Here is a 57,671-nt window from a genome sequence, read left to right on the forward strand (position 1 = left end):
CAAAACCTTACCCAAGATTGATGAAACCGAGGGGGCAAGCATGTGATGAAATCCGTATGCACGGTCACCCAAAAAAGCTTAAGTAAGTGCCATTCAGTCGGTAGCCTCTATTTCATGTACTTGTCAAAGAACCCGATTATTTTCTTCGGATATCTTCCAAAATAATTGTATCCATCCTTAAATCGTCGGGTGGTTCCTTCAATCCAGAGTAGCTCTTTTTCTTTGCTTCCTAAAAGATCGAATGTTTTCTGTGCATCTTCCGGATTCTTCGTCCACGCGTCGTCTTTCACTTGAACCATCAAAACCGGCATTTTTACGCCATGAGCCGATAGTTGCGGTGTCATTTCATCCATCAGGAAAGCTCCAGCTTTCAGCAATTCGAAATCCAGTAAGTCCAGATACTGGTCAACGCTTTGTAGTTCAGAAAATGCCCGATAAATGGCTCTCATGGAAACTACCATTGGGCTACACAAGCACGAAACATTCTCGAATAAATCCGGACGCCTGTTGATCGCCTCGTACTGAGAATTTCCACCCATACATTGGCTGTATAAGCCCACCTTCATTTTGCCCAATCTTGGGTGATTATCGACATATTTCTTTACTCCCACGCAGTCGCGCCATTCGATCTGCCCAATGCCACTTACACCATTATTGGAAGCGCCGCTTCGACCGTGATTCCGGATATCGTACGCAAGCACGTTATAGCCGGCATCGGTTAGGTGTTTCATCTGAATGACAAAATCAATTTCCACGGCATCATAAGTACTCCACGGCTCTCCGAAGTGCCCCTGAAAACCCGCACGACACATAGGAAGCGCATGATTAAAGATAACCAGCTTGTCGCTTTCACCGCCTTTGGCCGGTATATACCAGCCTTCCAAGGGCACACCGTCTTCGGCAGGAAAGAAAATATCTTCCCATCCTGTCATGCCATAATCATCCGGCGTTTTATGAAGAACGCTTCTAAAAGGCTTCACAACATTGACCATGCCTTTGATCTTCGCATAATCCGCATCAGAGATAGTTTTTAACTGCTCCAAAGCGTTGGACATTCTTTCTTCTGACATTCTACCCACGGGTTTCTCCTTATTATTAGGGGTTAGTTTTCTGCAAATAATGTTGTAACTTCATTCAAAAATTCTTCGGTTGATAGTTGGCTTCCCATGCGCCCACGAATGATTGCCTTATGTTCGAAAGATTTGGCATCATGCTTCATGACGAGAGATTTGAATTCATCAATGTAGTTCTGCCCGTAATTGCTGTTGTAAGAGTTGAAAAACACAACATCCTTTCCATCGAAGCGATTATTTTCTGCAAATTTCCAGATAGAAGGGGAAGGCCGATAGAACCATATCGGTGAACCCAGATAGATTTTGTTGTATTTGGCAAAGTCAATAGTTTGTGGCGTAATTTCTACTTCATGATCTTGAAAAGACATTGCGGCATTTACTAATCCTGTCACGCCGATCTCATACTTGGGTGCCTCTATATTGATGAGTTCCGCATCGAACATCTCAGCAATCTTGTTCGCCATGATCGCCGTATTTCCTGAGCGTGAAAAATAAATGACGGCGATATCCGATTGCTTTGATGCCTCTGATTTTGAAAGCAAGCCGCTGTTTTTATTAAACTGACTTCTTTCTATCGAGGTAATAATTACAGGGGCAATGATTACAGCCAAAAATAAGATCGAAATAATGGTATAAAAAACACTTTTTTCATTTTTCCTTCAAGTTCCTATTCTTAGGTAAGCTGATGTTGTTTATCCAAACTCTCCTATCATGAGACTCTGAAACTATCGCCTAAAATAAAAGTCTCTGAGTTGGAAGAAATGTATTTTTTGTGCAACATTAGGTTAAACTTTATTTCTGAAAGAGAACACTGAAAGTGTAGCTGCGCAAATAAATATTGTGCAGCTGGCATAAACTTCCTAACTACCCTCTAACGTGAAGCTGCTTATCGTACATGATCTAAATCTGTAGATGTTACTCAGGTGAGATGATGGATGAAGTGGCGCGTAAGCAGCTTCGGGATTTTCTTGCTGGGTTTGCCGGGCTCGCTCATACTAGTGGCAAGCTAGCGAAGCTAGAATGACTGGGAGCGCGGGCTGCGAGCAGGTGAAAGAGCAAATGGTCAAGAGCCTGAAGTAATTGCGTTCCGTAATTCAATTTTTTCACGAAGGATTATTATGACGAATCGAAATATCACACGAAGACAATGCCTACTCGGGGCCTGCGGTTTGGGTTTGGGGGCGGCCTTGAATGTCAAGGCTGAATCGCCTTTAATCAATCAATCAATCAATACGGAACCTTATCCACGTAATGCCGATGAAGCATTGAAACGACTGAAAGCGGGTAACCAGCGGTTTATGGACGATAAGCCGTTACATGACCGCCAGGAATCTTCCTGGCGTAGCCTCCTTGTGGAAACCCAGAAACCGTTTGCCACCATTTTGGGATGCAGCGATTCGCGCGTGCCGCCTGAACTCATTTTTGATGTTGGATTTGGCGAGCTCTTCACAGTTCGTGTTGCCGGCAATGTTATTGCGGAAGATGTGATCGGCTCATTGCAATATGCCGTGCGCCACCTCCGTACTTCATTAGTAGTCGTGTTGGGGCATGAAAAGTGTGGCGCCGTCTCTGCTACCATAGAAGAAATGATCAATCGGCCTACTGAACCTGAACACATCGGATCGCTGATCCAATTGATTAAGCCTGGTCTAACCAGCCTCAGTATGGAAGCGCACAAGGCGGGAGTGGATAAGGAGGCATTGGTCAGTGCTGCGGTGGAAGCAAATGTTCGATGGTCTATGCATCAACTCGTCACGCTACCCGCAGCAGTGAAGGCTATGCGAGAAGGACGGGGGGCAACCCTTATGGGGGGCATTTATGAGCTGGAGACGGGGCGTGTTCGTTTTCTAAGTTAGGCTCGCCTGTTGCCCATCCATTTCCTGATGGATAGGGTTGAGATTCTCCGAAGATAGACGGAACTAATTAATTTTAAAACTAACAGTGGATAGGCGAACTGGGCGACCGTGTTGAAAATACTGTGGTGGAAAATAACTCCAATCAGTACTGGCTATGGATTATCCAACTGCCGCAAGTAGTTACGCCATCCACCTAAGTGACTAATATCTTTTGCATTGTTGATGGCATAGTACTCGCACAGAAAACCGAGTACCGTTTCATTATTTGCCAGGGTTATCGAGCCGATTCCTAAGGGTGCTGGAATACTGGCTACAAAACTACCCAGTTCGCGGACTGGTAACTCCCAGACTTCCACTTCGATGGCAACACCTTGTTCATTTTTGCTGACTCGAATTAACCCAGGACGCAGTGGCGGATGACCGGGTAGTGCATAAAGCTTGTAATCCGACGAGGTTGTGGTGCTGGTCACCAATCGGCCATGGCGACTGGTTAACTGTTCATTCAACGGCAAACCGGACAAATGTGCGCCACAGACGGCTATACGTATTTGGCCAGATCGGGATGCGATAGGGAAGAGAGTACTGGGAGATAGTGCAATACCGGTTGCTCCCAGAGGAAGTGAATAAGCTTGCTGCCAACGATGCGCCAGATGCAGCAGCGGTTCATCCTGGTGGGCTGGCGCTGCCAGCGTGATGCCAAAAGGTAGTCCGTCACGCTGAAAACCGGCAGGAACGGCGACTGCGGCGTAGTCGAGCAGATTCATGAAATTGGTGTAATAGCCCAGGTTGGTGTTGAGGCGTATGGGATCCTGCTGCATGGCATGAATGGGGTAGATGGTGCCGGCGGTCGGCGCCAGCAAGCAGTCAACTTGTGTCCAAACCTGATCTGCTTGTTGTTTGATGCTGCGTAATTGATAGATTCCATTGAAAGCATCCGCAGCGGAGCGCTGTTTCGCGGTTGCAATGATCTCGCGCACCGGTGCGATAATCTGATCGCCGTGCAGCTCGAAGAAAGATTGGATGGCGGCATAACGTTCCGCCACCCAGGGGCCTTCGTAGAGGAGACGCGCGGCTTCGAGAAACGGTTCGAAATCTATTTCGATAGCTTCTCCGCCCAGTGCCTGCATGCGGGCTACTGCGTCATTGAACAGCCGCTCACTCTCATGATTATCGAAAAATTTCAATTGCTGTTGGCGCGGGATGCCAAAACGAAAATGAGGTGCAGCGCCAAAATCAAAGCCATGTCCTTCTCTTTCCCTGGAATAGATATCTGCTGTGTCGTAAGCGGCGGAAATGGTCAGGAGGCGTGCCGCATCCGCTGCAGTATGCGCGAAGACGGATACCGTATCGAGGGAACGGCAGGCGGTTACCATGCCATGCGCGGAAAGCCAGCCTTTGGTGGGTTTATAGCCAATCAGGTTATTAAAAGCAGCGGGAATCCTGCCGGAACCCGCGGTATCGGTGCCGAGACTGAAACATACTTGCCCTTTGGCGACAGCGACCGCCGAACCTGAGCTGGAGCCGCCGGAAATATACTCGGGATTGAATGCATTGCGACACGCACCATACGGCGATCGTGTGCCATTCAATCCGGTGGCGAACTGATCGAGATTGGTTTTGCCGATGGGAATCGCGCCGGCGTCGATCAATTTTTGCACGACTACGGCACTGCGCGATGGCGTGTAGGCAAAAGCCGGACAGGCCGCGGTGGTCGGTATGTCCGCCAGATCGATATTATCCTTGATGGCGAAAGGCACGCCATACAGCGGCAATGACGTCATGTCTTGCGCTTCCACTTTGCGGGCGTAATCTCGCAACGATTCCAGTGGCAATACGGAAATCCAGACGTGATCGGGATCATTTTGAATATCGGCATGAATGGCTTCGACCATTTGCGTGGGTGATAGCTCACCGCTGGCGTAGCGTCGCAGTAAAGAGGGCATATCGCCCAACGGGAGAAACTTGTGCATCATGACGGGTTTTCCTGAACGATGAACAGCACTTGCCCGGCGGAGACATATCCACCTTGCTTGCAAAATAGCTGCCGCAACGTGCCGGTAACGGGAGAATCCACCGGAAATTCCATTTTCATCGACTCGATCATGACCACTGGTTTGCCTGCTTCCACCTGCTCACCTTCTTTGACCAGCAGCTTCCACACGGTGCCGGTTACTTGTGAGCTGATGGCTTGCGCACCTTCTGGCAAATCCAGTTCGCTTTGTGGATCCGCTTCATCGAGTGTATCTTCACTGACATACTGCGCTTGACCATTGGCTTCCCAACGTTGCCGTTCGGCTTCAAATGCAGCTTGTTGCCGGGTTTTGAATGTGCTGATGCTGGCGGCATGTTGTTGCAGGAAGGCATGGTATTGCTTCAGACTCAGCGTCGTTTCTTCTGTGCGTAGTTTGAAGTGCCCGCTGATAAAATCCTTACGCAGTTCGAGCAGTTCACTCTCGCTGACCGGATAGAAACGAATTTGATCAAAGAAGCGCAATAACCACGGTTGACCATCCTTGAAATCGACGGTCTGGCGATAACGATTCCACATTTGCACGGTACGTCCGACGAACTGATAGCCACCCGGACCTTCCATGCCGTATACGCATAAATAGGCGCCACCGATACCGACGGCATTTTCGGGTGTCCAAGTGCGCGCCGGGTTGTATTTGGTGGTGACCAGACGATGGCGCGGATCCAGCGGGGTTGCTACGGGCGCACCCAAGTAGACATCGCCGAGTCCCATCACCAGATAACTGGCTGCAAATACGATATGCTGAACCTCCTCAATGTCTTCCAGCCCGTTAATGCGGCGGATAAATTCAATGTTGCTTGGGCACCAGGGCGCGTCGCTGCGTACCGATTGCATGTATTTTTCGATGGCGAGTCGCGTGGCCGCATCATCCCAGGATAAAGGCAAGTGGATGATGCGAGACGGTACTTCCATGTCATCAATCGATGGCAATTGGCTTTCGCCCGCGATCAGAAGCGTCAGTAATTTTTCGCGTGCCAGCTGGCTTGAGTCAAAATGAATCTGCAATGAGCGTATGCCAGGAGTCAGATCCAATATGCCGCAAAGCTCACCGCTATCGATGCGTTGTTGCAGCCACGTCATCAGTGCATGCGCACGAAAGCGCAGATTCAGATCGAGTACCGCCGATCCATATTCGATCAACAGGTATTTATCGCCGGATTGGCGATAAGTGACTTGCACTTGTGCTGTGCTCTCTGGAATGTAGTGCAGGATCGGGCTACCTGGTTTTTCGGATCGAACAATCGGCGGCAAGCTTGCATCCGCATGAAGATGCTGAATCAGTTGGTTTTGCTGTTGTTCCAACGCCAGCGCTTGTTCCATCGATATCGGATAAAAATGGATGCTGTCACCGGGTTTGAGTTGCCCGGTTTTCCACAGTTCCGCTTGAACGATAGTGACCGGGCAAACGAAACCACCCAGGCTGGGGCCGTCAGGGCCCAGGATAATCGGCATATCGCCGGTAAAATCGACTGCGCCGATGGCATAGGCATTGTCGTGAATATTGGAGGGATGCAAGCCGGCTTCGCCACCATCGCTACGCGCCCACTGCGGCTTCGGACCGATCAGACGCACGCCGGTACGGCTGGAGTTATGATGCACCTTCCATTCGGCGGCAAAGAATTGTTCAATATCCGCTTCGGTAAAAAAATCCGGTGCGCCGTGAGGGCCATACAATACGGCAATTTCCCAGCGATTGGTATAAAGCGGAGCCCATTCCTGCGGCAAATGCTGTGGTGTTGGCTGGGAAGACGGTAGTGGTTGCACATGCAAGACATCGCCGACACGCAGCGTGCGTCCGGCATGGCCGCCAAATTGGCCGAGTGTAAAGGTGGATTTGCTACCGAGATAATCGGGTACCTGAAAACCACCGTGCACGGCCAGATACACCCGGCTGCCGGCTTGCTGGATTTTGCCAAACTGTACGAGTGCACCGGCTTTGATGGCATAGGATTGCCATAGTGACAGTGGTTCGCCATCCAGCGATACATCGATAGGCGCGCCACAGATAGCGATCATACTGTCGCAATTAAAACGCAGTGTCGGGCCTGCCAGTGTGATTTCCAGTCCGGCGCTATCTTCGGGATTGTTGACCAACCGGTTAGCAAAGCGGAAAGCCAGGCTATCCATTGGTCCAGAAGGTGGAACGCCGACATTCCAGTAACCGATCCGTCCGGGATAATCCTGTACCATGGTTTGCACGCCGGCATTCAGAACATCGATACTGTGCGGCTGATAATGGAAGCCATTGAGGAATTGCGTGGTCGATTGTCCGTTACGGAACACCGTGCTTTGCAGAATCTGTTTGAGATAAGCCAGATTGGTTTCAATCCCATACAATGCGGTGTCATCCAATGCTGTCAACAGCTTGGCGATGGCGGTTTCCCGCTCTGGTGCGTGCACGATGATCTTGGCCAGCATCGGGTCATAAAACGCGGAAACTTCGATGCCGCGCTCAACCCAGGTTTCAACACGCGCAGCGGCAGAGAATTCCGCTGCGGTGAGTGTGCCGCTGGAGGGTTGAAAATCTTTTGCAGGATTCTCGGCATAAACTCGCACCTGAATGGACGCGCCTCTGGGTTTGATCGTGAAAGAATCTAGCGAAGGCAGATCGCCAGCCGCTTGCCGCACCATCCATTCCACCAGGTCAATGCCGGTGGCTTCCTCCGTTATGCCATGCTCTACCTGTAAGCGGGTGTTGACCTCAAGAAAATAGAATTGGCCATTGGCATCATCAAAAATATATTCAACCGTACCGGCGGATTGATAATTGACAGCTTTGCCAAGGCGTACTGCAGTGTCCAGCAATGCTTGACGCAGATGCGGTGCTAGGTTGGGAGCGGGTGTTTCTTCGATGACTTTCTGGTTACGCCGCTGCATGGAACAATCACGCTCACCCAGTGCGACGACCTGGCCTTTGCCGTCACCGAAAATCTGTACTTCGATATGGCGCGCCCGGTCGACAAATTTTTCCAAGAATAAACCGGCATCCTTGAAATTGTTTTGTGCCAACGTTTTGACCGATTCGTAGGCACCGACCAATTCATCCTGATTCCAGCACAAACGCATGCCGATGCCACCGCCGCCGGCGGTGCTTTTCAGCATCACGGGATAGCCGATATGTTTGGCCTGATGGCAAGCGGCCTCAAGGTTTTCCAGCAAACCGGTTCCCGGCAGCAAAGGCACCTGATTCTCCAGTGCCAAGGCGCGTGCTGTGTGTTTTAAACCAAACGCGCGCATTTGTTGTGGTGTAGGGCCGATAAAACAGATGCCATGCGCAGCGCATTGTTCAGCAAAATCGGCTTTCTCGCTGAGGAAACCATAGCCGGGATGAATGGCTTGCGCACCGCTTTGCTGTGCTACCTCCAGGATTTTATCGGTGCGCAAATAGCTTTCCGCAGCGAGTCCACTGCCAATGCAGTAGGCCTCATCGGCTTCGATGACATGCCGTGATAATGCATCGGCTTCGGTATAAACGGCGACACTTTTGACATGCATGCGGCGCAGGGTGCGGATAATCCGGCAAGCAATGGCACCGCGATTGGCAATCAAGACTTTATCGAACATAGCGTTATCCTTTTTCTTGATGAATCATCAACTGGATTTATCGGTTACTGGGAATCCCAGATCAATAACCGGATTGGTGTCGGATTATAGGCATTGCACGGATTGTTGAGTTGCGGACAATTCGAGATCAATACCAGTACATCCATTTCAGCCTGCATTTCGACATATTTGCCTGGTGCCGAAACGCCATCGACAAATTCCAATCCGCCTGCTTCGGTGACAGGGACATTCATGAAAAAATTGATGTTGCTGGGTATGTCGCGCTTACTCATGTTCAGTTGTTCACAAGCTGTTTCATGCGCCAGCGCATGCAGAAAATTATCCCGGCAACTGTGCATCGGGTATTTTTCCAACGCATAGCGTACCGTGTTGCTTTCCGCCGCACAGGCACCACCCAATGTATCATGCCGCCCACAGGTATCGGCTACGATTGTGAGCATGGTATTGCCAAAATTGGAGCAAAGTTTGCTACCAGTGGTCAGATACAGCTTATTCTGAGTGCGAATGGTATCGGTGGCGCTATAGCGTTCCAAGGCGTGACCGGCATTGAAAAACAATGTGTCGACGGCTTGATTGCCTTCCAGGTCAACGATACGGAAAATTTGTCCTTGCTTGACGATGCCGACCCAGGGCTCGCCGGCTGCACAAATTTCATCGACTACGGCAAGATCCGGATTGAGTTTGCTGGCTATCATAGTTTGCGTGCTCATTGCGCACCTCCACAGGGGTGATAGAACCGGTGAGTATTGTGTAACCCTCTAACATTTTCGGCGATCTGCTGGCATGTTGAAATTGCTGCATCGGGTGTCACAAATGCCGATAGATCAACGGCGCCGGGCTGGTAAGTTGGTTTTGTATCCAGCGGGTGCGGGGCAGCCGAGAGTATGACCAAGGTATCCATTTCAAAACTCAGATCAATATAATCACCTGCCTGGCTGTTACCGGCATGAAATGTTAGCTCGCCATCAGCATCGGCAGTGACTTTGCTGAAGAAATTAATGTTGGGCACAACGTCGCGCATGCCTAATCCCCACTTGCCCAATTCGATCAGCATGCCATCCAGGCCGCTGCGGAACATGTGATTGCGATGTTCTTGATAGCGTGCAATGCCATATCTTTGTTGTATTGATTTCGCGTCACTCAATCCGCAAACGGTATCGTTCCAGCCAGCAGTATCCGCCGTAATGCAGCAGAAAATCCGCCCCATATCCGAATGACAGGCATGCCCTTGGGTCAGGCGGAAGGTGTGCTGCGATTTTAGTGTATCTGCCATATTATAGCGTTCGAGCTTTTCTTCCTGATTAAAGAACAATACTGCCGCATTTGCACCACCACTTACGTCCGTCAGACGTAACGTGGCACCGCGACGCATGATGCCGGACCAGTGGCATCCGCCGGGTATGGATTGTTTCCAGATGATATTTTGTTGATTCATGATGGACTCCTTGTCAAAGCAATTTTACTTAGTGCTAACCCATTTCTTGCAAAGGATATACAGTGTGGTGATCGTCAGGATACTGCTGAGTACCAGTGGCGTTGCCCATAATTGCCACCACGGCGCATCGGCTGAAATGGCATATGGGCGGGGCCAGGCGATATTGATGACCTCAAACAACGACCAAATGAATGCCAGGATATTGATGATCAATCCCCATGCGCCAAGTTTTAATTCGCCGAGTTGAGGATTCCACCGACCTGTGAGTCGGGCAAACAATGCGAATCCGGTTGTGAACGTGAACATGGCATATAAACCGCCGGTACCGAAAGCGATAATGGTGGCCACAGCATCATCATTGAGCCCGAAAATCAATCCGCAGCCTGCCAGCAGAACGGTAAAGAGGACCGCGTTACGCGGTGTTTTGCTGGTCGTGACTCGGCTCAACACGGCTGGCATATTGCCTTCCCGCGCCATGGAATACACGATGCGAGAAGTATATTTAGTCATGGACGCGCCGCAGGCCAGAAAAGCAATCATCACAATGGCCAGAAAGGGTTTTTCAAACCAATCACCAATGCTGTTGGCAATCAATGGCGTGACCGGATCAGCGGTATGGCTGGAATTTCTTAATGTGTCATGATCAAATGCCAGGATCAGTGCGGCTGAGTTAAATAAAACTACCGTACCAACAACCAGTAGCGACATGAGAATTGCACGCGGCACCATGCGTTTCGGTTGATGGGTTTCTTCCGCTGTGGTGGAACAGGCATCAAAACCGATAAAAGCCCAACCAGCGATAGCCAGTGCCGCTAGGAAAGCGGCCATTTCACTGGGCGCAGTTCCGGTCCCCATGTGCTGGAATAACTCCATGAAAGAATGCTGACGGAAGAAAAGAAATAACAGCAGTGCCACGCCGAATGATCCTACCACCTCGGCGTAAACACCGAGTTTGATCACCAGATTGAAAATGCCGACAGGTGCCAGATTGAGTAGCGTGCAGAGAAACAGAAATAGGGCACCCCAGAGTACCATCATTGTGCCGCCATCACCCTGCGATCCGCAAAAGGTGGCGAGCCAGAAACCGCCGGTGTAGGCGGTTGTCGTGACCATGGCAATGGTGGAGCAAATATAAATCACGCCTGCATATTGCCCGGCAATGGCGCCGCCCAGTTGCCGTGCCCACTTATAGGCGCCGCCTGCAATCGGGAATTGCGAAGATAATTCTGCATACACAGTAGCTACCAGTAGCTGCATGAGCAAGCACACCGCCAATGCAGCAAACCAACCGCCACCGGTAACTGTGGTTTGCACGCCGATGATGGCATAGAGTCCGGCGACCGGCGAGACAACCGCAAAACCCAGTGTAAAGCTGTGCCATACACTCATGCTGCGATTGAGTACATCACCGACTACATGGGCATCTTGCGAGGAAGCGGTTTGTTTTGTTGAACCTGACATAACAAGTCTCCATACAAAAAGGGTTTACCGAGATTGTAATGCACTCTAAGAACATTACGCTTAATCTCCCGGGCTTTTTTCCCTCCGTGGAGTCTCGTTAGCACGAGACCGGAAGCTCTTGGACCTGACGTCGTTTCTTGTACGACCGGAACCCTAGTTTCCATTGAATTACTGCTTTTTGAGTTGTTATGCCGTCAATCGTTCAATGGCATTTTAGCAAGCGAGTAATGGAGGGTATTTTAAATGCGTGATTTGGAAAAAGCAATGATTTTGGAGATTGCATTATTGCTGGTTTGATAAAGCTTGATATGATGGAATCTGAGTTGACGTATCGCTCAGACCCCTTTGTTAGATTTATTTATCAGAAGCCAATCGTTCAAACCGTTCAGCCAACATTGCAGTTACGCCCTCGTTGCTGTCAAAGTCAGCATCTAATTTCCCGGATTTTTCATGTATGTTATAGTAAAAACGGCATCGTAGTACGCCACTCCTATTAACGCTGTGTGGAGGATCAAGATGAAAAAAAGTAAGCTTGAGATACGCGAGGCGATTGTGGATACGGCTGTTACCATCGCGGAACGTTCAAATTGGGAAGCGGTACGCTTGTTTGATGTGGCCGCTGAATTGAACATTTCCCTGGATGACATCCGTCTTTATTTCCGCGAAAAGGAAGATCTGGTTGATGCCTGGTTTGACCAGGCAGACAGCCAAATGCTCAAGGCGGCGGAAACCGTGGAATTCCTGTCATTGTCTCCGCGGGAACGTTTACATTGTCTCATCATGACCTGGCTGGATGCGTTGGTTGCGCACCGTAAGGTCACGCGACAGATGATCGGCGCCAAACTGGAACCCGGCCATCTGCATATCCAAATCCCCGCCATTATGCGCATCAGCCGCACGGTGCAGTGGATGCGCGAAGCTGCGCAGCGTGATGCTACCTTTGTACGCCGCGCATTGGAAGAAACCGCGCTGACCACGATTTATCTGACCACGTTTGTGTACTGGATGCGCGATGAATCCGAGAATTCACAGCGCACGCGCAACTTTCTGGAAAAAAAACTGCAAGTAGCCGAGACGCTGGATCGTTTAATCTACAGAACCCCACGCACTGAAACCGCCGATGATCCTTCCGAGGAAACCAGCGCTACACATGAGATCCCGGCTACTGTTGAGTCTTCTTCATTGGCTGAATCCATGACGCCAAAAATGCATGCCAAGTCCGGTTAACAGGCCATTGAAAAACGTTTTCGAGGCAGCCGATACCAGGCAAGAACAGGTGAGAAAGCGCAGTTTATGCGTAATAAATGAGCATTTTGAACCTGCTTTTAACACCGTAGCGGCAACGCAGATAGTTTTAATGGCCTGTTAATCATGGATCCGCTCACGCATGCTTTAAGCGGTGCCCTGCTGGCACGGGCTGCGGCACGACTGCCAGCGCAATTGCATCCTGAACGAGCCACATTGCCACTGCGCATGCAGATTGCCGCCGGTTTTGCCGCGGCGGCGTTTCCCGATATTGACTTTGCACTACGTCTGATTGACACGCTGACCTATCTCAATTGGCACCAAGGCCCGACGCACTCTTTGATCCTTTTGCCGCTGTGGGCATGGCTATTGGCTTGGCTGTTTTCATGGCTTTCTCGCGGGCGTTATGGCTGGAAATTATTTATTCTGCCCGCTTGTTTGGGTATCGCCATCCATATTGCCGGGGATTTGATTACGTCGTATGGATTGATGCTGTTCGCACCTTTCTCTACCCAGCGTTTTTCTCTGCCGCTGGTGTTTGTCATCGATCCCTGGTTCAGCCTGATCATCATCGCTGGCCTGATTGCGTCATGGCGCTATCCGCAGCCCAGAAATCCAGCGATTATTGCTTTGGTGAGTTTGTGCGGCTATGTGATTTTTTTATGGACTTTGCACCAACAGGCGATCGGAATCGCCACTCATTACGTTGATTCACAAGCTATTCCTCAAGCACAAATCAGCGTGCTGCCGCAACCATTGTCGCCATTTCACTGGAAAATCATCATCCGGCACGATGAGACTTATCACCTTGCACTTGTCAACTTGCGGCAATCCGATAATCCACAGCAAAACCAAACCACTTGGTTACTACCGAAAATGGCTGCTGCCTATCGCCCAGTCGCGGAAAATAATTGGCAATCATATCCACAATTCGGCGACAATCCGGCGGCAGTAACACTCGCCCGCGCAGCTTGGCTTGATCCCGCTTTTGCACCATTCCGCGCATTCGCAATATTCCCGGTACTGGAACGCATGGATACCTCAGAACAAGGCTTGTGCGTCTGGTTCTACGACCTGCGTTTCCAATTCCCGGAGTTACCGCCTTCTTTCCGCTATGGCGTGTGCCGCCAAGACGATCATTCCGACTGGCGAATGTTTCGGCAACAGGGATTATTTTATATTGACTGACAACGCAGTTACGAAACACGTATTTCCAGATAAAATGTGCTGGAAACAAGGCCCCCATTCAGTTTATGATGCAGTCGTCATCACACAAGGAGAATGATCATGGCAAAAGGACAGCAACGCAAAACTAAAGAAGCGAAGAAACCTAAGAAGGAAACACCGAAGTAACAAGTAAAACCAGCCAGTAATTCAAAGGTCGTGAGTTAAGAATAGAGCAGGTAAATTGTGCATCATCATTCTTTGTCGCGACCTGAATCTGATGTCTTTCTCTGACGGCACAGCCGCACTACACATCATAGTATCAAAACAAATTAGATTTGCTCTAAAAGGTAATGAGATAGCAATATGAACATCATCAAAAGTATCTTTGGGATCGCACGGCATCTGCCGGTGTTGTCTCATTATGTCCGTTACTATGATAATCTGAAAATTTCTTGCGCCGATCAGACGGCTAAGCTGGCTGAATATAAGTATGAGTGTGGCTTGTTTCCGCCTGGGCATTACCATTCACCACTACCAGATTTTTATTTGATTGAGAGGAAAGCTGCAGATATCTTTCTTGACCCATCACCTGCACTCATTGATATTCAACTCGACATGGATGGGCAACTTGACTTGTTGCGCGCATTCGCAGAACTAAAAGAAAGCTACGACCCGCCCAACGATCGGGATAAGTCGTACCGTTATTGGTATAACAATGACTTTTTTTCCTACTTAGATGCCTGCGTACTAGCTAAAATGCTGCTGTACTTCAAGCCGCGTCGACTGATCGAAGTCGGATCCGGTTATTCCTCTGCTGTTATACAAGATATCAACGAACGGCACATGGATTGGTCATTGCGGCTAACGATGATCGAACCCCATCCAAACCGTGTCAATGATCTCTTCCGAACAGATGATTTCTTACGGGCAGATTTAATACAAACACCTGTAGAATCTGTCGTGCAGACATTGTGGCAAGAATTGGGCGAGAATGACATCTTATTTATAGACTCATCACACGTCAGTAAAATTGCAAGTGACGTTAACCACATAATCTTTCAAGTATTACCGGCACTGAAGCCTGGTGTCATTATCCATTTTCATGACATCTTCTATCCCTTTGAGTATCCTAAAGAGTGGATTCTTGGCGGCGTGGCATGGAATGAGTCCTACATTTTGCGTGCTTTTCTCCAAAACAACGACGCTTATCAGATCATTTTCTTCAATGATTACCTCAAACGGTTTCACCGCGAGATTTTACATACTGCACTGCCCATTAGCGCCAGAGATACCGAACCAGATCAAGCAATGATTAATGCGCCTGGAAACAGCATATGGATTCGCAAGCTTCGTTAGACCGAAATTCCTGCAGGATGCGCAATCTTAAATTGATACTTTGCATTACGCATTACTTCAACAACGGATGATCCTTGGGTAATTGCTTGGCATACCACATCGCCAGTTTATGCCGCATAGTTTTTTCGGCAACTTGATCTTCCGGCAAAGGTTGCATGACTTTGTCGTGTACCAGCAGGCGATAGATGTAGAGTAGCTTCTCACTCGCCGAATCGGTTGCTTCAAACTGCACTACGCCTCGTCCTTCCGCATATTTCACGCCGGCCAGCATAGCTTCCTTGAACAAGGCGGCTTCATTTTTCAGTTTTTTCATGATAATCCTCGTTGTCTCATTTGCTAACCATTACTACAAAGCAGCATACCGGATGATTCCCTGGGCAAGTCGGCGGAAATCTTGCAAAGAATTTTGGCAAATCGCATAAACAATTTCCCAATTGATTACTTCATAATGATGCATGGCGATATTTCTAAAGCCAATTGCCTTTTTCAATTGTTTGCAACTCTCGGACGTAATTGCGTCCAGCTCATGCAATGTCGTAAAAGCTTCTCCCATCGTTTGCGGCGATGGTTTGTGTCAGTTGTAGTTTGAAGTCCGCAGTGAGCGGCGCTTGCGTCAATAAGTCCAGATCGATGTCGCTATCGGGGCGCGCATTACCTGCCGCCATCGAGCCAAACAATATCGCCAGCTTGATCTGCGGATAGCGCGACAGTAATGCGGTCAATTGACTAAGCACCCGCAATTTTCCCCCACGAATCGCGCAAGGTTACGGCGCGGTTAAATACCGGTTTGCCGGGTTTCATGTCGAGCCGATCGGCGATGAAGTAGCCGTTGCGTTCAAACTGAAAACTTTGTTCGGGCTGCGCATCGCACAAAGATTGCTCTACATATGCGGTAATGATTTGTTTCGAATCCGGATTCAGCGAAGTTTTGTAATCCTTGTCGCCGCTGTCCGGATAAGGGTCGGTGAATAATCGATCATACAGGCGTATTTCTGCCGATTGCGCGTGTTTCTCAGATAACCAATGGATATTACCTTTGACTTTACGGCTTTCTGCACCAGGGGTGCCGCTCTTGGTGTCCGGATCGTAGGTACAATGGATCGCTTCGACTTCACCTTGAGCGTTTTTATCGACTTGCACGCATTTGACGATAAAGGCGTAACGTAATCGCACTTCCGCGCCGGGCGACAGGCGGAAATAGCCTTTGGTGGGCACTTCCATGAAATCGTCGCGTTCGATATACAGCGTTTTGGAAAAAGGAATCGTGCGTTTTTCCCATTCCGGTTTTTGCGGATGATTGGGCGCAAAGCAATCTTCTCGCTGATCTTCCGGATAATTATCGATAATCAATTTCAGCGGCTTCAGCACGGCGATACGGCGCGGCGCATTCTCGTTCAAATCTTCACGCAGACAGTCTTCCAGTATGCTCATGTCGATCCAGGAATCCGCCTTGCTGATGCCGATGCGCTCGGCAAACAAGCGAATGGCACGTGGTGTAAAGCCGCGGCGGCGCACGCCTGCGAGCGTACTCAATCGAGGGTCATCCCAGCCGTCCACCAGTTTGCTTTCCACCAATTCGATCAATTTGCGCTTGCTCATCACGGTATAAGTCAGATTGAGGCGGGCGAATTCGATTTGTTGCGGATGGCATGGTACTTTATCCACCAATTGATCCAGCACCCAGTCGTACAGCGGCCGGTGGTCTTCAAATTCCAGCGTACACAAGGAGTGTGTGATTTTCTCCAATGCGTCGGAAATGCAATGCGTATAGTCGTACATCGGATAAATGCACCATTGGTTGCCGGTACGTTGATGGTGCACATGGCGGATACGATAAATCACGGGGTCACGCATGTTGATGTTGGGCGAAGCCATATCGATCTTGGCTCGCAGCACATATTGACCATCGGGAAATTCCCCGGCTTTCATGCGCCGGAACAAATCCAGGTTTTCCGCACTTGGACGGTCGCGATAGGGGCTGTTTTTGCCGGGGCTGGTCAGCGTGCCGCGCATCTCGCGAATCTCATCTGCGGTAAGGCTTTCGATATAGGCCTTTCCTTGGTTGATCAGATACTCGGCAAATTCGTAGAGCTGATCAAAATAATCGGAAGAATAATAAAGATGCTTGCCCCAATCAAAACCCAGCCAGGACACGCTGTCACAAATGGAATCCACATATTCCTGCGCTTCTTTCTCCGGATTGGTATCGTCAAAGCGCAAATGACACACGCCACCATAATCATGCGCGATACCAAAATTCAAACAGATGCTCTTGGCATGGCCAATATGCAAATAACCATTGGGTTCGGGGGGGAAGCGCGTTTCTACACGACCGTTCCATTTGCCGTTGCGATTATCTTCGTCGATGATATTGCGAATAAAATTGGCAGGCGCTGATTCTGTGGATAGATTCGTCTCGGATTTCTCTTTCAAAGCTTGTCTCTCAGCATGTAATGATACGTTAAGATAAAATATCTGTTCTGTCCATGGAATTGGGTAATCAAAAATTCATTAAAAATTATTCATCCCAGTGTCATCTTCATGTTTTTCAGTGATGATGCGATTATAGCGACGATTGGTCTAAAATCCAGCATTCTTGAGCAAACCATCTTGCTGCTTCCGTTTGCAGCCAAATACTGTAGCCCAATAGAAAATAAGTCGTTCTAAATTTGACTTTTACCGGTGTCTGACTTAGAATTCCCGGCTCTTTTTGAATACGCAGGACAGGTTTTCGTGAAAACATTTTCAGCCAAGCCGCACGAAGTAAATCATGACTGGTTTGTCATTGATGCGACCGATAAAGTGTTGGGTCGCCTTGCTTCACAGATTGCACATCGTTTGCGTGGCAAACATAAACCCATTTATACGCCACACGTTGATACCGGCGACTACATCGTTGTTGTCAATGTTGATAAAATGCGCGTAACCGGCAATAAATTGGAAGATAAAATCTATTATCGCCATACCGGTTACCCAGGCGGAATTTATGCAACTTCCCTCAAAAAAATGCAAGAGCGTTTTCCGGCGCGTCCGCTTGAAAAAGCTGTTAAAGGCATGTTACCCAAAGGACCGTTGGGGTATGCAATGCTTAAGAAATTAAAAGTATATGCGGGTGATACTCATCCACATATGGCTCAACAACCCAAACCACTTGAAATTAGAGCTTAATCTATGGCTACTCAATATAATTATGGAACCGGTCGACGTAAAAGTGCTGTCGCACGTGTTTTCATCAAACCAGGTAAAGGTGCAATTGTCATTAATGATAAACCGATTGATGATTATTTTTCTCGTAAAACCGGCCGCATGATTGTCAGGCAACCGTTGGAATTAACCAATAATGCTAGTTCATTTGATATTATGGTCAATATTCACGGTGGTGGTGAATCGGGTCAAGCCGGTGCTGTACGCCATGGCATTACGCGTGCTCTGATTGATTATGACGAGACACTTAAATCTGTTTTAAGCAAAGCAGGCTTGGTTACTCGTGATGCACGCGAAGTGGAGCGGAAAAAAGTTGGTTTGCGCAAGGCGCGGCGACGCAAACAATTCTCCAAACGATAATTTCTTATTCATAATTGAATATAAAAAAGCCGCCCTAAAAAGCGGCTTTTTTATTGAATAATTACATAGTACCTTCTGAAAAAGATAATAGGAGTCACGATGATTAATGTCGGCATTGTTGGTGGGACAGGCTATACCGGTGTGGAACTGCTACGTTTACTGGCACAACACTCTAAAGTAAAAATCAAGGCGATTACATCACGTAGCGAAGCCGGCATGAATGTCGCTGAGTTATTTACCAATCTGAGAGGGCATGTCGACCTTAAATTCAGCGATCCGGCTGATGCAAAACTTAATAAGTGCGACCTTGTTTTCTTTGCCACACCCAATGGCATTGCCATGCAGCAAGTGGAGTCCTTGCTTAAGGCGGGGGTTAAAGTGATCGATCTGGCAGCTGATTTTCGCATCAAAAATGTTGCCGAATGGGAGAAATGGTATGGTATGCAGCATGCTTGTCCTGATCTAGTCGCCGAAGCGGTATATGGTTTACCGGAAATCAATCGCGACCAAGTTAAGAATGCACGCTTGATCGCCAATCCCGGTTGCTATCCAACGGCAGTACAGCTTGGTTTTTTGCCGCTGATAGAAGCTGATGCTATTGACACGGATCACCTCATTGCCGATGTCAAATCAGGCGTTTCCGGTGCGGGTAGAAAGGCAGAGGTGCACACGTTGCATGCCGAAGCCTCGGATAATTTCAAGGCTTATGGCGTTCCCGGACACCGACACCTTCCCGAAATCCGGCAAGGACTCGCCAATGTGGCTAAACGGTCGGTTGGTTTGACGTTTGTCCCTCATTTGGTGCCAATGATTCGCGGCATCCATGCAACACTCTATGCCAGGCTGACCAAACAAATCAATTTACAGACGCTTTACGAAAAACGTTATCAGAACGAAGCCTTTGTTGATGTACTGCCTGCAGGAAAACATCCAGAAACCCGTTCTGTGCGTGGCTCCAATCTCTGCCGTATCGCAGTACATCAACCTCAAAACAGCGATACCGTTGTCATATTATCGGTGACGGATAATCTGGTAAAAGGTGCTGCAGGTCAAGCCATACAAAATATGAATATTATGTTTGGCTTACCGGAAACGCTGGGTATTAACCAGGTTCCATTATTACCTTGATTTTTATATCTTTTTATGGATGAGAATCGAACAATGGATCAAGCAATGTTTGCTGATCTTGTGGCTTGGAACAAAATATTTACCAAACCCAGAAAACATTGATATGATCCCTCCAGTTGATTCAATATAAACATGTCTTACTATTTCGATAACAAGATGCAGCCGGACAGGTTTCTAATCTATAGAGTAAGTAGTTGAACAAGTTTTTTCAGAAGAAATCTAAAATTTTATCTCCTCGCGTTGTAGTACGCCCTTATTTATCATGGCAATATCGCTTAGCAATCATTGTCGTTGGTTGCTTATTATTATTGTCGCTATCTTGGGGAATGTATGAGGTAGGAAGGCAATCGGCAAATACACACCATGAGATAGGAAAGCAATTAGCAAATACACTCCATGATTTGACTGAAGAAAAACTAGCGCTCTTGTATGACCCAGGAGCTTGCAGGCAAACAAAGAAGCAAAAACTATGTACCCAGATGGGTGATTTGATTCATCAATTACAAATCAGCGATACCACTAATGATAATCTTGCTGAACAAATAAAATCGCTGGCTAATGAGAATGACCATTTGAAAGAAAAGCTGGTATTCTTGCAGCACCTCATGGCGGGTAATACAAAAAGCGGTATTTCGATTCATCAATTCAGCCTGAAAGAAACGGACGATCCGGGTAAATATCGCTATGCGCTGACCTTGACGCAGGGCGGAGAAAGGCCGAGCGATTTCAAAGGAAAATTGAGATTCCAAGTCAAACTGCTACAAAATGATCGGAGAAAAACCATACCGTTGGTCAGCAAGGATTCCAATCAGGCCTTTCCTATTAATTTTAAATTTCTTCATCGCTTGGAAGAAAGCTTCAAAGTGCCACCAGATGCCATCGTAGAGAGTTTGCAAGTACAGGTTTATGAGAATCATGATAATAAGGTAGTACTAACCCAAACTGCGCAACCGATGCCATAAGGAGAAAAACATGTTTGGTCGAAAAAAGAAAAATCAACTTCACACGCATATCGATACTTTGATTGGTGTAAATACGAGTATCACCGGCGATATCAGCTTCAGCGGCGGCTTGCGGATTGATGGACATATTATAGGCAATGTCATCGCTAATAACGATGAACAAAGCACCTTGGTGCTGAGTGACGAAGGTAGCATAACGGGTAAAATAAAAGTCACGAATATCATTATTAATGGCACAGTCACTGGGCCTATCCATGCGCAAGGGTATTTAGAATTACAAACTAAAGCTAAAGTACATGGTGATATTTATTATGGTACTCTGGAAATTCAATTGGGCGCTTCCGTTGAAGGAAACATGATTCATCAAGGCAAATTAGAGTCGGAAAATAACCATCTACCTGAGAAAATGGTAACATTGATTTCAGCCAGACCGGAGAAACAACCTATCACTACAGAAAATGACGGAGTCCGCTATCCTTAGTTATGCTTTGCAATTAACCATTCTACAGAGACTGAAATGAGCATTGAAAATAATACGCCACTCTTATTTACCGACAACGCTGCTTCTAAAGTCAAAGAGTTAATAGCAGAGGAGGGCAACGAGAATCTTAACCTCAGGGTTTTTGTCAGTGGTGGTGGGTGTTCAGGCTTTCAGTATGGATTTACTTTTGATGAATCGATCAACGAAGATGATACTGTCATGGAGAAGAACGGTGTCAGACTGTTGGTTGATCCGATGAGTTTTCAGTATTTGATCGGCGCTGAAATCGACTATCAGGAAAATTTACAGGGCGCTCAATTCATCATTAAGAATCCTGGTGCGAGTAGTACTTGCGGCTGTGGATCGTCGTTCTCCGTATAAACTGCTGCCCCTACTAACTCAGGCAGGGTAAATCGCACCTAAAACTCTGTCACCTCTGGCGCCGGTCACAGCAGCCAGATTGCCTGTTTTGCGCAGCATTGTTTGCTGTGCCAACCAGGCAAACGCAAAAGCTTCCACCCAATCGGCTGCGACACCTAATTGATCCGTCAGCGCCACTTTTTTCCCTGGCACAGCATTCATCAATCGATTCATCAACAGTGTATTATGGGCACCCCCGCCACATACATAAATTTCTGTAGCCGTTGGGCAATAGTCATGGATTGATTGAGCAATTGTCATGACTGTTAACTGTAACAATGTCGCTTGAACATCTTTCGGCGTTTCGTTCCCGAGTAATTTTTCCTCCAGCCATTCGATATTAAATAGCTCTCTTCCAGTACTCTTAGGCGGTTGGCGCGAGAAAAAATGATCATGCAATAATTTCTTCAGTAAAGTTGGAATGACTTGGCCCGTCGCTGCCCACTGCCCATCCATATCATAGTTCTTTCCGGTATGACGTAAACACCAAGCATCCATCAAAATATTTCCCGGACCGCAATCAAAACCGATGATTTTGTTATGAGGATCAAGGCGGGTTATATTGGCTATGCCTCCGATATTAACAATGACACGATGACAGGTTGCGTTGGTAAAAAGCGCATGGTGGAAAGCCGGAACCAATGGCGCACCTTGGCCTCCTGCAGCCATATCACGACTTCTGAAATCTATGATTACTGTGATCTGAGTTAATTCTGCCAATAACGCTGCATTGACAAGCTGAATCGTATAACTTCTCTCCACTTCGGGACAGTGTCTAATCGTCTGACCATGACATCCAATCGCGATAACTTGTTGAAACCAGATCCCAGCGTTTCTTAACAAACTTGAGGTGGCTTCGGCATATAGGTGGGATAATTGATTACTCAATATTGCGGCACGATGCAATTCATCATGGCCTGACTGATGTAATGACAATAATTGCATACGCAATTCATCATCATAGGGACAGAAAAAAGTCTGGAGCAAAACGGGGGTGGCAGTACTGAAATCAACTACAATAGCATCGACACCATCCAGACTTGTGCCTGACATGATGCCGATATAGTACATAGATTTCAACTACTCACACCTTTCAAGAAACACGATTAATTTTGATATTCGATAAACATGGAAGGATTTGCAGAAAGGAGAACTGTAAAAACCTGATAGCCGGAACGTGTGTCAATGGGTAGTGCAGTACTACCCATCTAAACTATTATTCCAGGGCAACGTAATGAATATTACGCATGATATTTAAACGCGCCACTAAGGAGTGTGTGCCCTTCTGGAATGCGCTTAAGTCTCTTTTTGCAATGGGTGGTGCCGTTGGCAAAGCAACTTTTGTAGGATCACGCTGTAGGCCATCCACGCGCAATTCATAGTGCAAATGCGGACCAGTCGCCATACCCGTTGAACCCACATAACCGATCACATCGCCTTGATTGACACGTTTACCTTTACCCATGCCACTTGCAAATCGTGATAGATGACCATATGCCGTTTCGTACTTACCATTATGTTTAAGAACCACCAAATTTCCATAGCCTTTTTGTGAGCCGGAAAATGTAATGATTCCATTCGCGGTTGCTTTTACCGGCGTACCGGTAGGTGCCGCATAATCAATACCTCGATGCGCTCGCCATTCTCTAAGTATGGGATGAAAGCGTGCATTGGTGAAACCTGAACTGACACGCGAGAAAGTCAATGGTGACAACAAAAACGCTTTGCGTAAGCTTTCCCCTTCAGGCGTGTAGTAACCATCGGCGCCATTCGATGCCTTGAAGTAAATCGCTTGATGTGATTTTCCTTTATTGATGAATTCAACTGCTAAAACTCGTCCAGTTTTAGCACGCTTACCGTTATCGGAGAATGTTTCATAGACGATGGTAAAACGGTCGCCTTGGCGTAAATCCCGATAAAAATCGATTTCTGATGCAAATATGTCCGTAAGCTGCATAGCGACATTGTTAGGTATACCTGCGCTGTCGGTTGCAGCAAATAGAGAACTGCTGATCACACCTGATTTCATGTGAATCTGCGCATCCAACTCAATTGGCTGCTCAGTCATTTTGAATGCATCATCGGTTTTTTCCATCAAGAACAATTCTTCATTCCCGAAGAAATAGCGTAACGTCAACAGTTCGCCATCCGCGTTTGTTTGTGCATAGATAGTTTGACCGGGTTTCAGTTGACGCATTGCTCGACTGCTGCGAGCGGCCTGTAAAAAATCTGTCGAATCCTGATTATTAACATCAAGTCGGTTTAGAATTGTTGCAATAGTATCGCCACGGCGAATATTTTCCTGATGCCAGAAAGTTTGATTGGTTTGATTCTCGAGAAGGACATCTGGAATCGATAAATCAAGTACTACTTCTTCTACCTGAACTTCTTCAAATGAGGGCGTATTAGGTGCAATACCAAACGCAGTGACTATGCCGAACAGTGGTATGCTGGATAATGCAACCAACCAGCGAATCGTTTTTTTTGTTAATTTTGATGATTTTTGAGCTAAAATCCCTTGTTTACTGCTAAGCGATGTATATAGCATTGTATGAAGTACCTCCGATCATTTATCTTTTGCAGACAGGCGCGAGTCTAACATGAAAACAATCAAAACATGTACTAAGGTACAATTGAAACTACAATAAAATGTTCTGTCAGATAAAAAAATTAATAAAAATCCTTGGCTTACCATTATCGTGAATAAACCAATAAAACCTCAACTCGAAATTATAAAACGTGGAAGCCATGAACTATTAGTTGAAACAGAGCTAGAAAGTAAACTTACTTCCGGGCGGCCTTTACGAATCAAAGCTGGGTTTGACCCAACCGCCCCGGATTTGCACCTTGGTCATACGGTGTTGCTAAATAAATTACGCCAATTGCAGGATATGGGACATCATATTCTGTTTCTGATTGGTGATTTCACCGGCATGATTGGTGATCCAAGCGGGAAAAACACTACTCGCCCACCTTTGACTCGCGAACAAGTTGCAGAAAATGCGCAATCTTATACCACACAGGTTTTTAAAATACTCAAACCCGAATGCACTGAAGTGGTATTTAATTCATCCTGGATGGATCAACTAAACGCCGCGGATCTTATCAAACTTGCCGCAACACATACGGTTGCACGCATGTTGGAACGAGATGACTTCGACAAACGCTACCGCAACAATCAGGCCATCGCTATTCATGAATTCCTCTATCCCTTGATCCAAGGGTATGATTCCGTTGCGCTCAAAGCCGACCTTGAGCTGGGCGGAACCGATCAAAAATTCAACCTTCTGATGGGGCGAGAGCTGCAAAAGCATTTTGGGCAACCGCAACAATGTATCCTCACAATGCCACTGCTGGAGGGGTTGGATGGCATCAATAAGATGTCCAAGTCTTTGAATAATTATGTCGGCATTACGGACAGCCCCAAGGAAATCTTTGGCAAGCTGATGTCGGTATCGGATCAGCTCATGTGGCGTTACCTGGAGTTGCTGTCATTTGAATCGCTGAGTACCATCCAGGCATGGCATAAAGAAGTTGAAGCGGGACGTAATCCACGAGACATCAAGGTAATGTTTGCGCAAGAAATTGTTACACGTTTCCATAGTCAACGCGATGCTGAGGAAGCCCTCGCCGATTTTGAAACACGCTTTAAACATGGTGCATTACCTGATGAAATAACCGAAAAAACAATTCAGATACAAGATGACGCAATACCTTTGGTGCAACTATTAAAACTCACAGAATTAACTGCCAGCACCAGTGAAGCGCTGCGTATGATCGGCCAGGGAGCTGTCAAACTGGATGGTGAAAAAGTAGAGGACAAATCGGCCAAAATCGCACGAGGTCAATCTATCGTCATTCAAGTGGGAAAACGCAAATTTGCCAGAGCCATCATACGGTAATTTCTTCATGCTATTAATCGTATGTCTTATCACGCCACTTGACGCTGAGAATTCGGTGCACCGGCAGAAAATGGCGCAAATAAATTGCGGTTATTTACATAATCCGGTATGATGCACGGCTTGGTTGTTCTGGCGTGTTTTTACAATGTGTCTGATTAATCATGATCTGGTTTCATCGTTCCTGGCCTCTCTTCAATTTTTCAAGTTTCTCCGGAAAATGTATAGCAACCTTGGTTAGCGGCGATGCTTTATTTAATGCGCTAGCAGGGCTATGCATCATCTTGGGCAAGTCAGTATTTGCCTGCTTGTGCGTTCGGTTTTCACTCTTTAGGAAAATAACGTGTCTTTTGAAGATCTAAATCTAAATCTCTCTATTATCAAAGCAATTCATGATTCGGGTTATACAACCCCCACTCCCATTCAGAAACAAGCCATACCCGAATTACTATCCGGTCACGATATCATGGCATCGGCACAAACCGGAACAGGCAAAACAGCCGCTTTCATGCTGCCAGCACTTCATCTACTGGCTACACCGCCAAAAGTGCATGGCCGCGGACCACGCGTTTTAGTACTCACGCCTACACGCGAACTTGCACTTCAGGTATCCGACGCTGCTAAGAAATATGGAAAATATCTTCCCCGCACAAAAGTAATCAGCATCTTAGGTGGCATGCCTTATCCATTGCAGAATAAATTACTATCACAACCGGTAGACATTCTGGTCGCTACACCAGGACGGCTGATTGACCATATACAGCGTGGTCGAATCGATTTCAGCCGCTTAGAAATGCTCGTATTGGATGAAGCAGACCGGATGTTGGATATGGGTTTTATCGATGATGTTGAAACTATCGCAGCGGCCACACCGGCAACCCGGCAAACACTGCTGTTTTCGGCCACTTTGGATGGCGCAATCGATAAAGTCGCTGCAAAACTTTTAAAATCCCCAAAACGGATTCAGGTCGCTTCTCAGAAAGCACGGCTCGATAATATTGAGCAGCGATTACATTATGTCGATGATATGTCACATAAGAATCGTTTGTTGAATCATGTATTGCGTGACGAAGCACTCAAACAAGCCATCGTTTTTACAGCAACCAAGCGTGATGCGGACACATTGGCCGACAATCTCTATGCACAAGGTTACGCAGCAGCTGCATTACATGGCGATATGAATCAACGCGAACGCACGCGCACACTTACTAAACTTCGCAGTGGTGGCTTGCGCGTTCTTGTGGCAACGGATGTCGCCGCCCGAGGCATTGATATCGCCGATATTACGCATGTCATCAATTTCGACTTACCCAAATTTGCAGAAGATTATGTTCACCGTATCGGTCGTACTGGTCGGGCAGGCGCGGCGGGTATTGCAGTTTCCTTTGCATCTAACCGCGACAGCGCGCATCTGACGAAAATCGAACGCTATACAGGGCAGCGCATTATGTCGCATATCATTCCCGGCCTGGAGCCCCGTATCAAACCACGTCCGCAATCCAGTGGTTTTAGAGGTGCGGCGACACCCAGTGTCTCTCAGAAACGTAAGCATTCCTCATTCGCAAGCACGAACGGTGGTCGCAAAAATTTCAACACCGCCAATGAATCGAATGGCAATGTCAATGGTAATAGCAACGGAAATGGTCACCGCGGTCGTTCATTTGGTCACGATAATCGCAGCATCAATAGTAATACTCTCAGAAACCGTAGTGGTTCCGGCGCGGGCCATCAGTTTGCAAGACCGAAGTAATTTTTGTTAATGCTGCTTTGTCTCGAATGAATCGGGACAAAGCGGATGAAGTGCCACGCCTTAATACAATCAAAAAATCATCGTTTTTCTGATAAAAACGCCCGCTTCTGCAATATCTGCACAATCCGGTAAGCAGCCAATGCCGCCAGCAAATGTTTCAAGGTATGGCCGCTGATATGATTGCTCGTCAGAACAAAGATGTGCATATCCAGCATTTCGGTCAACTTAGCCACGGCGTACAGAGCAATTACCTGATAGATGTCATTTGCATGTGTGTAACGTGACGGATAATACACACTCAGCAAAATAATGAGCAGAATCGAATAAAACTGCACCACGATATAATAATTCAGGTTTCCGATACCTTGCTGCTCAGTCCAATACCAGTACAGCACACTCAACACGCCAGAAATCACCAGGAACGGCAATGACCATAAACCCAACGTCGGACTGACGCGATCAACCAATGTGGCGGCAAGCAAGGCAGTGATGCCCATCGCAATAGGCAGTCGATCCCACAGCAGGTTTGCATTATCCGGTAGCCAGTGGTAAATCATCGAACCCAATCCCGATGCAATAACGCTAAGGAATAAAACCCCATAAGGCAGGCACTCAACTCTGTTGCGAAATGCTTGTTGTGCTGGCGTTTGATAAATTCGGAAAAGATACACCAGCCCGGCACCACCGCTCAGCAGGAAAGCCAGGTTGGAAACAACATCATTGAAATTGGGAATATTTAGAAAACTACGCTGATCAGCAAACTGATGATAATCGACAGGTTGAGAAACGGGCGGCAGTAACAGGGCTGCCATCACAACGGCGATCGACAATCCACCCAGTATCCAAAGCCGTCGCTGCATTTGTTAAAACCTCTGCATCATGAGAACACGTCCCGAAATTGTTAATACATTTGGGAAACCGCTTCCCCGATGCGTCCAACAGCGATGATATGGATACCGGGAATTGATTGCTTGGGTTTATTGGCAAGTGGAATAATCGCCTGTTTGAAACCCAATTTTGCAGCTTCTTTCAGCCGCTCCTGTCCGCGTTGCACAGGACGTATTTCCCCTGCCAAGCCAATTTCACCGATAACAATCATCTTCTCGGCCAACGGCTTATTCTTAAGAGAAGAAACAACCGCCAGCATAATCGCCAGATCGGCACCGGGTTCTGTAATTTTTACACCGCCCACGGCATTGACAAACACATCCTGATCGTAGCAAGGAATACCGGCATGGCGGTGCAATACCGCCAGCAGCATGGCTAACCTGTTTTGTTCCAATCCGACACACAACCGCCGTGGATTGGGTGATCGCGCTTCATCAACTAAGGCTTGTATCTCCACCAGCAGGGGGCGTGTGCCCTCTTGCGTGACCATAATGCAGGACCCAGGAACCTGTGCATCGTGATGTGAGAGAAACAATGCGGATGGATTCTTCACTTCACGTAAACCTTTCTCACCCATTGCAAACACACCCAGCTCATTCGCCGCACCAAAACGGTTTTTGAATGCGCGGATCATGCGAAAACTGGAATGCATGTCGCCTTCAAAATACAGCACTGTGTCCACCATGTGCTCGAGCACGCGCGGCCCTGCCAGCGCACCTTCCTTAGTCACATGGCCAACCAGGATAATGCAAGTGCCGCTCGCCTTGGCCAGCCGCGTTAACTGTGCAGCGCATTCGCGCACCTGGGCAACAGATCCCGGCGCGGATTGCAATACTTCTGAATAAATCGTCTGGATTGAGTCGATCACCGCAACAGCCGGTTTGCGCTCAGCAAGAACGGATTGGATTTTCTCCAGCTGGATTTCCGCAAATAAATCCACTGCTCGCACATCCAGTGTCAGGCGTTTAGCGCGCAGCGCCACTTGTTGTGCGGATTCCTCGCCGCTGACATACAATACCTGGCGTTGCGTTGACATATGGGAGAGCGCCTGCAATAACAGGGTCGACTTGCCAATACCCGGATCTCCGCCCAGTAGCACCACACCGCCGCGCACCAAACCGCCACCAAGAACACGGTCCAGCTCTTCCACACCAGTTGAATAACGCGGTTCTTCATGCGCATCGATGGTACTTAAATTTTGTACCCGACCGATTTCCGATACCGGACTGAAACGCGATACGGTTTTCTCTGCAAGCGTTTCTACCAATGTATTCCATGCTTGGCAATGCGGGCACTGGCCTTGCCATTTCAAGGTTTGTCCGCCACATTCGGTGCACGAATAAATGGTTTTCTGCTTGGCCATTGATCAGGGCAATGCTATGGCGTTTGCAATTTCGGTGTTAAAAATTGGCTTGTGCTCATAACGGATTTTCAGCCTATCAATCATAAACTTCAGCAGTTTCAAATGTTGCCCCACATGCATCCTTCTCAGAGAGAGCGGGTTTACCCTTGAGCGGCCAATCTATTGCCAAGGTGGCATCATTCCACACAATGCAGCGCTCATGTTCGGGCGCCCAGTAATCGGTAGTGTTATACAAAAATTCGGCATGCTCGGAAAGTACGATGAATCCATGAGCAAAACCAGGTGGAACCCATAACTGCTTTTTATTTTCCGCGCTGAGTATTTCTCCCACCCATTGTCCGAAAGTGGGCGATGAGCGGCGAATATCCACCGCCACATCGAATACTTCCCCCACTACCACACGTACCAGCTTGCCTTGCGCTTGCTTGATCTGGTAATGCAGACCGCGCAACACATGTTGCATGGAACGCGAATGATTGCTTTGCACAAAGCTTATGTGTTTGCCAACGGCTGAGTCAAATGCACGCTGATTAAAACTTTCAAAAAAGAAACCGCGTTCATCACTAAAAACACGTGGTTCCAATAATAAAACTTCCGGGATAGTCAGTTGAGTTGATTTCATTTAGTACCCATTAATCGGAATCACAATCAAAATCACGTGTTAGCACTTGCAGCAAATACTGACCATAGCCATTCTTGGCCAACGGCGTCGCAAGCTGCGTCAATTGCTCCGCATCAATCCATCCCTGCCGGAATGCAATTTCTTCCGGACAGGCAATTTTTAATCCTTGCCGATGTTCGATGGTGGCGACAAACTGACTCGCATCCAGCAGAGATTCATGGGTACCGGTATCCAGCCATGCATAACCACGCCCCATGATCTCAACACGCAGCGCAGATCGTTCCAGATAAATACGATTCAAGTCGGTGATCTCCAATTCATTGCGTACTGATGGTTTCAAGCTCTTGGCGTAGTCCACCACGTGCTGATCATAAAAATACAACCCTGTCACAGCATACTGGGATTTCGGTTGCAGCGGTTTTTCCTCCAGATTGATCACACGACCCTTTGCGTCAAATTCAACTACGCCATAGCGTTCCGGATCATGCACATGATAGGCAAACACGCTGGCGCCCTGCGTACGTTCCATCGCATTCGTCAGCAAATGATGAAAATCGTGCCCATGAAAAATGTTATCGCCCAACACCAGCGCTGAGCAATCGTTACCAATGAACGATTCACCAATGATAAATGCTTGTGCCAGCCCATCTGGCGATGGCTGCGCGGCGTACGATATATTTAGTCCCCATTGATGGCCATCCCGTAACAGCTCTGCATAGTTTCCGACATCACGTGGTGTCGAAATCACCAAAATATCCTGGATTCCCGCCAGCATTAATGTACTGAGCGGATAATAAATCATGGGTTTATCAAATACCGGCAATAACTGTTTGGATACCGTTTGCGTTACCGGATACAGGCGCGTACCAGAACCACCTGCGAGCACGATACCTTTGCGCCGGGGAACGATAGATTTTTTATCTTTTGCTGTCATATATGATGAAATACCTGGTGTTGGTATAAATAAAATTCCGATATTCACAAACTCATGAATGGATCACATGATGCGGCTGATTCATTAGATGAGTAGTAATTAATTGTACTACATCTGTTTTGCCTTCCAGATGATTGCACGGTGCAATAACAACTTGTTCATGTAGAATTACTTATTATGATGCGCCAACAACCATACTTTTGCTTATTTGGCAGGCTCGTGCTCCACTGGCAGCCACTTTCACTGGCACTATATGCCATGCTCATTATCGCGACGGCTTCAGCTTTTCTACCCATACTCATACAGCAATTGCTTCACAGTACATTTTTGCAACAAGATTTATCACGCATACAAATGATATCGCTGGCAATCATTATATTGTTTATTGCGCGCGGCATGGCGAGCTACATCAGTATTTCTAGCATCCATAAAGCAAGCTGTCAGTTGGGTATCGATTTACGCATGGAAATTTTTAACAAACTGCTGACGTTACCGGTGAGTCATTATGCGCACCTCAGTCATCATGACATCGATAAGCTGATATCCCGAATCAATCGAATCACTCACAGCATCGCTAGAAATATCAGGATCCTGGCTCAAGATTGCTTGACTATCATTGGGTTGATTATCTGCATTTTTTACCTCAATCGGGAATTTTCTCTGCTACTACTGTTCATAGCACCGCTACTCATATTGATTATTCAGGTGACACATGATTACCTGAATACATTTGACCAGAGAAATTCATCCGCATCGAATAGCCTGGTACAGCATTTACTACAATCAATCAAACAATACAGAGAAATTCGATTGCATGGTGGCCAGAACCATGAGAATGAGCGTCTTGGCAAAACTGCTGAATCCATTTATCAAGCAGAAATTCAGCAAGCATCAATTAAGGCAGCGGTCATCCCTATCAGCGAAGTCGTTGCCACAATGATCTTGGTAGCCGTTTTTTATTTTATCTCGCAACAGGTGCTGAATGACCTGTTGAGTCTGGATACCGTAGGTGCGTTCATTGCAGCAGTACTGTTGCTAATTAACCCCATCCAGCGCATCGCAGGCCTCCCGAAACAACTGCAGCATGAGCAGAAGAACATTGAAATCGTGCTGTCATTTATTCAGCAAGCATCCGGGCAAGATACGGGTACTCAAAGTATTGCGCATGTCCATGGAAAATTAACATTTGAGCACGTTCGTTTTGGTAATAATGCATTCACAAAACCCATTCTAAATCATATCAATTTCACCATCAAACCAGGTGAGATCATCGTTTTTACGGGTTACACCGAAGATGAGAAAAATGCATTCATTGATCTGATACTGTGTTTACAACAACCCACCAGCGGAAGAATTCTATTCGATGATCATTCGCTCTCCGATATCCAATTGAATGACTTGCATGCCAATATTGCAATGATCACATATGATAGTGTTTTATTGGATGAAATAATTGCCGGTAATATCGCCTATGGCACGATGAGATGTGCCAATGAAGCAAAAATAACGGCTGCAGCGCAGGCCTCTCACGCGATGGAGTTTATTCGGGAAATGTCTGAAGGATTACAGACTTGGATTGGTAATGACGGCGCGAACGTAACGCAACAGCAGCGTCAACAAATTGCCATCGCACGCGCATTACTTAAAAATTCTCCCATACTGATTTTGGATGAAATTCCCGCAGCCGATGAACCCGATTCCGATAATTTACTTTTAGACTTAGAAAAACTGATGCAAAACCGTACCACGCTTATTTTCAATCAGCAGATTCCGCACTTGAAGAAAATTGACCGAATTGTTGTTCTGGAAAATGGGTGCATCACGGAGAGCCTAACAAACATCCGGTAATTAATGCTCTGATTCCTTATTGGTATATTCCGGCACCCACTTTGTGAGTTGGTCACGGACTTCCTGATCATTCAACACAGTCACTTTATCTAACCACATCATTAAATCAGACAACCAATGTTCATCAACCTGGCGAGCTTGTGCGATGCGCAATTTCTCGTGCGGCGTAGGAAATGTATTTTCACTGGCTGACAACAACTCCTCATGCAGCTTCTCTCCAGGGCGCAATCCGCTAAATACAATACGGATATCACCTTCACTTAAACCGGATAAATGGATCAGGTCATTCGCCAGATCAACAATTTTGACTGGATCGCCCATATCCAGCACAAATATTTCTCCACCACCTTTTGTGCCTCCCATCAAACCGGCTTGTAAAACCAATTGTGCGGCTTCGGGAATGGACATGAAATAACGCGTTATTTCCGGATGAGTAATGGTAATCGGCCCGCCCTTGGCAATTTGTTCACGAAATTTTGGAATAACACTACCGGTACTCCCCAGCACATTGCCAAAACGTACCATCACAAAACGGGTTGAATGTGATTGAATACTTTGATCAGGTTTTATATGCTTTGAGATCGACTGCTGCAACGCTTGGCACACCATTTCAGCCAAGCGCTTGCTTGCGCCCATCACACTGACCGGATTGACTGCCTTATCCGTTGAAATCAGGACAAACTTTCCCACCTCAAAATTAATCGCCACTTGCGCTAGCACATAAGTACCCAGCACATTATTCAGCAAAGCCTGGCACGCATTTTCATGCTCCATCAATGGCACATGTTTATAAGCAGCGGCATGGAACACGATGGAAGGCCGGAATTGCGTAAATATTTGTGTCATGCGCGCGCAATCTTTGATGTCACCGATGACGAACGACCTCTTGATCCCAGGAAAATGAAGTAAAAGTTCCTCTCGAATGCTATACAGTGCAAATTCATTCAATTCCAGAAATACAATCCGATCCGGATCAAACGCGATCAGTTGACGACATAATTCCGAGCCAATCGATCCGCCTGCGCCTGTTACCAGAACGACCTTTCCTGTTAACAAGCTATGTAATCCGTCATTATCAAGAATGACAGGCGCTCTTCCCAGCAAATCGTCCAGCTCTACTTCACGAATCTTTGATACGGTCGTTTTGCCACTGATCAGATCTGCATAGGACGGCACAGTCATCGCTTTTACACCGATTTCCGAACACATCTCCAAGGTATGGCGATGTATCCGATGAGGAACTGATGGTATCGCGATAATGACATGTCCCACATTCAGCTTTTGCACCCATTGCGGCAATTCATCGATCACACCCAATACACGCACACCGTGTAGTCGAGTACCCATTTTTTTTGGGTTGTCATCCAGCATTCCTACAACATGCCATTCACGGCTTCTCGCTAATTCCTTGACCAGATTCATCGCGGTATTACCTGCGCCGATGATCAGAACCAACTTCGTCTCATAACTCTCCAAACTATACAAGCGACGCTCTTTCCAAGTGCGATAGAGAAAACGGCTGCTGCCCATAATCAATAGCAATAGCAATGGTCCGAGCAGAAGGACGGAGCCGGGAATGTCATCCAATAAGCCGAGCAACCACAGCATCAGTAATACTGTCACTGTGCCGGCCACAACGGCAACAAAAATCCTTTTTACGTCCGGTAAACTGGCGTAGCGCCACAATCCTCGGTAAAGTCCCAGCCACAAAAAGAAACTGGTCTGGATGAGCACGATCCAAGGCAAAATGATCGATAGTAACTCTAGGGCGGGAGTGGGAATATCGAAATTAAAGCGGAGTAAATAGGCTAACCACCATGCTACGGCGACTGCAACAAAATCATGGATAAAAGCAATCAATGTACGAATTCCGAATCTACTTACAAACATGTTATCCCCGATCGGAATAATATTTCTGATGCCAATCAGAAATAAGCATTAATATCAGATAAATACTCCCCCAAATCGCTACTACCCCGTACTGTACCGTCACATCTTGCCTGCATGCCCATACAGCACTCCCACCCACTATGAGCATGAGCGCATAACCTGACAATGCGGTGTTACGGTGACCGAAACCGCTTTGAATAATGCGCTGATAATAATGTTCGCGATGTGCCAGCCAGATTCTTTTTCCACGAATCAGGCGTTTTATCAGCGTCACTGTCGAATCTGCAATAAAAGGCGAAAAAACCAGCAACGGTAGCCACACAGACCATAGATTATTCATCCATCCGAGTATTCCCAATACAGCCGCCAGGAATCCCAATGGAATCGCACCGACGTCCCCCATGAAAATTCTGGCCGGATAGAAATTGTGTATCAGAAAAGCCAAAGCTGCGGCAGCAATTGAAAAATTGATCACAGCAAAATCATAATTCTCTGCTAGGTAGGCAAACAAGCCATAATATCCAAATCCGATTACCGCCATGCCACCCGCCAGACCATCCGAGCCATCCATAAAGTTATAAAGATTAGACACCCAGACAATCGCAGCTGTAGCGCACAATACGCTCATCCAGCCATAAGCCTGCAGTAAGAGATCGGTAGAAAACACTGCTGCGGCAACAATCTGCACCAGCAGTCGGCACCAGACCGGCAAATGTTCAACATCATCAGCGAATGATACGATGATCAGCAGGCTGATACCTACCCATACTGTCATAGGTACCATCACCCAGAAAAACAACCAGGTGATGATTACTGCCAAAAATAAGCCCAAGCCGCCGGTGCGCGGAACGGGTACCGAGTGCAGCGAACGTGAATTAGGATGATCCAACCCCCAGCTAGTTTTGTGCTTTATCAACCATAGAATTGAGAAAAAAGCGATGACAAATGCTAGCACCGACGCTGCTACCATTGATAGAGGAGAATTCAAAACCATAGTGACCGGATCATCCGTGATAAGTCAATGAAAAACAAATGTCACTTTCTTATGTCATGAATGACCAGAAAGTGACAGGATGTTTGGCAGAGCGTTGAAAAACGATCTGCATTGCCGCTATGATGTTAAAAACAGGCTCAAAATGCGCATTTGTCACACATGAATTGCATTCTTTCACCTGCTTTTGCTGAGTGTCGGCTGCCTCGGAAATGTTTTTCAGCGGCCTATTAAGGCTGCTATCCATCTTGAAGAAGCCCTAAAACATGGGATTAGAGGCATAGCTTTGATGTGCTGCTGCTGCAGCACCGCCACGCTCGGTCTTCACACCCATATCAAGTAATACGCTCTCCAGTGCATTTAAGCAGAACAGCACATTCTCTACCCTGCTTGATGTGCCCATCAAACCAAAACGCCAAACTTTCCCGGCAAAATCCCCCAAGCCGGCACCAATCTCAAGATTATAGTCATCCAGCAAGCGCCGGCGAACTTCTTTTTCATCCACGCCAGCCGGTACAAAAACGGAGTTCAGCTGCGGTAAACGATATGGTTCTGCAACCACATAATTCATGCCCAGCGTCGCAAACCCAGCTTTCAGCGCTTGGTAATTCCGCTGATGGCGTGCCCAGGAATGTTCCAGTCCTTCTTCGGCAAGCATCAATAACGATTCATGCAGCGCATACAGCGCATTGGTTGGCGCGGTGTGATGATAAGTACGTGTCGACGATCCCCAGTAATTCAGCAGCAAACTGATGTCCATGAACCAGCTATGTACTTTTTCCTTACGATTCTTAACCAGATCAGTCACACGCTCGGAGAAACTCACAGGCGACAAACCTGGAGGACAGGATAAACATTTCTGGCTGCCGGAATAGATCGCATCAATTCCCCATTCGTCCACTTTAATTGGCGTACCGCCTAGCGAGGTAACCGTATCGACAATCGTTAAACAATCATATTTGCGTGCAATTTCACACAATGTTTTGGCATCGGATTGCGCGCCGGTAGAAGTTTCTGCGTGAGCAAACGCGACAATCTTAGCATCAGGGTTCTTTTTCAGCGCATCTTCAACTTTTTGCGGATCGACCGGCTCACCCCATTTATCGTCCACCACTACTGCAGTACCACCATGACGCTCGACGTTTTCAATCATGCGTCCGCCAAAAACCCCGTTGCGGCACACAATGACTTTATCGCCGGGAACAATCATATTGACAAAGCACATTTCCATGCCCACAGAGCCAGGTCCGGAAACCGGAAAAGTCATGCGATTCTTGGTTTGAAATGCGTAGCGCATCAAGCCTTTAATTTCTTCCATCATCTCGGTAAAAACCGGATCAAGGTGACCTAATGTGGGACGCGCCATGGCATTCAGCACACGCGGATGGGTGTCTGATGGACCAGGTCCCATCAAAACACGCTGCGGAGGATAAAAAACTTTAACTTCTTTTTCGGGACGAAAATCTTCGGTATTCATGAACGATCCTAAATTAATTATGTAATTTGATTTGTTTTGTAAAAAGATTGATTTTAACAAGTGAATCGAGAGTTTACTATAAACTGATGGGCACTCAATAAAATATGCTGATGGATATGCTAAAAAATTCCCATAACCATCTGAAATTTTGAATTTTTGGCATGCAGTGTATGGAAGGTTTTTTTGCTGGTCTTTGCCAAACACGTTATTCATAATGATGTGCTTGAATAAATGCAAAATTAGAATTCTCAGCTATTGAGACAAAATCAATCTGATTAAAAATACTTCCATCGTATGCGCTATTCTCTAAAAACATCAATCATGTCTTTGCTATGTGTGCTCATGCTATCCGCTTGCACGACAACGCCTACACGAGAAGAGTTACTAAATCAGAAAATTATTTATAGTCGCAACAGTGACAAATATTACCTGGAAATTGCAGAATGCCTAAAAAGTGATGAAGGCTTTCATTTGCCGAAATGGCATCGTCACACCTGGCGCGATATCAATACTTATTTTATCTATCATGACTCGTTGCAAGTCGATGGTTACCCGCAGATGCATGATGAAGCTGCAAAAACGTACTACATTACTGAGATTCATGATCCCAAGTCTTCGGGGAGCATCAACCAACCGATTACCTATGGCAATGGGAACTGGATAATGACCATTAAAGATACCGGCAGTAAAGAAAGTACAAAGTCTCAAATCGAAATTCGCAGCAATAAAAATCTTCTCAGTGATTATCCACCGGCTTCATATATACCCGATCCTAAGGCGTCACTATCTCAGCGTTTATACAAAGTGGAAACAATTGATCAGTGTTTTTAATCTCTTCCGGTTTTAATTCTTCGCCCCTAGGGGCGAAGGCTGATTGAGAACCAGCAGCATGAAGAGTGATTTTTAATACCTCGCTATTTGCGACGGAGTGCTTTATTTGTCCAGGATTCTCGCATTGCATTCGATTGCAAGATGCAATCTCTCTGCATTGTGCGGCCGGCTTGGATGTGGATTGCTAGGTGCACGCCTTTCGCTCTGCACGATTAATCAATGCCGTAAGAATCAGGCCAGTACCAAGGAAGCTGACCGTGATTACTGTGCCAAGCGTTAAGTGTGCGGCAGGTTCCGGTAGGGCTGCAACTAACTGCATGGGTGAGAGCCACGGCGATAGTTGCAGAAAACAGATGCAGAGAAAAATGCATGATCACGTCAAATCAATTCCCCGTTTGCGAAACAAGCTGAATGCATAAATCAGAAGGACGGTAGAAAATATTCCTTCAAGTACCCAAGAGCCAATTCCAAATTGATTCCAAAGCCCCATGCCAAGGTGATAATCCGAATGTGGGAAAAGTGCCAAATCATTGTTGTGCATAGGCCAGTCAGCCAAAAAATGAGAGAAACTGGCTATGCCTGCAATAATTGCGACGCGCTTGTGCTTGATGAAGCATACAGCCCATATAATTGACCAGAAGATAGCCGCCAGGAGTGAGTGATCCCAATCAATAAAAGTCAAATCAAAATAGAGATAAGGTAAAGCTTGCAAGTTGGGCGTAACCTGATTCCAGCCAAGAACGATAAAAATTCCCGCCAGAATGTCCAGGAAAACGACCCCTAATAGGATAGGAGGGGTTGGGACATCGGGGTAACGTGCTTTAAGCGCCATTCCAATTGCAAAGTGACCAACGTACATTTCTTCTCCTCTGAAGATTAACCTAATGTAATAACACGACAAAGAATTATTTCATAGACTGGGGGGCAAAGTGTAGTAATTCAATTATCCACCGACACGTATTCCTGAAGCTTTTGCAGTAGCTTGTCGAGCTGCAAGCACCTTATGCAATACCGCATCAACTGCTGCACCTTTTATAATGAACTTCTGATGAAGGCAGTGCTCCGCTTGGGATTCAGCGGTGCTTTATTGCGCTTTTTCGTCCGTTTTTGCCTTGCATCGGCTGCCTCGAATACGTTTTTCAACGGCCTGTTAAATATTGAACATTCCTGCGTTCAGTCACTATTCAGCTCAAAGGCTGCACAATTAAACCGCAATATCAGATCGATTGGGTATTGGATGATCGGGAATGCATAAGATTTAAACGAAAAAATTACCCGAAAAAATGATCTACCTTTGGTTTATTCAGGAGATACATCATGAATACTAAAACAACGCTTATTCTTCTTGCTGTAATTGGAATGTTTCTTCTTGGTGGATGTGTAGCCACACCTTATTCCGGAGGCGTGGGATATTATCGCGGTGCTGCTTATAGTTATGGATATCAATCACCAGTTTATTACAGCAGCCCAAGAGGTTACATGGGTAGCTATAGGTATTTCGGTAACGGACATCGACATTTCATCGGTGGACATAGACATCACCACGGAGGGCATAGACACTCCATCGGCGTACAGCGGCATTGGGGCGGACACAAACATTCCGGCGGCGGTCATCACGGCAGGGGCCATAGCGGTCATAGAGGGCATCGCTGATGAGAAATGAGCATGCTTGCGACTAGCCCGCCAGAATATGGCGGGTTATATTTTTTGAATAAGCCTCAGTGTTAAATGTTGGGCATCTCTTCGTTCAGTCCAACTGATGTGCTAACCGACACATGATCTTCGATAAAAGCACATTCATAGTGATTGTGGCAGAATAATTAATCGCTACGTTTGGTCACTTCCACCAAATGATAACCAAACTGTGTTTTAACCGGGCCTTGCACCTCGCCGACAGGTGCGCTGAATACCACGGTATCAAATTCCTTCACCATTTGCCCGCGGCCAAATTCACCCAAGTCACCGCCTTGTTTGCCGGATGGACAGAGTGAATGTTGTTGCGCTAATTGACTGAATTCGGCGCCATTTTCTATTTCAGCTTTCAGGTTGTTACATTGCTCTTCGGTTTTTACCAAGATATGACGTGCACTGGCTCGTGCCATAAGATTTCTCCTGTATTTTTAAATTAATTTTTTGTTACGTGGTACATTTAAGCACAAATACGTGTGCTTATTAAAGTACTGTTCTAGTTTTATAGCCGTCCAAGTCATCGAGGGTTTAATGAAAATATTCAGTGGTATCAGTGCCAATGCTTGAGTTATGCAGTGTCAATAAAGCTTATGCCGAAGGCCGCAAGGTGCTAACCAATTTAAGCTATACGCTGAAAGCAGGCGAGTACGTTGCCATCATGGGTGAGTCGGGTGTGGGGAAGTCGACTTTGTTGAATTTGATTGCGGGGCTGGATACGCCGGATTCCGGTGAAATTCGCATTAACGGCGCTACCATTTCGTCGCTGGATGACGATGCAGCCACGCGACTGCGGCGCCAACAGTTCGGTTTCATCTTTCAGGCATTTCATGTATTGCCGCATCTGACATTGAGCCAGAATATCGCTTTGCCTTTATTACTGAATGGGGCGCCGTTGGATCGTGTAGAACAAATGTTGGCCGACGTGGGATTGCGTGATCGCGGGCATCATTTTCCGCGTCAATTGTCCGGTGGCGAATTGCAGCGTGTTGCGATTGCGCGGGCGTTGATACACCGGCCTAAACTGGTTTTGGCGGATGAGCCGACAGGCAATCTCGATCCGGATACGGCGCATGAGATTCTCCAGTTAATGCGTACGGAAATCAAAGCTAATGGCGCGACGGGCATTATCGTAACGCACTCGCATGCGGCTGCTGCGACGGCCGACATGATTTTGAATTTAACCAAGGATGGTTTGCATCCTGTGGCATCAGAGGGCACCTAGCCAATGAATTCGGCATCGTTATCTCGCTGGCTGCTATTCGGTGAATGGCGCGCGCATCTGGTACAAGTAATCGTGGCGCTCATCGCTATCGCCATCGGTATTGCGATGGGGTTTTCAATCCATCTGATTAATACCGCTGCTTTTAATGAATTTTCCGCTGCCAGCAAAAGTCTGTCCGGGCAAGCGGATTTGCAGGTGCGCGGCCAGAAGGCAGTGTTTGATGAGTCGCTTTATCCGCTGCTGGCTAACACCGCAGGTGTCGCATTGGTAAATCCGGTGCTGGAACTGGATGTTGCAATACCGGGAAAACAGCACAATAGAAATGACCAAAAACTAAAAATTATCGGCATCGATATGTTTCGGGCAGCGCAGATTTCACCTGATTTGCTGGGATTGCCCGCGGAAGGAGAAACGCTGGATCGTCTGGCGAGCGATACTATTTTCCTATCACCGGCTGCGATGGCGTGGCTGCAGGTTAAGCAAGGCGATTCATTGCAACTGTACGCAGGATTGCAAACCGTTACATTGCGCGTGGCGGGTGGTTTGGTGCGGGCGCGGGCAGGTCAACGCATTGCGGTGATGGATATCGGTGCGGCGCAGTGGCGCTTCCAGCAGCTGGGTGTATTGTCGCGGATCGAGTTGAAACTGCAGGACGGTGTCAACCATGCCGCGTTTAAAGCCAAGCTGGCTAAAGAACTGGGTGGGTCGTATGTGGTTGCTGAATCGGCGGATCAGGAAACGCGAGTTGCCAATATGTCGCGCGCCTATCGGGTCAACCTGAACATGCTGGCGCTGGTAGCGCTGTTTACCGGTGTCTTTTTGGTGTTTTCCACACAAGCACTTTCTGTTATCCGACGACGCCAGCAATTTGCGCTATTGCGCGTATTGGGCTTTACACGGCAACAGTTGTTGCGACAGATCATCACCGAAGGGGTGATTCTGGGGGTGATCGGCTCGTTGCTGGGTTTGGGTTTGGGATATGCGGTTGCGGCGCTGACGATCCAGTTTCTGGGCGGAGATTTAGGCAGCATCTTTTTCCCGGGCGTCAAACCGAGTATTTATTTTGATCCGCTGGCTGCATTGACGTTCTTTGGGGTGGGGCTTGGCGTGACTTTGCTAGGGAGCATTGCGCCGGCATTGGAGGCAGCCCGTGCCAAGCCTGCGTTAGCGTTAAGATCCGGCAGTGAAGATATGGCCATGGCAAGGTTGTCGCCGCCTTGGTTTGCGGTGATTTGTTTGTCGGTCGCCGTCTTGTTTACCCAGCTTCCTCCGATTTTTGAGCTGCCGATATTTGGCTATCTGGCGGTTGCATTGCTATTGATCGGCGGTATTGCATTGATGCCGCGTTTTGCCGCATGGTTTTTTTCAGCATTGCAGGCCAAATGGCATTCCGGCCGGATCGGCGCTGTTTTTACTTTGGTGCTGGCGCGCTTGGCAAATGCGCCCAATCAGGCTGCTATTGCACTGGGCGGCATATTGGCCAGTTTTAGTCTGATGGTTGCCATGGCCATCATGGTGACGAGTTTTCGCGTATCAGTTGATGATTGGTTGGGGCGTGTTTTACCGGCTGATTTATATGTACGCGCCGCTGCGACCGGAGATCAGGGCGGTTTTCAACCCGATGTGCAACAGGCGGTTGCTGCGCTGCCCGATTTTGGTCGTGTGGATTTTTTTCGTTCACAGCAATTGATGCTGGATGCCAATCGGCCGGAAATCACCCTGATCGCCCGTCCTGTTGACCAATCAGATCCGCGTAATACGCTACCGATGACGGATGACATGATGGCACCTGCATCATGGCCTGACGATGTGATGCCTGTTTGGGTGTCGGAAGCAATGGTTGATTTGTATGGCTACCGGGTGGGTGAAAAAGTGATCTTGCCGATTGGCGCAGCATCCAATGAATTTCTGGTCGCCGGGGTGTGGCGTGATTATGGCCGTCAATTTGGTGCTATCCAAATGCAATTGGCCGATTATCAGGCATTAACGGGGGATGTGAGTGTCAATACGGTTGCTTTGTGGCTGCAAACTGGAATAAATCTGGATGCAGCCATCGCGAAATTGCGGCAACTGCCGTTTGGCGCTGCGCTGGAGATATCCCGATCCGGTGATATGCGTGCATTAAGTCTGGAAATCTTTGACCGGAGTTTTGCGGTGACTTATTTACTGGAACTGGTGGCGGTCGTCATTGGATTGCTGGGCGTGGCGGCCAGTTTCTCAGCGCAAACATTGGCGCGTGCCAAAGAGTTTGGCATGTTGCGACATATTGGTGTCATGCGCCGGCAGATTCTTACGATGCTGGCCGCTGAAGGCGGGTTGTTGACTGTACTTGGGATCGCTCTGGGTTTTATTTTGGGGTGGGGTATCAGTTTGATTCTGGTTTTTATCGTCAATCCGCAATCTTTTCATTGGACCATGCAATTGCATCTGCCATGGGGTTGGTTGATGCTGGTCGCCGTGATTATGCTGGTTTCAGCGGCATTGACGGCATTGCTGGCCGGGCGCCAGGCAGTTTCCGGTAATGTCATACGTGCTGTGCGGGAGGATTGGTAATGCTGAGCGTTAACAATAACGGTAAGCGTTTTTTTACTCGTTTTGCTAGAACGATCATGCTGATTGTAAGCTTACTGATCACCAATATTTTTGCTGAACCTTCCCGGTGGATGCCGGTTGTGCCTGATCAGCAGCTGACTTTCCCGCATGATTATGGCGCGCACCAGGATTTTCGCATTGAATGGTGGTATATCACCGGCTGGTTGGAGACTGAAGATAACAAGCCACTGGGTTTTCAGGTGACATTCTTTCGTTATGCAACGGATCTTAATGAGGATAATCCAAGCCGTTTTGCCGCGAAATATTTAATCATTGCGCATTTGGCATTATCTGACCCTGCCGTGGGCAAGCTGATGCATACGGAAAAGACTGCACGTGAAGGTTTTGATCTGGCTTATGCCAGGCAAGGCAACACGGATGTGAAACTGGACAATTGGACGTTGGTGCGTGAGGAAGATGGGCGTTATCAGGTGGATATGCAGGCCAGTGATTTTGGCTTACGATTATCGTTATCGCCGACGCAAATGCCGCTGTTACAGGGCGAAAATGGTTTTTCCCGTAAAGGTCCGAAACCAGAACAAGCAAGTTACTACTATAGTGAACCGCATTTAAGCGTAACCGGTACGGTTTTTCGTGATAATAGGCCGGTTACTGTCAGCGGCCGTGCCTGGCTGGATCATGAATGGTCGACAGCCTATTTGGATGCTGATGCGGATGGTTGGGATTGGGTGGGTGCCAATCTGGATGATGGCTCAGCATTAATGGCTTTTCAAATACGCGGTAAGAATGGCAGTAAAGTCTGGGCCTATGCCGCACTCCGCGATGTAGCGGGTAATGTTTCATTCTTCAAACCGGAACAGGTGGAATTTGTTCCCATACGTACTTGGCAGTCGCCGCATACCGATGCGATCTATCCTGTGGCCATGCGTATTCGTACCGGTGAAATTGAATGGCAACTGACGCCACTGTTGGATGATCAGGAACTGGATTCACGTCAATCAGCCGGTGCAGTTTATTGGGAAGGTGCAGTGACGCTGACTAAAGATAATAAACCGGCCGGCAAGGGGTATCTTGAGTTAACTGGTTATGTCAAACCTTTAACATTGTGAACGTGATTCCAATTAAGATTGGAGAATTCCCAGGATTGCAGGATAAGCAAGTCTACATGCATTTAAAGCGCAAAAATAGATTGCTGAGTCTGGTGAATTTTTCGATAAATGTAGCGCATGCCTAATTTCAATACTTTCATTGTTGGTAAATGTGAGTTAGAATTTACAGGCAGAATGATCAGAGTAGTATGATTATTGCTAAATAGGTAATATACTCAGTTCCTTAGGTTGGTAATCAATAATAAAAAAGGGAATAGAGAAGATTACATGATCACAAAAGCTTGTGATTGTGAAAGTAGGGGGGTCGATGTAATCGGCTTTAGTTAAGTAGGTGAATGTTAATTAAAGAAATCCATTAAATAAGGAGATAAAATATGAGCGAAGTTAATAGAAGAGAAACAGACGCACAAGTTCTGAGATTGTTCTTCATTTCAACTGCAGTGTTTATCGTTATTGGCGCAGTTGTTTACGGCGTATTCTAGACTGATCAATTTTTATTGATATCTGTATGTGGTTTAAGTTTTGTAAGTTACTGATGATTATCTGGTTGCATTAAAACTTATTCCACCACTCATTGTGAACGACTTCATAGTGGCGGAATCAACCGAATAAGTTTAGAAGTATAAATGCCCATTTATTGGATTATTCCGATAAATGGGCATTTATCTTTGTAGTATAAAACTTCTACGTAATTTTAATGGAGAGGTATAAACGTCACTCTCCACAACTTCTTAGAACTCTCCGTCTTTAATATAAGGTTGTGACCACAGAATGACCTGCATCAGCACAGATTTGCGCCAGGCATCCTGCATACGATCGACATCATCACGTGAGTGACCGCCTTTTTCCAGGAAAGGGCGAAGCGTTGTTGTAATGGGAATGAGAAGTGCAAAAATGTAGTGTAAATGAATAATTGGCACTGCTTTTACATTATCTGTACGGTTTTTCTTGGAGCTATGATGACGCAATCCAATTTCGTACTGATAATTGAGCCAATTCTGATCATATTCAGCTTTTGCAGTATCCAGAATCCATTGACCGAAACGTTTGCGCACCCCACCCAGATAATCCATGTTAGGCTGACCATCCGCTGCGTTGGTGAAATAATGCAACAGGAAAGGTGTAGAACCGACAAAGCCATACCATACATCCAGAATCTGCTCAGTTTGGTCTTTGAGTATGTCATGCGACATTTTGAGGTAGCGCACATCATCATCGCCAAACAGGCTGGCCTGTTTCAGCTTGGCAAAATCATCCAAGGATACGGGAGATTTTTTGAGCTCAGGACTGCCGTAAGTGTAGCCAGGTATATTTGTAGTTGCCATAAAATTTCCTTATTGAGAAATGTTAATCATCATAGGTAACAACGTAACAGTATTTGTTGTTACACTATGCATTAAATATCATGCAGTTATGCAATGAATTCCGGTCAAATTATATAGGAAAATGATCCTGTTGAATATTTGCATGGCGGATTCTACAGGATTGATAATGTGTGTGAACATACTTTTGGGTACTGATTCAATCTCAGCGTGCCTTCAATAAACCATCCAGCCAATTTTTCCAGTGCTGATACTTTTCTGATAATGCGCTGTTTCTGTGTTCAATGACAATTTGCTTGGCGTAGCGGCGGCCTGTTGTTTTAAGTCCGCAAGCCAGTAGGGCGGCGCCTTGTAAACTTGTTTCTTTTTGTTGTAAGTGAAAAACTGGGAAAGGCACGCACTGGGCGATGCCATGTTGCAGGCAAGGCAATTCGGATAAGCCGCCTGATAGATAAGCTTCAGTCAGCGGCGCATGGTGGTGAAAATCTTCCAGGATACGTGCAACCCGGAAAACAACGGCCTCAAGCATGAGTGCGGTGATTTGCTGTGTGCTCAAGTCTGCAGTTGATTGGGAGAAATAAATGCCCCAATCTTTGCGAAAATAAGGTGCGCCTAACCCGCTGGGTTCTGCCAGGCAAAAAATATCGTTACTTGCCAAATCTTCACTGCAGCAATCCTGCACCGGATAAGGCGCCAGTGCAGCAGCGATGGAATTGAGTGTGCCTTCAATGGCAAATTGCGATTGCTGGTCGTCATTTTGATAAACCAGTGTTTGTAGATAACCATCAGATGCGAATGCATCTTTGGCAAGGGAGCGGATCACAAAACCGCCTGTGCCGAGATTAACCAAAGCCGTAGTTTGGCTATCGGTCAGGCTGGCGATCAGGGCAGCTGATTGGTCTCCGACGCTGGCCTGCAAGGTCAATCCGATATGCGGTAGTGGCACGTTCAATCCGATTGAGGGTTTGATGTGCGCTAAAATCGAATGCGGAATATCGAATAATCTGCATAACGTGCCTGACCATTGTTGCTGGTGGATATCCATCAGCAAGGTGCGCGCGGCCATGGAAGCGTCGGTGAGAAAATGTTGACCGTGCGTCCAACGCCAGATCAGAAAAGTATCCAGCGTACCTACCAGCCATTCGCCATGAACGAATTTCTCATGCCATGCCGGATTCTCTTGCAGTAAAACATTAAGCTTGGGCGCAAAGTAATAGGCGGTTAGTCGTAGCCCAGTCAGTTGGTGAATGGTGCTTGTCGATGCATGCAGGCGATCGCAACAACTGGATCCCCGGTCATCCTGCCACGAGATCAGTGGCGTTACCGGGTTGCCACTGGCTTTATCCCAGATCAGAAAGGACGAGCGCTGACTGCACAATCCCAAAGGAGGCTTGTCGCCGGTTTGTGCCGCGCATTCTTTAAGCACTTGTTCGGCAACTTCGGCATAGTCCAGTGCGCTGCTTTCATAGTGCCCATTGTGGCTGTTGATGGCAGGTGCAGGCTGAGTGACAATGTGCTGGAGATTTCCTTGGTGATCCATTAAAGCGGCTTTAATGGATGTAGTGCCTAAGTCGAGGGCGATGGCCGAAATCAATGTGTAATCCATTGCTGGCAGCAGTGTTCAACTTCCTGGTGCAATCGTACATTGTCCCAATTCATGATGCTGGCCACACGCAGGGCGATTTGCGCTAACTGGTTTTTTGTCAGCTTGACCAGAATAAGTAATGGCAAGCGACGGCGCAACAAATCGTCCAGATGGATGACCATTTCAGTAGTCGCACAGTGCATCAGGTCGGCATCAATAAACGGCAGCGATGGAATGATTCGTTGCGCTAGATCCGCATCCATTTCGATACTACGAAAAATATCATCGATGCGTGTGCCGTGGCGATGTAATAGCCATTTCGCGCTTTCTGCATCAATACTCAATTGCGCTGCCAGGCTCTGCATACGATCAAACCATACCGGGAAATTTTCCTGTGGTGCCCATGGGAGCAATCTACCCTGGGTTGCGCAGGGCGAGGAAATGCTGAGTTGCGCGCACACCGTGTCGACGATATGCGCAGCATCCTGGCGTGATGAGGTTATTTTTCCACCAATCGCATAGTGCACGCCGTTGGGAGCGGATTTTAATTCCCAGTCACGGCTGATCGCTGAGGGTGAATCAGACGAATCGGCCTGAGATGGTTGTTTGAAAACGCGTACCCCAGCAAAACAACCGATGATGTCGCTTCTTGTCCAGGGTGTTTTCAGATAATCGTTGGCGGCTGCAAGTAAATAAGTAATATCGCTGTCATTGGCAGCGACGTTTTCCACATTGCCTGTGAAATCGGTATCCGTTGTCCCCAGCAGCGTCAAGCCATACCAGGGGATCATGAAAAATACCCGGCCATCCGACCGGGCTGTCAGCAGCAGCGCTTCATCGTTCAGCACGGCAGGCATTACCAGATGAATTCCCTTGGCGAGACGGCACCATGCCTGGCTTTGTGTTTCATTTGCCAACCACTGGCCGGTTGTGAAAACAATTTGTTTGGCGCTGATTTTTTGTTCGGTTTGGGTGAGTTGATCCTGGATGATTGCACCATCCGCTTTCCCATTGATTTCCAACAATTGAATCAGTTTGCAGTAATTGATGCAGCTTGCGCCGGCATCCAGTGCTCCTGCGATGAGCTCCAATACCAGCCGTGCGTCATCGGTTTGCGCATCGGCGTAGGTAAAGCCACCTTTGAGTGCATGTGGATTGAGGAAAGAAAAGTGCTCGGTGAATTGCTGTGGATTAAAATAATGGTGGCGCATTTGCGGATCGGTATCGCTGGCCAGGAAATCGTATAACGTTAAGCCTAATTTCAGTTGCAGCCGATTCATGCGCTGCTGCGCGTAGACGGGAATGCCAAAACGTAGTGGCCACACGCGGTGAGGCGCTGTATGTAACAACATGGTCCGCTCCTTGAGCGACTTGCTGACCAGTTTGAAATCATAGGTCTCCAAGTAACGCAAGCCGCCGTGGATTAATTTGCTGGATGCGGACGAGGTGGCGCTGGCCCAGTCGCTTTGCTCAATAATGGCTACTTTGAGACCGCGCAGTGCGGCATCATACGCGGTCCATGCGCCATAGATGCCGCCACCGCAAACCAGAAGATCGAAAGGTTGATTGTGTAAAGCTGCGAAATCTCTTTTCATTGATCGCGCAGCATCAGCGCTTTATGGGGCAAGTCACTGATGAGGATATCAACGCCTAATTGCAACGCTTTATTGATTTCGGTATCGCTATTGCAGGTATAAACGGCGACACATTTGCCATGATCACGCAACACATCGACTATAGCGTGATCCAGATTCTCAATAGGCAGACAAAGCCCATGAAGAAAGGCATGCGTGTTTAATAGTTGGCGCGCATCTGCGATGGTTTGGTGAGTTTCAAAGTTGTAAACCAACGGAAATGCCGGTTTGTATTGATGCGCATACACCAGGCTGGCAAGATTGAAAGAGGAGGCCATGATGCGTTGCTCAGGATTCTGGCCGATCAGATCCAATGTCTGGCGGATTTTTAACTCGTGACGGGAAATCGGTTCCCAATCACGATTCTTGACTTCAATCAATAAACGACAGCGTTTGCGATAGGCGGCCAGAAAATCCTGCAACGTCATAATAACTTCGCTTGTGGATTTTGGATTGATCAATGCTTGGAGTTGATGATAATCAAAATCGTCAATGCGCTTGTCGTCCAGTCCAATTTTATTGAGAAAGCGATCATGCCAAAGTACAGCAACTTCATCACGGCTGAGCTGCACGTCGGTTTCAATGCCATCGATGGCATAACCCAATGCTTTATCAAAAGCATTCCGGGTGTTTTCCATCGCTTCCGTATTGGCACCGCGATGTGCAAACACCAGACAATTGTCAGGATGATGGCTGTGTTTTGGCATTCTGCGGGTAAGTTAGTTACTGCGCAGCGGCTTGCAGCAATTCAATGATAGCCGCATCCCGGGTAATTTCAGCAGCGATTTTCCCTGTTTGGCTTTTGATTTTCGAATTGGCGCCTTTTGCCAGCAATACTTTCACGGCATCGATATGATCATGTAAAGCAGCCCACATCAGTGCGGTCACGCCATCATCGTTTTGCAGATCGATTTTAGCGCCATGCTCCAGTAATATTTCGATGACCGGTGTATGACCGTTTTGTGCAGCCAAAATGAGCGGTGTGAAGCCATTGGCAGCTTTATGATCGACTTGCGCACCGTGCTTGAGCAATGCCTTGGCTATCTCGGTGTTGCCGATCAACGCCGCAAGTGTCAGCGCTGTTGCGTCATTTTTATCTTTCAAATCGACTTTGGCACCTTTTGCCAACAACGCATTGACAACGTCGAAATGCCCATCCTGGGTGGCGATATACAACGCCGTGGTGTCGTTGGCAGCCAGCAAATCAATGGGAGCATTCCTGGCTAATAATGTTTCGACGATTGCGGTGTGTCCGTTGCGCGCAGCCATATACAGTGCAGTGGTGTTGTCGGAAGCCTGTTCATCAATTTTCGCACCTTTTTCCAGTAACTTATCGACTATGCTTGTTCTACCTTCCAACGCCGCGATCATCAGGGCGGTTACTTTTTCTTTGGTCTTCAAATGAATGTCCGCACCTTTTGCTAATAGCGCATCAACAATCGCTTCGTGTCCTTTTTGTATCGCCAGCATCAGCGCAGTAATGCCATCCGTTGTTTGTGCATCAATTTGAGCGCTTTTGGCCAATAACGCATTGACAACTTCGGTGTGGCCGTTTTTTGCAGCGATAATCAATGCTGTGGCGCCGCCGGCATTTTTCAGATTCACATCGGCATTCTTTGCCAGCAACAGATCAACGATATCGGCGTGGCCATACTGCGAAGCGACGATCAGGGCGCTAAACCCCATGTCATTTTGATAATTGACGTTGATACCTTTTTCCAACAACTGCTTGATCGTTTCTACTTTGGCGGAAAAAGCAGCTTTAAGAAATTCGGTTTCATCTTCGGTGGTGGCATTGGCAACAGGGACTGACAGCATGGTCGCGATGATTGAGAAAATAAAGAAGTTACGCGTACACTTAGCTATGTTTTTTATATAATTCATCTATTACACCTATATCGGACTTACTATGATTGATTATCTGGGTTTATTTCAGGAATTCACTGATCAATACATCATGCACTGACCATATATTGTTAGTTTTTACCGTTAATATTTTAACCTAGAAATATCTGTTCTTAAATTTAATTGGTTGTAGAAAGCCAGCATGTTATTTTTTGCAAATAAGCAATTATAAAATGTTTGAATGATGTTTCTGGGTGTTATGAAAATTTATTAATCTTTAATGTTGGGTATCTATGCATGACTGGATAATTCCTGATTGGCCAGCACCGCGCAATGTCAAAGCATTGTTTACCACTCGTAATGGCGGCGTGAGTGGTGGTGCCAATGGTGCTTATGTTTCCTTGAATTTAGGTGCGCATGTTAACGATGATTTGACGGATGTGACGCATAACCGGGCGTTATTGCGTCATCATTTACCCGCTGAACCGAAGTGGTTGAAACAGGTGCATGGTACTTTACCGATCTGGATTGATGACACGACAACAACAACGCCGGAGGGTGATGCTGTTCTCAGCCGCAAGCAAGGCACCGTTTGTGCTGTCATGGTTGCCGATTGTTTACCGGTGTTTCTGTGTGATGCAGCCGGTACCACAGTAGGTATCGTACATGCGGGTTGGCGCGGATTGGCGGGGGGAATCATCGAACGATCCGTTGCGGCAATGCAAGTCGACCACGGTCAGTTGCTGGCGTGGTTGGGGCCGGCGATTGGCGCTAATCATTTTGAAGTCGGCGCAGATGTCTATGAGGCTTTCACACAGCATGACGCGCAAGCGGCACAAGCTTTTGCGTCAAAGGATGGCAATCATGGAAAAAAATGGTTGGCAGATATTTTCTTGTTGGCACGCCAGCGATTGGTGAATAATGGCATTACCAGGATTTATGGTGGAGGCGTGTGTACATTCAGTGATCCTGCGCGTTTTTTTTCTTACCGTCGAGATGGTGAAACCGGGCGCATGGCTGCATTAATCTGGCTTGATTAGATGCGCATCGTTACCAGATCGTTGAAGAATGTTTTCGAAGCAGAGCCGATACCAGGCAAAAACAGGCGAGAAAACGCAGTTTATGCGTAATCAATGCACATTTTGAACCTGTTTTTAACACCATTTAGCGGTACGCAGATAGTTTGTCAACGACCTGTTAACTTGCTCATTAATTGCCTTGAACAGCGTATAATCCCGCCTTTGCTTTTTTAATTAACGTTATGTCAACGCTTACCTGGATTATTGCTGCCAGTTTACTGGGAGGGGCACTGAGTTTATTGTTTGCAGCGATATTGTCACTCAATGCGCGGTTATCCTGGCTTTCAATACTGGTGTCTTACGCTATCGGCGCATTATTGGGCGCGGCCTTTCTAAATACTTTGCCGGAGGCATTCGAGCTGTCTGACAACCCCACGCAGGTAACGATGACTGTTCTGATCGGGATTCTGGTTTTTTTCATTTTGGAAAAATTAGTATTGTGGCGTCACTGTCATATCGAAGATTGCGAGGCGCATGATCCATCGCATGGCCTGGCGGCGACAGCGACTGTGGTCAACCACCACCAGCACGATCATGGACGTAGCGGATTCATGGTCATTGTGGGCGATACCTTTCATAATTTTGTGGACGGTATTTTGATTGCTGCTGCTTTCATGGTGGATGTGCAGTTAGGTATTGTGACATCCATTGCGATCATTGCCCATGAAATTCCCCAGGAGGCGGGAGACTTCATTATTCTTTTGAATTCAGGTTATACGCGCCGCATGGCATTTTTGATGAATCTGCTGTCCAGCTTGGCGACTGTGGTTGGCGGTGTGTTGGCGTATTTCATGCTGCATAAGATGAATTTTCTGGTGCAACCGTTATTAGGACTTGCTTCGGCCAGCATGATTTATGTGGCCATGTCGGATTTGATCCCAGGGTTACATAAGCGACCTGAGATTCATGCAACTATTCAGCAGGTTGTATTGATTTTGCTGGGAATTTCTTCGATCTGGCTGGTGGGAAATATTTTTCCCCATACTTAGCAGGAAGGATGAAATGGTTGCAAAACACCGAAACGCTAACTATAGAGGATGTTAAATGATAAAACGATTGATGGCGGTATTGTTGCTGCTTTTGTGTGTCGGCGTTGTTTATGCGGAAGAAAGCAATATTATCGAGAAAGTTGAAAGCAGTGCGCGTGCCTGGTTGGAAGGGGTTGATAGTGGAAAATATAAAGAAAGCTGGGAAAATTCATCTGCGCTATTCAAGACGAAAACATCCGAGTTGGAATGGATCAAATCGATTACTGCACTCAGGGCATCACGTGGCACTGTGAGCGCCCGGTATATTGCCACCGCTGCCGCGGCAAAATCGTTATCAGGACTTCCTGACGGTGAATATATCGTACTCCAGTTTTACGCAACGTTTACAGAAAAAGGATTGGCACTGGAGACGGTCACGCTGGTAAAAACACACAACGAAATATGGCAGGTTGTGGATTATTCGATGAAGTGAGAAATTTGACGAGCCTTGTGCTTGCCTATTTTGTCACTGCATAGTCGCTAAACTCACCCATTCGTCACCCCTTTAAATCCCTCGGAGATGCGATAATATACGCGGCGCACCGGTGTGCCGTAGCGTTCAATCACACGGTATTCAATGGCACCGGGCTGCTCGAGCATTTTTTCCACATCAATACCTTTGCTACCCGTGCGAGTTTTTTCCAAATGACGCCGTTTCATGCCGATCTGAATGATAGGGCGGTCGGTGGGCGCTTGAGAAGGAAACCAGAATTCATACATGGCACCGCTATCCCCAAACATATTGCGTGAACGGATATCCAATTTTGTGTCGCCATGCGTGTAAAAATATAAAGCGCTGGCAACTGACCATTTGCTCATGCCGACAACGATGGGTTCCTTGCCGGTTTGGTTTTTGACTTCTGCTGCAATTTGCTCAATTTCGGCGGCTGTTTCTCGCCAGTAATAGTGCTCTGTAAATAAATGATATGGTACACCAGGTATTCCCAGTACCACATAGTGCGACACAAAAGCATAAGCGAAGATGCACACGATAATAGTTGGTTGCCAAGCAGCTTGTATGCGTTTGGCCAGTGTGCTTAGATGGTCGGTTTGGCCGATCATCCAGGCGATGGTGGGCAGTACTGCAAGCCAGATTGGGGCGGTCCAGTGAAAACGTGGTTCGTCAAAAGTACTGAGAGCGAAACAAACCAGGAATGGAACCACGGTAAAAACTTGCACAAATAAGTGACGTCTGTACTCAATTTGCTGATTGGTCTGTTTCTTAATTGAGAATAGCGCTAATACTGCTGCAATGAAGCCGATCGGGGTTAGCAGGATGATTACGTGGATAATCAAGTGATGGACTGAAAATTGATAACTATCTGTCAGCACGCGATTCGACTGAAATGCAAAGGATGCCCAATCATTACCGTAGTTCCAGATAATCACCGGCGAAAAAAGCAGTAATGCCAATAGCGCGGCCAGATAGGGGTAAGGGCGCTTCATCCAACGGCGTGCCGTCGGATCGATGATGACAAATGCCAGAGCGGCAATACCCAATAATCCCAGTGTGTACTTAGACAGTAATCCCAGACCGAAAGCGATTCCCATACCTAGCCAGGCTGAGCGTTGACCGGCTATTAATGCACGCTCCATGTAATAGAGCGTGGCGGCCCAGGCTGCAATGAGCGGCGCATCGGGTGTCATTAATACGCCGGAAGCGACTCCTATCGGTAGAATAGCCAATAACAATACCGCCCGCATCGCAGTGGATTTGTTATACAGATTCTGCGCCAGTGCATAGAGGTAACCCATGGCTACTAAACCGCACAACAGTGCACCAATGCGCACGCCAAATTCATTGTGTCCCAGAATCGATGTGCCCAGCCAGATTAACCAAGCCACCATAGGCGGATGGTCATAAAAACTGAGATCCATGTGCTGTGCGTATTGCCAGTAATAGGCTTCATCCGGAATGAGTTGCGCCAAACCGAAATAAACCAAGCGCAGCAATAGAATGAATATCACGATACCAATGGCTGCGGTGCGCCAACGCATCTCTAGTGACGGTAGATCTTTTTTGCTAGGAAACACATAAAAGGCTGAGCCCAGATAGTTGACGGCTGCGGTGGCAGCGATGGCCGGAAAAATTGCCAGCAGAGGTGGTATGTGCCAAACATAAACCAGCAAAGCCAGCACTCCGCCGCGTAATAATAACGCGAGGGCGCCGACGGTCAGGAAACGACCGAATTGATGCCATTGCAGATAGCCCGCGTGATGTTCACGGAATGCCCATTTTGAATTAAAAGTATAGTTGACCGTTGCAGCCACAAAGAAGCTGGCAAAGTGAGACAGAGCAAGTCCGGCATCACGGCTGATCATCCATTGAAAAACAATGGCGTCAATCAATACACCGAGTAATCCGACCGCTGCGAAGCGGCCAGCCGTATTCAGTGTGACTGTGCCACCGGCTAAGGTTATCAAACGCTGAACATAGGCCAACTGGTGGGAAAAAGACAGCTTTGAAGTGCCATGCGTGCGATCGTGAAAGCAAATCGGTACTTCGGTGACACGCAGCTTGTCGTGGTTGGCCATCAGTAATTCAAGCAGAATCTTGTAGCCACGTGCATTGTTAGAAATACTTTGAGCCAGTTCACGGCGGAATGCAAAAAAACCGGAGGTGGCGTCATTGACATCGCAGATAGGGCGTGCTATCCAACTACCTATGCGGGACAGTAGTTGCCGATGCAGCGGCCAGTTTTCCGTGCTGCCACCAGGAACATAGCGACTGCCAATGGCAACATCATAATTGCCATCTAATACCGGGATGACAACGGCTGGTAGGCTTTCGGGCGAATGGCTTAGATCGGCATCCATGACAACAATGACGTTACTTTGTGCTGCAGCGACACCCGCGAGTATCGAGGCGGTGAGATCCGGCTTTTCGCGCCGTTCAATCAAGCGGACATTCGCTTGGTTTTCCCATGCGCGTACTTTGTCTGGCGTGCCATCCGTGGAACCATCATCAACGAAGATGACTTCAAAACTATTGGGGCTAAAATCCAGTGCAAATAAACGAGTGAGGAGTTGATCTATATTCTCAGACTCATTCAATGTGGGTACTACGATGGAAAATTGGGTCATGTAGTTCCACAGATTAGAATTTATAATGGATGATTGGCGGCATGATATTGTTATCTTTGTTGCTTCTGATATTTATCCACCGCTTTATTATGGTCCGTCAAGTTAGTAGAGAATTGCGATTCTCCGTTACCTTTCGCAACAAAGTATAGTGCGTCAGTTTCGGCTGGGTTGAGTGCTGCACGAATGGAAGCTAAACTTGGCAAAGCAATGGGTGTAGGCGGTAAGCCAGCGCGAGTATAAGTGTTGTATGCCTGGTCTGCAAGCAGATCTTTTTTGCGTAGATTACCATCAAAATGCTCACCTAAACCGTAGATGACGGTGGGGTCTGTTTGTAAGCGCATATCTTTACGTAGCCGATTAATAAAAACACCAGCGATTTCTGCGCGGTCGCTTGCTACTCCCGTTTCTTTTTCTATAATGGATGCGAGAATCAGTGCTTCGTAGGGAGTGTTTAACGGTAATGATTCTGCACGCGCTGCCCAACCGGTTTGTAAGTGATTGTGCATGGCCCGGTATGCTCGCTGCAAAATATGGATATCGCTGTCGCCCTTGATAAAATAATACGTATCAGGAAAAAATAATCCTTCTGCTGCTGTTTCACTTGCGCCGATCCGCTGCAAAATTTCCTGATCGCTGAGATCGATTGTATCATTTTGGATGGCGGGATGCTCATTTAGAACTTTCCGAAGCTGAGCAAAAGTCCAGCCTTCAATGAATTTTATCTCCGTTTGTTTCGCGTCACCTTCTGTCAGATATTTTAACAACGCTATTTGTGAAAGGCTATCGGTCAATTGATAGTCACCGGCTTTAATAGCCGATTCTTGATTCAGATAACGTGCTAGCACAATCAATGACCATTTGTTGGGAATGACGCCGGCATCAGCAAGTTGCTGCGCGACTTGTTTTAGGTTGCTACCAGGACGAATGGAGAACTCATAGGGCGTGGTAGGCAGCGTAACTTTCGAATGCACGTGCAGATAAAGCCATCCGACTAATAAGATGGCTATTGATACTGCGACAAGAAAGAGGCGTTTTAGCGTGTGCATGCACCGGAAAGTAACAGCTATACTTTACGGAAAACCAACGTTCCGTTAGTCCCACCAAATCCGAAGGAATTGGATAATGCGACGTTGATACGCATGTTTCTTGCGGTATTGGGAATATAATCCAGATCACATTGCGGGTCTTGATTAACAAGATTAATGGTGGGTGGTGCAACTTGATGATGTATTGCAAGTGCGGAAAATACCGCCTCCACGCCTCCGGCAGCACCCAGCAAATGAC

General features: G+C 47.2%; 51 protein-coding genes and 1 riboswitch (1 of these 52 running past the window's edge). Of the genes, 21 read left to right on the forward strand and 30 right to left on the reverse strand.

Going from position 1 to position 57,671, the window contains the following annotated elements; all coding sequences use genetic code 11:
* Positions 1–107: 107 nt before the first annotated feature.
* On the reverse strand, positions 108–1,070 hold the full coding sequence (locus C8R34_RS08130; RefSeq protein WP_258364430.1) for a S9 family peptidase: 963 nt from the start codon (positions 1,068–1,070) through the stop codon (positions 108–110).
* A 32-nt stretch (positions 1,071–1,102) separates the two neighbouring features.
* Positions 1,103–1,684, reverse strand: coding sequence for a flavodoxin (locus C8R34_RS08135; RefSeq protein ID WP_110339657.1), 582 nt, complete (start codon positions 1,682–1,684; stop codon positions 1,103–1,105).
* Between the two features lie 507 nt (positions 1,685–2,191).
* Here C8R34_RS08135 and C8R34_RS08140 point away from each other — a divergent pair.
* Positions 2,192–2,929 carry a carbonic anhydrase gene (locus tag C8R34_RS08140; protein WP_110339659.1) on the forward strand — a complete coding sequence of 246 codons (738 nt, stop codon included), beginning with the start codon at positions 2,192–2,194 and terminating at the stop codon, positions 2,927–2,929.
* A 152-nt stretch (positions 2,930–3,081) separates the two neighbouring features.
* Here the strand turns inward: C8R34_RS08140 and atzF are convergent, their stop codons facing one another.
* From atzF to C8R34_RS08165, 5 genes are read right to left on the reverse strand one after another with little or no spacing between them, the layout of a single operon-like run.
* Positions 3,082–4,899 (reverse strand): allophanate hydrolase, encoded by a 1,818-nt coding sequence (atzF, locus tag C8R34_RS08145; RefSeq protein WP_110339811.1) that lies wholly within the window; start codon positions 4,897–4,899, stop codon positions 3,082–3,084.
* Positions 4,899–8,525, reverse strand: a complete 3,627-nt coding sequence (gene uca / locus C8R34_RS08150; RefSeq protein WP_110339661.1) for an urea carboxylase — start codon at positions 8,523–8,525, stop codon at positions 4,899–4,901. The genes atzF and uca overlap by 1 nt, the downstream gene beginning before the upstream one ends.
* Positions 8,526–8,569: 44 nt before the next feature.
* Positions 8,570–9,235, reverse strand: a complete 666-nt coding sequence (locus C8R34_RS08155) for an urea amidolyase associated protein UAAP2 (protein ID WP_110339663.1) — start codon at positions 9,233–9,235, stop codon at positions 8,570–8,572.
* Positions 9,232–9,960, reverse strand: coding sequence for an urea amidolyase associated protein UAAP1 (locus tag C8R34_RS08160; RefSeq protein ID WP_110339665.1), 729 nt, complete (start codon positions 9,958–9,960; stop codon positions 9,232–9,234). The genes C8R34_RS08155 and C8R34_RS08160 overlap by 4 nt, the downstream gene beginning before the upstream one ends.
* A gap of 24 nt (positions 9,961–9,984) precedes the next feature.
* Positions 9,985–11,421, reverse strand: coding sequence for an APC family permease (locus C8R34_RS08165; protein ID WP_110339667.1), 1,437 nt, complete (start codon positions 11,419–11,421; stop codon positions 9,985–9,987).
* A 63-nt stretch (positions 11,422–11,484) separates the two neighbouring features.
* Positions 11,485–11,589, reverse strand: a riboswitch (guanidine-I (ykkC/yxkD leader).
* Between the two features lie 348 nt (positions 11,590–11,937).
* Here C8R34_RS08165 and C8R34_RS08170 point away from each other — a divergent pair.
* The 3 genes from C8R34_RS08170 to C8R34_RS08180 all read left to right on the forward strand — a co-directional run bounded on the left by C8R34_RS08170 (position 11,938) and on the right by C8R34_RS08180 (position 15,189).
* Positions 11,938–12,648 carry a TetR/AcrR family transcriptional regulator gene (locus C8R34_RS08170; protein WP_110339669.1) on the forward strand — a complete coding sequence of 237 codons (711 nt, stop codon included), beginning with the start codon at positions 11,938–11,940 and terminating at the stop codon, positions 12,646–12,648.
* Positions 12,649–12,792: 144 nt separating this feature from the next.
* Positions 12,793–13,854, forward strand: coding sequence for a metal-dependent hydrolase (locus tag C8R34_RS08175; protein ID WP_110339671.1), 1,062 nt, complete (start codon positions 12,793–12,795; stop codon positions 13,852–13,854).
* A gap of 342 nt (positions 13,855–14,196) precedes the next feature.
* Positions 14,197–15,189: a class I SAM-dependent methyltransferase gene (locus tag C8R34_RS08180; protein WP_110339673.1), complete on the forward strand. Its 993-nt coding sequence runs from the start codon at positions 14,197–14,199 to the stop codon at positions 15,187–15,189.
* A 52-nt stretch (positions 15,190–15,241) separates the two neighbouring features.
* Here C8R34_RS08180 and C8R34_RS08185 read toward each other — a convergent pair whose 3' ends face one another.
* Genes C8R34_RS08185 through C8R34_RS08200 form a run of 4 tightly spaced genes read right to left on the reverse strand, consistent with a single transcriptional unit; the run spans position 15,242 to position 17,622 of the window.
* The gene (locus tag C8R34_RS08185; protein ID WP_110339675.1) at positions 15,242–15,502 is read right to left on the reverse strand and encodes a DUF5062 family protein; all 261 of its coding nucleotides are present in this window, start codon (positions 15,500–15,502) and stop codon (positions 15,242–15,244) included.
* Positions 15,503–15,535: 33 nt separating this feature from the next.
* Entirely contained in the window at positions 15,536–15,742 is a 207-nt protein-coding gene (locus C8R34_RS08190) for a DUF86 domain-containing protein (RefSeq protein ID WP_110339677.1), read from the reverse strand.
* Positions 15,714–15,923 (reverse strand): nucleotidyltransferase domain-containing protein, encoded by a 210-nt coding sequence (locus C8R34_RS08195; RefSeq protein WP_110339679.1) that lies wholly within the window; start codon positions 15,921–15,923, stop codon positions 15,714–15,716. The genes C8R34_RS08190 and C8R34_RS08195 overlap by 29 nt, the downstream gene beginning before the upstream one ends.
* Complete coding sequence (locus tag C8R34_RS08200) at positions 15,916–17,622, reverse strand: glutamine--tRNA ligase/YqeY domain fusion protein (protein ID WP_110339681.1); 1,707 nt, start codon at positions 17,620–17,622, stop codon at positions 15,916–15,918. The genes C8R34_RS08195 and C8R34_RS08200 overlap by 8 nt, the downstream gene beginning before the upstream one ends.
* A gap of 300 nt (positions 17,623–17,922) precedes the next feature.
* On the opposite strand from C8R34_RS08200, the gene rplM reads away from it, so the two are divergent.
* The 6 genes from rplM (at position 17,923) to erpA (ending at position 21,705) form a co-directional block, all read left to right on the forward strand.
* Positions 17,923–18,357: a 50S ribosomal protein L13 gene (gene rplM / locus C8R34_RS08205; protein WP_110339683.1), complete on the forward strand. Its 435-nt coding sequence runs from the start codon at positions 17,923–17,925 to the stop codon at positions 18,355–18,357.
* A 3-nt stretch (positions 18,358–18,360) separates the two neighbouring features.
* A complete protein-coding gene (rpsI, locus tag C8R34_RS08210; RefSeq protein ID WP_110339685.1) occupies positions 18,361–18,753 on the forward strand; it encodes a 30S ribosomal protein S9 in 393 nt (130 codons plus the stop codon).
* Between the two features lie 99 nt (positions 18,754–18,852).
* On the forward strand, positions 18,853–19,881 hold the full coding sequence (argC, locus tag C8R34_RS08215) for an N-acetyl-gamma-glutamyl-phosphate reductase (RefSeq protein ID WP_110339687.1): 1,029 nt from the start codon (positions 18,853–18,855) through the stop codon (positions 19,879–19,881).
* A gap of 194 nt (positions 19,882–20,075) precedes the next feature.
* A complete protein-coding gene (locus tag C8R34_RS08220; protein WP_110339689.1) occupies positions 20,076–20,843 on the forward strand; it encodes a DUF6776 family protein in 768 nt (255 codons plus the stop codon).
* 10 nt (positions 20,844–20,853) lie between these two features.
* Complete coding sequence (locus tag C8R34_RS08225) at positions 20,854–21,324, forward strand: polymer-forming cytoskeletal protein (RefSeq protein ID WP_110339691.1); 471 nt, start codon at positions 20,854–20,856, stop codon at positions 21,322–21,324.
* 36 nt (positions 21,325–21,360) lie between these two features.
* Positions 21,361–21,705 carry an iron-sulfur cluster insertion protein ErpA gene (gene erpA / locus C8R34_RS08230; protein WP_110339693.1) on the forward strand — a complete coding sequence of 115 codons (345 nt, stop codon included), beginning with the start codon at positions 21,361–21,363 and terminating at the stop codon, positions 21,703–21,705.
* An 18-nt stretch (positions 21,706–21,723) separates the two neighbouring features.
* Here erpA and C8R34_RS08235 read toward each other — a convergent pair whose 3' ends face one another.
* Together C8R34_RS08235 and C8R34_RS08240 are read right to left on the reverse strand one after the other, a co-directional pair.
* The gene (locus C8R34_RS08235; RefSeq protein ID WP_181415485.1) at positions 21,724–22,815 is read right to left on the reverse strand and encodes an anhydro-N-acetylmuramic acid kinase; all 1,092 of its coding nucleotides are present in this window, start codon (positions 22,813–22,815) and stop codon (positions 21,724–21,726) included.
* Positions 22,816–22,960: 145 nt separating this feature from the next.
* Positions 22,961–24,292, reverse strand: a complete 1,332-nt coding sequence (locus tag C8R34_RS08240) for a peptidoglycan DD-metalloendopeptidase family protein (protein WP_110339697.1) — start codon at positions 24,290–24,292, stop codon at positions 22,961–22,963.
* Between the two features lie 151 nt (positions 24,293–24,443).
* On the opposite strand from C8R34_RS08240, the gene tyrS reads away from it, so the two are divergent.
* Together tyrS and C8R34_RS08250 are read left to right on the forward strand one after the other, a co-directional pair.
* On the forward strand, positions 24,444–25,646 hold the full coding sequence (gene tyrS / locus C8R34_RS08245) for a tyrosine--tRNA ligase (RefSeq protein WP_110339699.1): 1,203 nt from the start codon (positions 24,444–24,446) through the stop codon (positions 25,644–25,646).
* 340 nt (positions 25,647–25,986) lie between these two features.
* Entirely contained in the window at positions 25,987–27,393 is a 1,407-nt protein-coding gene (locus tag C8R34_RS08250) for a DEAD/DEAH box helicase (RefSeq protein WP_110339701.1), read from the forward strand.
* Between the two features lie 77 nt (positions 27,394–27,470).
* On the opposite strand, the gene C8R34_RS08255 is transcribed toward C8R34_RS08250, so the two are convergent.
* The 4 genes from C8R34_RS08255 to rfbA all read right to left on the reverse strand — a co-directional run bounded on the left by C8R34_RS08255 (position 27,471) and on the right by rfbA (position 31,200).
* The gene (locus C8R34_RS08255) at positions 27,471–28,253 is read right to left on the reverse strand and encodes an alkaline phytoceramidase (protein ID WP_110339703.1); all 783 of its coding nucleotides are present in this window, start codon (positions 28,251–28,253) and stop codon (positions 27,471–27,473) included.
* A gap of 41 nt (positions 28,254–28,294) precedes the next feature.
* On the reverse strand, positions 28,295–29,644 hold the full coding sequence (radA, locus tag C8R34_RS08260; RefSeq protein WP_110339705.1) for a DNA repair protein RadA: 1,350 nt from the start codon (positions 29,642–29,644) through the stop codon (positions 28,295–28,297).
* Positions 29,645–29,720: 76 nt separating this feature from the next.
* On the reverse strand, positions 29,721–30,266 hold the full coding sequence (gene rfbC, locus C8R34_RS08265) for a dTDP-4-dehydrorhamnose 3,5-epimerase (RefSeq protein WP_110339707.1): 546 nt from the start codon (positions 30,264–30,266) through the stop codon (positions 29,721–29,723).
* A 10-nt stretch (positions 30,267–30,276) separates the two neighbouring features.
* The gene (gene rfbA, locus C8R34_RS08270) at positions 30,277–31,200 is read right to left on the reverse strand and encodes a glucose-1-phosphate thymidylyltransferase RfbA (RefSeq protein ID WP_110339709.1); all 924 of its coding nucleotides are present in this window, start codon (positions 31,198–31,200) and stop codon (positions 30,277–30,279) included.
* A gap of 219 nt (positions 31,201–31,419) precedes the next feature.
* Between rfbA and C8R34_RS08275 the strand changes: the two genes are divergently transcribed.
* The gene (locus C8R34_RS08275) at positions 31,420–33,048 is read left to right on the forward strand and encodes an ABC transporter ATP-binding protein/permease (protein ID WP_258364425.1); all 1,629 of its coding nucleotides are present in this window, start codon (positions 31,420–31,422) and stop codon (positions 33,046–33,048) included.
* Here C8R34_RS08275 and C8R34_RS08280 read toward each other — a convergent pair whose 3' ends face one another.
* The 3 genes from C8R34_RS08280 to C8R34_RS08295 all read right to left on the reverse strand — a co-directional run bounded on the left by C8R34_RS08280 (position 33,049) and on the right by C8R34_RS08295 (position 37,406).
* Positions 33,049–34,938, reverse strand: coding sequence for a nucleoside-diphosphate sugar epimerase/dehydratase (locus tag C8R34_RS08280; RefSeq protein WP_110339713.1), 1,890 nt, complete (start codon positions 34,936–34,938; stop codon positions 33,049–33,051). It lies immediately after the preceding gene.
* A gap of 1 nt (position 34,939) precedes the next feature.
* Positions 34,940–35,893, reverse strand: a complete 954-nt coding sequence (locus tag C8R34_RS08285) for a glycosyltransferase family 4 protein (RefSeq protein ID WP_258364426.1) — start codon at positions 35,891–35,893, stop codon at positions 34,940–34,942.
* A 295-nt stretch (positions 35,894–36,188) separates the two neighbouring features.
* Complete coding sequence (locus tag C8R34_RS08295) at positions 36,189–37,406, reverse strand: alanine--glyoxylate aminotransferase family protein (RefSeq protein ID WP_110339813.1); 1,218 nt, start codon at positions 37,404–37,406, stop codon at positions 36,189–36,191.
* 321 nt (positions 37,407–37,727) lie between these two features.
* Between C8R34_RS08295 and C8R34_RS08300 the strand changes: the two genes are divergently transcribed.
* The gene (locus tag C8R34_RS08300) at positions 37,728–38,237 is read left to right on the forward strand and encodes a hypothetical protein (protein ID WP_258364427.1); all 510 of its coding nucleotides are present in this window, start codon (positions 37,728–37,730) and stop codon (positions 38,235–38,237) included.
* A 373-nt stretch (positions 38,238–38,610) separates the two neighbouring features.
* Here the strand turns inward: C8R34_RS08300 and C8R34_RS08305 are convergent, their stop codons facing one another.
* Positions 38,611–39,096: a hypothetical protein gene (locus C8R34_RS08305; protein WP_207896458.1), complete on the reverse strand. Its 486-nt coding sequence runs from the start codon at positions 39,094–39,096 to the stop codon at positions 38,611–38,613.
* A 458-nt stretch (positions 39,097–39,554) separates the two neighbouring features.
* On the opposite strand from C8R34_RS08305, the gene C8R34_RS16265 reads away from it, so the two are divergent.
* Positions 39,555–39,890 carry a hypothetical protein gene (locus C8R34_RS16265; protein ID WP_132467079.1) on the forward strand — a complete coding sequence of 112 codons (336 nt, stop codon included), beginning with the start codon at positions 39,555–39,557 and terminating at the stop codon, positions 39,888–39,890.
* A gap of 167 nt (positions 39,891–40,057) precedes the next feature.
* On the opposite strand, the gene C8R34_RS08320 is transcribed toward C8R34_RS16265, so the two are convergent.
* Complete coding sequence (locus C8R34_RS08320; protein ID WP_110339724.1) at positions 40,058–40,339, reverse strand: peptidylprolyl isomerase; 282 nt, start codon at positions 40,337–40,339, stop codon at positions 40,058–40,060.
* 146 nt (positions 40,340–40,485) lie between these two features.
* On the opposite strand from C8R34_RS08320, the gene C8R34_RS08325 reads away from it, so the two are divergent.
* Genes C8R34_RS08325 through C8R34_RS08335 form a run of 3 tightly spaced genes read left to right on the forward strand, consistent with a single transcriptional unit; the run spans position 40,486 to position 44,810 of the window.
* Positions 40,486–41,148, forward strand: a complete 663-nt coding sequence (locus C8R34_RS08325; RefSeq protein ID WP_110339726.1) for an ABC transporter ATP-binding protein — start codon at positions 40,486–40,488, stop codon at positions 41,146–41,148.
* 3 nt (positions 41,149–41,151) lie between these two features.
* On the forward strand, positions 41,152–43,701 hold the full coding sequence (locus tag C8R34_RS08330) for an FtsX-like permease family protein (protein ID WP_110339728.1): 2,550 nt from the start codon (positions 41,152–41,154) through the stop codon (positions 43,699–43,701).
* Positions 43,701–44,810, forward strand: a complete 1,110-nt coding sequence (locus C8R34_RS08335) for a lipocalin-like domain-containing protein (protein ID WP_110339730.1) — start codon at positions 43,701–43,703, stop codon at positions 44,808–44,810. The genes C8R34_RS08330 and C8R34_RS08335 overlap by 1 nt, the downstream gene beginning before the upstream one ends.
* A gap of 731 nt (positions 44,811–45,541) precedes the next feature.
* Here C8R34_RS08335 and C8R34_RS08340 read toward each other — a convergent pair.
* The 5 genes from C8R34_RS08340 to C8R34_RS08360 all read right to left on the reverse strand — a co-directional run bounded on the left by C8R34_RS08340 (position 45,542) and on the right by C8R34_RS08360 (position 51,235).
* Positions 45,542–46,135 (reverse strand): protoglobin domain-containing protein, encoded by a 594-nt coding sequence (locus tag C8R34_RS08340; RefSeq protein WP_110339732.1) that lies wholly within the window; start codon positions 46,133–46,135, stop codon positions 45,542–45,544.
* A gap of 202 nt (positions 46,136–46,337) precedes the next feature.
* Entirely contained in the window at positions 46,338–47,738 is a 1,401-nt protein-coding gene (locus C8R34_RS08345) for an FGGY family carbohydrate kinase (protein WP_110339734.1), read from the reverse strand.
* Positions 47,723–49,312: a glycerol-3-phosphate dehydrogenase/oxidase gene (locus tag C8R34_RS08350; RefSeq protein ID WP_110339736.1), complete on the reverse strand. Its 1,590-nt coding sequence runs from the start codon at positions 49,310–49,312 to the stop codon at positions 47,723–47,725. The genes C8R34_RS08345 and C8R34_RS08350 overlap by 16 nt, the downstream gene beginning before the upstream one ends.
* Positions 49,309–50,058 carry a glycerophosphodiester phosphodiesterase gene (locus C8R34_RS08355; RefSeq protein ID WP_110339739.1) on the reverse strand — a complete coding sequence of 250 codons (750 nt, stop codon included), beginning with the start codon at positions 50,056–50,058 and terminating at the stop codon, positions 49,309–49,311. Before C8R34_RS08355 ends, C8R34_RS08350 begins: the two co-directional genes overlap by 4 nt.
* Positions 50,059–50,074: 16 nt before the next feature.
* Positions 50,075–51,235, reverse strand: coding sequence for an ankyrin repeat domain-containing protein (locus C8R34_RS08360; RefSeq protein ID WP_110339741.1), 1,161 nt, complete (start codon positions 51,233–51,235; stop codon positions 50,075–50,077).
* Between the two features lie 254 nt (positions 51,236–51,489).
* On the opposite strand from C8R34_RS08360, the gene pgeF reads away from it, so the two are divergent.
* The 3 genes from pgeF (at position 51,490) to C8R34_RS08375 (ending at position 53,736) form a co-directional block, all read left to right on the forward strand.
* The gene (gene pgeF / locus C8R34_RS08365; protein WP_110339743.1) at positions 51,490–52,236 is read left to right on the forward strand and encodes a peptidoglycan editing factor PgeF; all 747 of its coding nucleotides are present in this window, start codon (positions 51,490–51,492) and stop codon (positions 52,234–52,236) included.
* 221 nt (positions 52,237–52,457) lie between these two features.
* The gene (locus tag C8R34_RS08370) at positions 52,458–53,264 is read left to right on the forward strand and encodes a ZIP family metal transporter (RefSeq protein WP_110339745.1); all 807 of its coding nucleotides are present in this window, start codon (positions 52,458–52,460) and stop codon (positions 53,262–53,264) included.
* Positions 53,265–53,319: 55 nt separating this feature from the next.
* Positions 53,320–53,736, forward strand: a complete 417-nt coding sequence (locus C8R34_RS08375; RefSeq protein WP_110339747.1) for a DUF4019 domain-containing protein — start codon at positions 53,320–53,322, stop codon at positions 53,734–53,736.
* A 53-nt stretch (positions 53,737–53,789) separates the two neighbouring features.
* Here C8R34_RS08375 and C8R34_RS08380 read toward each other — a convergent pair whose 3' ends face one another.
* The 3 genes in view from C8R34_RS08380 to fabF are tightly spaced (at most 50 nt apart) and all read right to left on the reverse strand, a layout consistent with a single transcriptional unit that may run on beyond the window.
* Entirely contained in the window at positions 53,790–56,387 is a 2,598-nt protein-coding gene (locus C8R34_RS08380) for a glycosyltransferase family 39 protein (RefSeq protein WP_110339749.1), read from the reverse strand.
* A gap of 50 nt (positions 56,388–56,437) precedes the next feature.
* Complete coding sequence (mltG, locus tag C8R34_RS08385; RefSeq protein WP_110339751.1) at positions 56,438–57,433, reverse strand: endolytic transglycosylase MltG; 996 nt, start codon at positions 57,431–57,433, stop codon at positions 56,438–56,440.
* Positions 57,434–57,450: 17 nt separating this feature from the next.
* Positions 57,451–57,671 carry the 3' end of a beta-ketoacyl-ACP synthase II gene (gene fabF, locus C8R34_RS08390; protein WP_110339753.1) on the reverse strand. 1,021 nt of this gene lie beyond the right edge of the window, so 221 of the gene's 1,242 nt are visible here — the last part of the coding sequence; the start codon falls outside the window, past its right edge; it ends in the stop codon at positions 57,451–57,453.

This window comes from Nitrosomonas sp. Nm84, from assembly GCF_003201565.1.
GTDB lineage: Bacteria > Pseudomonadota > Gammaproteobacteria > Burkholderiales > Nitrosomonadaceae > Nitrosomonas.

Bases quoted from the DNA above. Each gene is read 5' to 3' on its own strand.
- C8R34_RS08130 (WP_258364430.1), bottom strand. From the start codon at position 1,070: ATGTCAGAAGAAAGAATGTCCAACGCTTTGGAGCAGTTAAAAACTATC.
- C8R34_RS08140 (WP_110339659.1), top strand. From the start codon at position 2,192: ATGACGAATCGAAATATCACACGAAGACAATGCCTACTCGGGGCCTGC.
- atzF (WP_110339811.1), bottom strand. From the start codon at position 4,899: ATGCACAAGTTTCTCCCGTTGGGCGATATGCCCTCTTTACTGCGACGC.
- uca (WP_110339661.1), bottom strand. From the start codon at position 8,525: ATGTTCGATAAAGTCTTGATTGCCAATCGCGGTGCCATTGCTTGCCGG.
- C8R34_RS08155 (WP_110339663.1), bottom strand. From the start codon at position 9,235: ATGAGCACGCAAACTATGATAGCCAGCAAACTCAATCCGGATCTTGCC.
- C8R34_RS08160 (WP_110339665.1), bottom strand. From the start codon at position 9,960: ATGAATCAACAAAATATCATCTGGAAACAATCCATACCCGGCGGATGC.
- C8R34_RS08165 (WP_110339667.1), bottom strand. From the start codon at position 11,421: ATGTCAGGTTCAACAAAACAAACCGCTTCCTCGCAAGATGCCCATGTA.
- C8R34_RS08170 (WP_110339669.1), top strand. From the start codon at position 11,938: ATGAAAAAAAGTAAGCTTGAGATACGCGAGGCGATTGTGGATACGGCT.
- C8R34_RS08175 (WP_110339671.1), top strand. From the start codon at position 12,793: ATGGATCCGCTCACGCATGCTTTAAGCGGTGCCCTGCTGGCACGGGCT.
- C8R34_RS08180 (WP_110339673.1), top strand. From the start codon at position 14,197: ATGAACATCATCAAAAGTATCTTTGGGATCGCACGGCATCTGCCGGTG.
- C8R34_RS08185 (WP_110339675.1), bottom strand. From the start codon at position 15,502: ATGAAAAAACTGAAAAATGAAGCCGCCTTGTTCAAGGAAGCTATGCTG.
- C8R34_RS08190 (WP_110339677.1), bottom strand. From the start codon at position 15,742: ATGGGAGAAGCTTTTACGACATTGCATGAGCTGGACGCAATTACGTCC.
- rpsI (WP_110339685.1), top strand. From the start codon at position 18,361: ATGGCTACTCAATATAATTATGGAACCGGTCGACGTAAAAGTGCTGTC.
- argC (WP_110339687.1), top strand. From the start codon at position 18,853: ATGATTAATGTCGGCATTGTTGGTGGGACAGGCTATACCGGTGTGGAA.
- C8R34_RS08225 (WP_110339691.1), top strand. From the start codon at position 20,854: ATGTTTGGTCGAAAAAAGAAAAATCAACTTCACACGCATATCGATACT.
- erpA (WP_110339693.1), top strand. From the start codon at position 21,361: ATGAGCATTGAAAATAATACGCCACTCTTATTTACCGACAACGCTGCT.
- C8R34_RS08235 (WP_181415485.1), bottom strand. From the start codon at position 22,815: ATGTACTATATCGGCATCATGTCAGGCACAAGTCTGGATGGTGTCGAT.
- C8R34_RS08240 (WP_110339697.1), bottom strand. From the start codon at position 24,292: ATGCTATATACATCGCTTAGCAGTAAACAAGGGATTTTAGCTCAAAAA.
- C8R34_RS08255 (WP_110339703.1), bottom strand. From the start codon at position 28,253: ATGCAGCGACGGCTTTGGATACTGGGTGGATTGTCGATCGCCGTTGTG.
- radA (WP_110339705.1), bottom strand. From the start codon at position 29,644: ATGGCCAAGCAGAAAACCATTTATTCGTGCACCGAATGTGGCGGACAA.
- rfbC (WP_110339707.1), bottom strand. From the start codon at position 30,266: ATGAAATCAACTCAACTGACTATCCCGGAAGTTTTATTATTGGAACCA.
- rfbA (WP_110339709.1), bottom strand. From the start codon at position 31,200: ATGACAGCAAAAGATAAAAAATCTATCGTTCCCCGGCGCAAAGGTATC.
- C8R34_RS08280 (WP_110339713.1), bottom strand. From the start codon at position 34,938: ATGTTTGTAAGTAGATTCGGAATTCGTACATTGATTGCTTTTATCCAT.
- C8R34_RS08295 (WP_110339813.1), bottom strand. From the start codon at position 37,406: ATGAATACCGAAGATTTTCGTCCCGAAAAAGAAGTTAAAGTTTTTTAT.
- C8R34_RS08300 (WP_258364427.1), top strand. From the start codon at position 37,728: ATGTCTTTGCTATGTGTGCTCATGCTATCCGCTTGCACGACAACGCCT.
- C8R34_RS08305 (WP_207896458.1), bottom strand. From the start codon at position 39,096: ATGTACGTTGGTCACTTTGCAATTGGAATGGCGCTTAAAGCACGTTAC.
- C8R34_RS16265 (WP_132467079.1), top strand. From the start codon at position 39,555: ATGAATACTAAAACAACGCTTATTCTTCTTGCTGTAATTGGAATGTTT.
- C8R34_RS08320 (WP_110339724.1), bottom strand. From the start codon at position 40,339: ATGGCACGAGCCAGTGCACGTCATATCTTGGTAAAAACCGAAGAGCAA.
- C8R34_RS08325 (WP_110339726.1), top strand. From the start codon at position 40,486: ATGCTTGAGTTATGCAGTGTCAATAAAGCTTATGCCGAAGGCCGCAAG.
- C8R34_RS08330 (WP_110339728.1), top strand. From the start codon at position 41,152: ATGAATTCGGCATCGTTATCTCGCTGGCTGCTATTCGGTGAATGGCGC.
- C8R34_RS08335 (WP_110339730.1), top strand. From the start codon at position 43,701: ATGCTGAGCGTTAACAATAACGGTAAGCGTTTTTTTACTCGTTTTGCT.
- C8R34_RS08340 (WP_110339732.1), bottom strand. From the start codon at position 46,135: ATGGCAACTACAAATATACCTGGCTACACTTACGGCAGTCCTGAGCTC.
- C8R34_RS08345 (WP_110339734.1), bottom strand. From the start codon at position 47,738: ATGGATTACACATTGATTTCGGCCATCGCCCTCGACTTAGGCACTACA.
- C8R34_RS08350 (WP_110339736.1), bottom strand. From the start codon at position 49,312: ATGAAAAGAGATTTCGCAGCTTTACACAATCAACCTTTCGATCTTCTG.
- C8R34_RS08355 (WP_110339739.1), bottom strand. From the start codon at position 50,058: ATGCCAAAACACAGCCATCATCCTGACAATTGTCTGGTGTTTGCACAT.
- C8R34_RS08360 (WP_110339741.1), bottom strand. From the start codon at position 51,235: ATGAATTATATAAAAAACATAGCTAAGTGTACGCGTAACTTCTTTATT.
- pgeF (WP_110339743.1), top strand. From the start codon at position 51,490: ATGCATGACTGGATAATTCCTGATTGGCCAGCACCGCGCAATGTCAAA.
- C8R34_RS08370 (WP_110339745.1), top strand. From the start codon at position 52,458: ATGTCAACGCTTACCTGGATTATTGCTGCCAGTTTACTGGGAGGGGCA.
- C8R34_RS08375 (WP_110339747.1), top strand. From the start codon at position 53,320: ATGATAAAACGATTGATGGCGGTATTGTTGCTGCTTTTGTGTGTCGGC.
- C8R34_RS08380 (WP_110339749.1), bottom strand. From the start codon at position 56,387: ATGACCCAATTTTCCATCGTAGTACCCACATTGAATGAGTCTGAGAAT.
- mltG (WP_110339751.1), bottom strand. From the start codon at position 57,433: ATGCACACGCTAAAACGCCTCTTTCTTGTCGCAGTATCAATAGCCATC.